The sequence below is a fragment of the Pseudoalteromonas sp. A3 genome, assembly GCF_025942345.1.
Taxonomy (GTDB): Bacteria; Pseudomonadota; Gammaproteobacteria; order Enterobacterales; family Alteromonadaceae; genus Pseudoalteromonas; species Pseudoalteromonas atlantica.
In genome coordinates, this window is the sequence record NZ_JAPCKL010000001.1 from 472,174 (window position 1) to 529,844 (window position 57,671).

53 protein-coding genes and 1 tRNA gene (2 of these 54 only partly in view) are annotated in these 57,671 nt (G+C 40.2%); 17 read left to right on the top strand and 37 right to left on the bottom strand.

The features are described from left to right. Together OIZ54_RS02130 and OIZ54_RS02135 are read right to left on the bottom strand one after the other, a co-directional pair. A protein-coding gene (locus OIZ54_RS02130; RefSeq protein ID WP_264389579.1) for an efflux RND transporter periplasmic adaptor subunit crosses the window boundary here: on the bottom strand, positions 1-977 show its 5' portion. Its footprint begins 40 nt before the window's first position; only the first 977 of its 1,017 coding nucleotides appear in the window; the start codon lies at positions 975-977; its stop codon lies beyond the left edge, outside the window. A 253-nt stretch (positions 978-1,230) separates the two neighbouring features. Continuing rightward, positions 1,231-2,238 carry a rhodanese-related sulfurtransferase gene (locus OIZ54_RS02135; RefSeq protein WP_024034100.1) on the bottom strand — a complete coding sequence of 336 codons (1,008 nt, stop codon included), beginning with the start codon at positions 2,236-2,238 and terminating at the stop codon, positions 1,231-1,233. A 198-nt stretch (positions 2,239-2,436) separates the two neighbouring features. Between OIZ54_RS02135 and OIZ54_RS02140 the strand changes: the two genes are divergently transcribed. Both OIZ54_RS02140 and OIZ54_RS02145 read left to right on the top strand, forming a co-directional pair. Continuing rightward, a complete protein-coding gene (locus OIZ54_RS02140) occupies positions 2,437-3,762 on the top strand; it encodes a DEAD/DEAH box helicase (protein WP_029774003.1) in 1,326 nt (441 codons plus the stop codon). 2 nt (positions 3,763-3,764) lie between these two features. Then, a complete protein-coding gene (locus OIZ54_RS02145; protein WP_054982457.1) occupies positions 3,765-4,595 on the top strand; it encodes a S1 RNA-binding domain-containing protein in 831 nt (276 codons plus the stop codon). Positions 4,596-4,845: 250 nt separating this feature from the next. On the opposite strand, the gene OIZ54_RS02150 is transcribed toward OIZ54_RS02145, so the two are convergent. The 10 genes from OIZ54_RS02150 to gyrA all read right to left on the bottom strand — a co-directional run bounded on the left by OIZ54_RS02150 (position 4,846) and on the right by gyrA (position 15,608). Further along, entirely contained in the window at positions 4,846-5,220 is a 375-nt protein-coding gene (locus tag OIZ54_RS02150; protein ID WP_004587876.1) for a hypothetical protein, read from the bottom strand. 91 nt (positions 5,221-5,311) lie between these two features. After that, on the bottom strand, positions 5,312-6,016 hold the full coding sequence (gene pyrF, locus OIZ54_RS02155; protein ID WP_024034097.1) for an orotidine-5'-phosphate decarboxylase: 705 nt from the start codon (positions 6,014-6,016) through the stop codon (positions 5,312-5,314). Positions 6,017-6,062: 46 nt separating this feature from the next. Continuing rightward, positions 6,063-7,199, bottom strand: a complete 1,137-nt coding sequence (gene lapB, locus OIZ54_RS02160) for a lipopolysaccharide assembly protein LapB (RefSeq protein WP_264389580.1) — start codon at positions 7,197-7,199, stop codon at positions 6,063-6,065. A 2-nt stretch (positions 7,200-7,201) separates the two neighbouring features. Continuing rightward, the gene (locus OIZ54_RS02165) at positions 7,202-7,483 is read right to left on the bottom strand and encodes a lipopolysaccharide assembly protein LapA domain-containing protein (RefSeq protein ID WP_004587873.1); all 282 of its coding nucleotides are present in this window, start codon (positions 7,481-7,483) and stop codon (positions 7,202-7,204) included. Between the two features lie 21 nt (positions 7,484-7,504). Next, on the bottom strand, positions 7,505-7,792 hold the full coding sequence (gene ihfB / locus OIZ54_RS02170; protein ID WP_004587872.1) for an integration host factor subunit beta: 288 nt from the start codon (positions 7,790-7,792) through the stop codon (positions 7,505-7,507). A 65-nt stretch (positions 7,793-7,857) separates the two neighbouring features. Then, positions 7,858-9,525 (bottom strand): 30S ribosomal protein S1, encoded by a 1,668-nt coding sequence (gene rpsA / locus OIZ54_RS02175; protein WP_004587871.1) that lies wholly within the window; start codon positions 9,523-9,525, stop codon positions 7,858-7,860. A 95-nt stretch (positions 9,526-9,620) separates the two neighbouring features. Beyond that, complete coding sequence (gene cmk, locus OIZ54_RS02180) at positions 9,621-10,331, bottom strand: (d)CMP kinase (protein WP_004587870.1); 711 nt, start codon at positions 10,329-10,331, stop codon at positions 9,621-9,623. 107 nt (positions 10,332-10,438) lie between these two features. Further along, positions 10,439-11,716 carry a 3-phosphoshikimate 1-carboxyvinyltransferase gene (gene aroA, locus OIZ54_RS02185; protein ID WP_248442460.1) on the bottom strand — a complete coding sequence of 426 codons (1,278 nt, stop codon included), beginning with the start codon at positions 11,714-11,716 and terminating at the stop codon, positions 10,439-10,441. Then, on the bottom strand, positions 11,716-12,798 hold the full coding sequence (serC, locus tag OIZ54_RS02190) for a 3-phosphoserine/phosphohydroxythreonine transaminase (RefSeq protein ID WP_024034095.1): 1,083 nt from the start codon (positions 12,796-12,798) through the stop codon (positions 11,716-11,718). Before serC ends, aroA begins: the two co-directional genes overlap by 1 nt. A 110-nt stretch (positions 12,799-12,908) precedes the next feature. Beyond that, complete coding sequence (gyrA, locus tag OIZ54_RS02195) at positions 12,909-15,608, bottom strand: DNA topoisomerase (ATP-hydrolyzing) subunit A (protein ID WP_024034094.1); 2,700 nt, start codon at positions 15,606-15,608, stop codon at positions 12,909-12,911. Positions 15,609-15,786: 178 nt separating this feature from the next. On the opposite strand from gyrA, the gene ubiG reads away from it, so the two are divergent. The 5 genes from ubiG to yfaE all read left to right on the top strand — a co-directional run bounded on the left by ubiG (position 15,787) and on the right by yfaE (position 21,348). Further along, positions 15,787-16,497 carry a bifunctional 2-polyprenyl-6-hydroxyphenol methylase/3-demethylubiquinol 3-O-methyltransferase UbiG gene (ubiG, locus tag OIZ54_RS02200; RefSeq protein ID WP_004587866.1) on the top strand — a complete coding sequence of 237 codons (711 nt, stop codon included), beginning with the start codon at positions 15,787-15,789 and terminating at the stop codon, positions 16,495-16,497. Beyond that, positions 16,497-17,177, top strand: a complete 681-nt coding sequence (locus OIZ54_RS02205) for an HAD family hydrolase (RefSeq protein ID WP_264389581.1) — start codon at positions 16,497-16,499, stop codon at positions 17,175-17,177. The genes ubiG and OIZ54_RS02205 overlap by 1 nt, the downstream gene beginning before the upstream one ends. A gap of 412 nt (positions 17,178-17,589) precedes the next feature. Beyond that, positions 17,590-19,872, top strand: coding sequence for a class 1a ribonucleoside-diphosphate reductase subunit alpha (nrdA, locus tag OIZ54_RS02210; protein ID WP_024034091.1), 2,283 nt, complete (start codon positions 17,590-17,592; stop codon positions 19,870-19,872). Positions 19,873-19,945: 73 nt separating this feature from the next. Then, complete coding sequence (nrdB, locus tag OIZ54_RS02215) at positions 19,946-21,076, top strand: class Ia ribonucleoside-diphosphate reductase subunit beta (RefSeq protein ID WP_004587863.1); 1,131 nt, start codon at positions 19,946-19,948, stop codon at positions 21,074-21,076. Continuing rightward, positions 21,076-21,348, top strand: coding sequence for a class I ribonucleotide reductase maintenance protein YfaE (gene yfaE / locus OIZ54_RS02220; RefSeq protein ID WP_004587862.1), 273 nt, complete (start codon positions 21,076-21,078; stop codon positions 21,346-21,348). The genes nrdB and yfaE overlap by 1 nt, the downstream gene beginning before the upstream one ends. A 2-nt stretch (positions 21,349-21,350) precedes the next feature. Here the strand turns inward: yfaE and OIZ54_RS02225 are convergent, their stop codons facing one another. Beyond that, positions 21,351-21,953, bottom strand: a complete 603-nt coding sequence (locus tag OIZ54_RS02225; RefSeq protein WP_264389582.1) for a DUF1287 domain-containing protein — start codon at positions 21,951-21,953, stop codon at positions 21,351-21,353. Between the two features lie 27 nt (positions 21,954-21,980). Beyond that, the gene (locus OIZ54_RS02230; RefSeq protein WP_096041805.1) at positions 21,981-22,454 is read right to left on the bottom strand and encodes a hypothetical protein; all 474 of its coding nucleotides are present in this window, start codon (positions 22,452-22,454) and stop codon (positions 21,981-21,983) included. A 343-nt stretch (positions 22,455-22,797) separates the two neighbouring features. On the opposite strand from OIZ54_RS02230, the gene OIZ54_RS02235 reads away from it, so the two are divergent. The 3 genes from OIZ54_RS02235 to OIZ54_RS02245 all read left to right on the top strand — a co-directional run bounded on the left by OIZ54_RS02235 (position 22,798) and on the right by OIZ54_RS02245 (position 24,410). Beyond that, positions 22,798-23,223: a hypothetical protein gene (locus OIZ54_RS02235; RefSeq protein ID WP_371370186.1), complete on the top strand. Its 426-nt coding sequence runs from the start codon at positions 22,798-22,800 to the stop codon at positions 23,221-23,223. Between the two features lie 561 nt (positions 23,224-23,784). Further along, positions 23,785-23,985 carry a hypothetical protein gene (locus OIZ54_RS02240; RefSeq protein WP_248442468.1) on the top strand — a complete coding sequence of 67 codons (201 nt, stop codon included), beginning with the start codon at positions 23,785-23,787 and terminating at the stop codon, positions 23,983-23,985. Between the two features lie 254 nt (positions 23,986-24,239). Next, positions 24,240-24,410: a hypothetical protein gene (locus OIZ54_RS02245; RefSeq protein ID WP_264389583.1), complete on the top strand. Its 171-nt coding sequence runs from the start codon at positions 24,240-24,242 to the stop codon at positions 24,408-24,410. Between the two features lie 496 nt (positions 24,411-24,906). Here OIZ54_RS02245 and OIZ54_RS02250 read toward each other — a convergent pair whose 3' ends face one another. Further along, on the bottom strand, positions 24,907-25,335 hold the full coding sequence (locus OIZ54_RS02250) for a tetratricopeptide repeat protein (protein WP_096041807.1): 429 nt from the start codon (positions 25,333-25,335) through the stop codon (positions 24,907-24,909). 233 nt (positions 25,336-25,568) lie between these two features. Here OIZ54_RS02250 and OIZ54_RS02255 point away from each other — a divergent pair, with 233 nt between their 5' ends. Next, the gene (locus tag OIZ54_RS02255) at positions 25,569-25,958 is read left to right on the top strand and encodes a YkgJ family cysteine cluster protein (RefSeq protein WP_096041808.1); all 390 of its coding nucleotides are present in this window, start codon (positions 25,569-25,571) and stop codon (positions 25,956-25,958) included. Between the two features lie 124 nt (positions 25,959-26,082). Continuing rightward, a complete protein-coding gene (locus OIZ54_RS02260; protein WP_264389584.1) occupies positions 26,083-28,464 on the top strand; it encodes a TonB-dependent receptor in 2,382 nt (793 codons plus the stop codon). A gap of 270 nt (positions 28,465-28,734) precedes the next feature. Here OIZ54_RS02260 and OIZ54_RS02265 read toward each other — a convergent pair whose 3' ends face one another. From OIZ54_RS02265 to OIZ54_RS02295, 7 genes are all read right to left on the bottom strand, one after another. After that, positions 28,735-29,355, bottom strand: a complete 621-nt coding sequence (locus tag OIZ54_RS02265) for an FKBP-type peptidyl-prolyl cis-trans isomerase (RefSeq protein WP_004587856.1) — start codon at positions 29,353-29,355, stop codon at positions 28,735-28,737. Between the two features lie 69 nt (positions 29,356-29,424). Then, positions 29,425-29,811 (bottom strand): hypothetical protein, encoded by a 387-nt coding sequence (locus OIZ54_RS02270; RefSeq protein ID WP_064385463.1) that lies wholly within the window; start codon positions 29,809-29,811, stop codon positions 29,425-29,427. Between the two features lie 53 nt (positions 29,812-29,864). Further along, positions 29,865-29,955 (bottom strand) — tRNA-Ser (locus OIZ54_RS02275). Between the two features lie 128 nt (positions 29,956-30,083). Beyond that, the gene (locus OIZ54_RS02280; protein ID WP_024034084.1) at positions 30,084-30,461 is read right to left on the bottom strand and encodes a hypothetical protein; all 378 of its coding nucleotides are present in this window, start codon (positions 30,459-30,461) and stop codon (positions 30,084-30,086) included. Between the two features lie 204 nt (positions 30,462-30,665). Further along, positions 30,666-31,214, bottom strand: a complete 549-nt coding sequence (locus OIZ54_RS02285; RefSeq protein WP_004587853.1) for an NAD(P)H nitroreductase — start codon at positions 31,212-31,214, stop codon at positions 30,666-30,668. A gap of 243 nt (positions 31,215-31,457) precedes the next feature. Then, positions 31,458-32,141, bottom strand: coding sequence for a DoxX family protein (locus OIZ54_RS02290; RefSeq protein WP_264389585.1), 684 nt, complete (start codon positions 32,139-32,141; stop codon positions 31,458-31,460). 90 nt (positions 32,142-32,231) lie between these two features. Further along, a complete protein-coding gene (locus OIZ54_RS02295; RefSeq protein WP_064385464.1) occupies positions 32,232-34,193 on the bottom strand; it encodes an FAD-dependent oxidoreductase in 1,962 nt (653 codons plus the stop codon). 219 nt (positions 34,194-34,412) lie between these two features. Between OIZ54_RS02295 and sppA the strand changes: the two genes are divergently transcribed. Both sppA and ansA read left to right on the top strand, forming a co-directional pair. Further along, on the top strand, positions 34,413-36,278 hold the full coding sequence (sppA, locus tag OIZ54_RS02300) for a signal peptide peptidase SppA (protein ID WP_096739664.1): 1,866 nt from the start codon (positions 34,413-34,415) through the stop codon (positions 36,276-36,278). Between the two features lie 82 nt (positions 36,279-36,360). Then, positions 36,361-37,371 carry an asparaginase gene (ansA, locus tag OIZ54_RS02305; protein WP_024034079.1) on the top strand — a complete coding sequence of 337 codons (1,011 nt, stop codon included), beginning with the start codon at positions 36,361-36,363 and terminating at the stop codon, positions 37,369-37,371. Between the two features lie 66 nt (positions 37,372-37,437). Here the strand turns inward: ansA and gndA are convergent, their stop codons facing one another. Beyond that, positions 37,438-38,811 carry an NADP-dependent phosphogluconate dehydrogenase gene (gndA, locus tag OIZ54_RS02310; protein ID WP_024034078.1) on the bottom strand — a complete coding sequence of 458 codons (1,374 nt, stop codon included), beginning with the start codon at positions 38,809-38,811 and terminating at the stop codon, positions 37,438-37,440. A 384-nt stretch (positions 38,812-39,195) separates the two neighbouring features. Here gndA and pyk point away from each other — a divergent pair, with 384 nt between their 5' ends. Continuing rightward, positions 39,196-40,632, top strand: a complete 1,437-nt coding sequence (gene pyk / locus OIZ54_RS02315) for a pyruvate kinase (protein ID WP_004587847.1) — start codon at positions 39,196-39,198, stop codon at positions 40,630-40,632. A gap of 62 nt (positions 40,633-40,694) precedes the next feature. Here the strand turns inward: pyk and OIZ54_RS02320 are convergent, their stop codons facing one another. The 10 genes from OIZ54_RS02320 to thrS all read right to left on the bottom strand — a co-directional run bounded on the left by OIZ54_RS02320 (position 40,695) and on the right by thrS (position 51,258). Next, positions 40,695-41,519 (bottom strand): LytR/AlgR family response regulator transcription factor, encoded by an 825-nt coding sequence (locus OIZ54_RS02320; RefSeq protein WP_264389586.1) that lies wholly within the window; start codon positions 41,517-41,519, stop codon positions 40,695-40,697. Then, the gene (locus tag OIZ54_RS02325; RefSeq protein ID WP_024034075.1) at positions 41,516-42,589 is read right to left on the bottom strand and encodes a sensor histidine kinase; all 1,074 of its coding nucleotides are present in this window, start codon (positions 42,587-42,589) and stop codon (positions 41,516-41,518) included. Before OIZ54_RS02325 ends, OIZ54_RS02320 begins: the two co-directional genes overlap by 4 nt. Positions 42,590-42,818: 229 nt before the next feature. Beyond that, positions 42,819-44,375, bottom strand: coding sequence for a SulP family inorganic anion transporter (locus OIZ54_RS02330; RefSeq protein ID WP_004587844.1), 1,557 nt, complete (start codon positions 44,373-44,375; stop codon positions 42,819-42,821). A 129-nt stretch (positions 44,376-44,504) separates the two neighbouring features. Next, positions 44,505-44,963 (bottom strand): Lrp/AsnC family transcriptional regulator, encoded by a 459-nt coding sequence (locus tag OIZ54_RS02335; protein ID WP_002960703.1) that lies wholly within the window; start codon positions 44,961-44,963, stop codon positions 44,505-44,507. A gap of 90 nt (positions 44,964-45,053) precedes the next feature. Further along, on the bottom strand, positions 45,054-45,695 hold the full coding sequence (locus tag OIZ54_RS02340; protein ID WP_096739666.1) for an MBL fold metallo-hydrolase: 642 nt from the start codon (positions 45,693-45,695) through the stop codon (positions 45,054-45,056). Position 45,696: 1 nt separating this feature from the next. Then, entirely contained in the window at positions 45,697-47,514 is a 1,818-nt protein-coding gene (locus OIZ54_RS02345) for a M14 family metallopeptidase (RefSeq protein WP_264389587.1), read from the bottom strand. A gap of 423 nt (positions 47,515-47,937) precedes the next feature. Beyond that, positions 47,938-48,300 (bottom strand): 50S ribosomal protein L20, encoded by a 363-nt coding sequence (gene rplT, locus OIZ54_RS02350; protein WP_004587841.1) that lies wholly within the window; start codon positions 48,298-48,300, stop codon positions 47,938-47,940. Positions 48,301-48,315: 15 nt separating this feature from the next. Then, on the bottom strand, positions 48,316-48,516 hold the full coding sequence (gene rpmI, locus OIZ54_RS02355; RefSeq protein ID WP_004587840.1) for a 50S ribosomal protein L35: 201 nt from the start codon (positions 48,514-48,516) through the stop codon (positions 48,316-48,318). A gap of 211 nt (positions 48,517-48,727) precedes the next feature. After that, entirely contained in the window at positions 48,728-49,288 is a 561-nt protein-coding gene (gene infC, locus OIZ54_RS02360; RefSeq protein ID WP_024034072.1) for a translation initiation factor IF-3, read from the bottom strand. A 59-nt stretch (positions 49,289-49,347) separates the two neighbouring features. Further along, complete coding sequence (gene thrS / locus OIZ54_RS02365; RefSeq protein ID WP_004587838.1) at positions 49,348-51,258, bottom strand: threonine--tRNA ligase; 1,911 nt, start codon at positions 51,256-51,258, stop codon at positions 49,348-49,350. Between the two features lie 383 nt (positions 51,259-51,641). On the opposite strand from thrS, the gene OIZ54_RS02370 reads away from it, so the two are divergent. Further along, positions 51,642-52,088, top strand: a complete 447-nt coding sequence (locus OIZ54_RS02370; RefSeq protein ID WP_004587837.1) for a DUF3010 family protein — start codon at positions 51,642-51,644, stop codon at positions 52,086-52,088. Between the two features lie 305 nt (positions 52,089-52,393). Next, on the top strand, positions 52,394-54,127 hold the full coding sequence (locus OIZ54_RS02375; protein WP_264389588.1) for an AMP-binding protein: 1,734 nt from the start codon (positions 52,394-52,396) through the stop codon (positions 54,125-54,127). Between the two features lie 62 nt (positions 54,128-54,189). Here OIZ54_RS02375 and OIZ54_RS02380 read toward each other — a convergent pair whose 3' ends face one another. From OIZ54_RS02380 to OIZ54_RS02395, 4 genes are all read right to left on the bottom strand, one after another. Then, a complete protein-coding gene (locus tag OIZ54_RS02380) occupies positions 54,190-54,654 on the bottom strand; it encodes a DUF1456 family protein (RefSeq protein ID WP_054982440.1) in 465 nt (154 codons plus the stop codon). A gap of 113 nt (positions 54,655-54,767) precedes the next feature. After that, positions 54,768-56,012, bottom strand: a complete 1,245-nt coding sequence (locus OIZ54_RS02385) for a lipoprotein-releasing ABC transporter permease subunit (RefSeq protein WP_024034069.1) — start codon at positions 56,010-56,012, stop codon at positions 54,768-54,770. Further along, positions 56,002-56,700, bottom strand: a complete 699-nt coding sequence (gene lolD / locus OIZ54_RS02390; protein ID WP_248451462.1) for a lipoprotein-releasing ABC transporter ATP-binding protein LolD — start codon at positions 56,698-56,700, stop codon at positions 56,002-56,004. Before lolD ends, OIZ54_RS02385 begins: the two co-directional genes overlap by 11 nt. Beyond that, on the bottom strand, positions 56,693-57,671 hold the 3' portion of the coding sequence (locus OIZ54_RS02395) for a lipoprotein-releasing ABC transporter permease subunit (RefSeq protein ID WP_264389589.1). 239 nt of this gene lie beyond the right edge of the window; only the last 979 of its 1,218 coding nucleotides appear in the window; the start codon falls outside the window, past its right edge; its stop codon occupies positions 56,693-56,695. Before OIZ54_RS02395 ends, lolD begins: the two co-directional genes overlap by 8 nt.

Sequence of the window (57,671 nt, forward strand, 5' to 3'; positions counted from 1 at the left end):
TCTTGGCCTGCCCGTAAGCGTTGTACCCCTTCAATTACTAAAATATCGCCTTTATTTAACGGCCCAGAAACCAATAATCGCCCCGCCAAGCGCTGCTCTATTTTTACATCAACACGTGTGGCTTTTTTATCAACGCTGGTCCATACATACGGGCCTGTTGCACCCCACAGTAATGCAGCCTCAGGAACTGCAGCAAAATGCTCGCCTAACACTTCAATATGTACTCTAAAGCTCATACCAGGTAAAAATTGTTGTTTTTCATTATTTAGCTTGGCTTTAACACGTAAAGTACGAGTTTGTGGGTCTACGCGTGAGTCTAAATAGGCAATATCAGCGTTAATGGCAGTGTCTGATTGCCAAGGAAACACCGTTAAGCTGCTTTTATTACGCAGCATACTGATAGCCGACTCCGGTGCGTTAAAATTTATGTACAGGCTTGTTGTGTCATCTATTGTGGCAATGGGGGTTTGCTCGGTTATTCTATCGCCTACCTCAACATCTGTTAAACCCATAATGCCATTTATCGGCGCAATTACTTTTCTGTCTTCAAGCTCAGTTTGAGCCTGTATGAGGGTGACTTTGGCAAGCTCTACAACGGTTTTAGCATCATCAACATCGCTTTTAGGTACTGCGCCTTTGGCCTGACTTTGTTCTAATCGTTTTAGTATTCGCTGGGTGTCGGCAAGTTTAATTTTAGCTTCATCAAGCGCTGCTTTTTGCCTACGAGAATCAAGTTCGAGTAAAGTATCGCCTTTTTTTACTTTATCACCTGGCTTAAAAAAAACGCCTGTTACTCTATCGCCTACTGCAGGGTACATTACAACCGAATGTATTGCCTCTGTATTTCCTACCGCTTGCACTTGTTGTTTAGCACTTTCGAGGGCAATTTTTTGTACAACAACGTTCGCGCTCATTGCAGGAACGCTGAAAAACAGCAGCGAACTAAGCACACCGATTAAAAAGTTTTGCGATTTCAAAGTAACACCTTAATTAATTATTATTTCCATTACCTTACGAAGTCTAACAGCTGATTGATCAATAGGTAGGATAGAACGATAAATTAGCAAAACTATAAGATGAAATTAAATTGGTAATACCAATTAATTTTTGAAAAAGGCGCCTAATGACTAAGCATTTATACAAATACAGGCAGGATTAAACTAAAAAGTGGCTATATAAATAAAAAAGCCCAGTATAAACTGGGCTATGTAGATAATAGGTAGTTAAAGATTATTTACCGCGCTGGGCTTCTTTTTGTGCTTTTTTAGCTTCTTTACGTTGTTGTAAAACCGCTTGCGCTTCATTACCAATGTGCCCTTCACCACGTGCTTGTGCTAATTCTATTTGCTTTTGACGCTCAGCAAAACGAGCACGTTGCTCATCGGTTACATTATCAATACAGTGATGACACGAAACACCTTCCATGTATTCTGGCTTTTGCTTTTCTTCTTCTGTAATCGGCATACGACACGCATGACATTGATCGTAAGAGCCTTTTTGTAAATCATGATTTACTGCTACACGATTATCAAAAACAAAACACTCGCCTTCCCACATTGTTTCTTCTTTTGGCACTTCTTCTAGGTATTTTAAAATACCGCCTTCAAGGTGGTAAACTTCATCAAACCCTTGCTCTTTCATGTAAGCCGTTGATTTTTCGCAGCGAATACCACCGGTACAAAACATGGCTACTTTTTTGTGTTTTTCTGGGTCTAAATTTTCTTTAGCCCACTGAGGGAACTCTCGGAAAGTTTTGGTATTAGGATCGACTGCATTTTGAAAAGTACCAATTTCAATTTCGTAATCGTTACGTGTATCAATCAAAATCACTTCAGGGTCTGATATTAATGCATTCCACTCTTTAGGCTTAACATAGCTTCCCACTACTTTTAGTGGGTCAACCCCTTCAACGCCCATAGTAACAATTTCGTTTTTTAGCTTTACTTTAGTGCGGTAAAACGGGCATTCATCATCGTATGATTCTTTAGTCACTATGTCTTTTAGGTTTTCTTGTGTGTCTAACCACGCAAGTAAGTTATCTATTCCTTCGCGCTTAGCCGATACAGTACCGTTAATACCTTCAGCAGCAAGCAATAAAGTACCGCGTACTTCGTTTGCTTCCATCACTTCTAAAAGGGGTTTACGTAGTGCTTCAAAATTTGGCAAACCTACAAATTTGTACATTGCACACACTACAAAGTGCTCGTTTGTTACATCATCTTTATGAACAGCAGTCATTTTACTTCCTATTTTGCTTTGATAGCCTTAAGTGGCGTTTACCGAATCGTAAATCCGGCGCATATGGGGCGCGTATTTTACGCTTTTTATAATTAATTGCAAAAAATAGCGCGTTAGAATGGTTTTTACTGTCGGCATAACCCTTGTGTAAGCTATAATGCGGCCATTAATTTAAGTTGCACATTGGAGAACACGACTTTGCACTTTACTGATCTTGGGATTGATACTCGCCTTGAAACACAATTAGCACATCAAGGGATCACCCAGCCCACAGATATTCAAGCACATGCAGTGCCTACCGCACTTGCAGGGCATGACATTTTTGCTCAGTCTAAAACTGGGTCGGGCAAAACATTAGCGTTTTTATTACCTGCTGTTCAGCGAGTTATGAAACAAAAAGCGCTCAGTAAACGCGATCCACGTGTCCTCATCGTTGCACCAACCCGTGAGCTTGCAACGCAAGTATTTACGCAATTGCGTTTATTAATTGCGGGCACAAACATTAAAGCTGTAAAAATACTCGGTGGCGAGAACTTTAACGATCAAATTAAAGCCCTTCGTAACGACCCGCACTTTGTTGTGGCAACCCCTGGGCGTTTGGCCGATCACATCACAAAACGCTCATTACAATTAAGCGGGTTAGAGCTATTAATTTTTGATGAAGCTGACCGTATTTTAGACTTAGGTTTTACTGAACAGCTGAAAATGATTAACGAGCAAGCTAATCACCGCTTGCGCCAAACATTGTTGTTTTCAGCGACACTAGATCACGCTCAAGTAGATGCCCTATCGCGTAATTTATTAAAAAAGCCAAAACAAATTACACTGAGCGCCGCTAACGAGCAACACAGTGATATTAAACAAACACTCTATTTAGCCGATCACCTTGATCATAAAGAAGCGTTACTTGAGCACTTTTTAAAACAAGATGATGTTGGCCAATGTATTATATTTACAGCAACCCGTGCCGATACCAGCCGTTTAAGTGAAGCATTAAATGCAAAAGGTTTTAAATCGGTGGCTTTAGCTGGCGATTTAACACAGAGCAAACGCCTAGAGATCATGGACTCGTTTAGCCGCGAAAACTTTAAAATTTTGATCACCACTGATGTTGCTTCGCGAGGATTGGACTTATTAAGTGTAACGCACGTAATCAATTTTGATTTACCAAAACACGCTGAAGAGTATGTACACCGTATAGGTCGTACAGGCCGCGCCGGATTTAAAGGTAATGCATTATCGCTAGTAGGCCCTAAAGACTGGGCAAGCTACTTAGCAATTAAGTCGTTTTTGAACGACGAGCTGGTTTTTGCAAGCGTGGATGGCCTTAAAGCTAAATTTAAAGGTATAAAAGAGAAAAAGCCTGCAACAGCTGCTGTAAAAACTAAAAAAGTTGCACAGGTGAAAAAGCCGCAAGTTAAACGCAAGGCAAAACCTAAAAAACCAGCTGCACCTATAAAAGCCCCGATGAACATTGATGGCAATTCACCAATGCGCCGTAAAAAAAAGCCTGAGCAGGAATAATTATGAGTTACCTAGGAACAACACAAACCTTATTTGTAAAAGAAGTGAGCAATGAAGGTGCTTACCTTGATGGCCACGATTTAGGGGAAGTGTTTTTACCAAAACACGAAATTAAAGATGAACTTGAAGCTGGCGATAGCATAAGCGTTTTTATCTTTTTAGATAACGCCAATTTACCTACAGCAACAGTAAAAAAACCCCATGCCCAAGTAGGTGAATACGCACTGCTTCGTGTTAAAGAAATAAATAGCATTGGCGCTTTTTTAGATTGGGGACTAGAGAAAGATGTTTTAGCTCCATTTAACGAGCAAAAACCACGTATGCAAGAAGGTCATTCTTACTTAGTTCGCTTATATTTAGATAATGCGAGCCAACGTATTTGTGCATCAAGCAACTTTAATCGCTTTTTATCAAAAGATGAGCCTGAGTACACACATCTTCAAGAAGTTGATTTAATTGTTGCTGGAAAAACAGATATTGGCTACAAAGTGCTTATTGAAGAGTCTCACTTTGGTGTTGTGTTTTACAACATGGTATTTAAAAACTTATTTGTAGGGCAAAAGCTTAAAGGGTTTGTTCAAAAAGTACGTGAAGACGGAAAAATCGACGTTATACTTGAAAAGCCAGGCATGGGTAAAGTAAGTGAACTTGGCGATAAAATAATGGAAAAGCTTAAAAACGAGGGCGGCATACTAGCCATTGGTGATAAATCTGATCCTGAGCTTATCAAAAAAGTATTTTCAACCAGTAAAGCTAACTACAAAAAAGCCATTGGTGGTTTATTTAAGCAAGGCTTGATAGACATAGAAGCCAAATCTATCCGCTTAAAATAATTGTACACTTTTTATAAGCGCTAACATTATGTTGGCGCTTATAGTTAAATTTTTTCTAAATAGTCTAATTAAATGATTGTTCAAAGATGATAAAACGTTTTGATGAATAAAAAAACGTTATTTAGCTATTATCGCTAATGGCACTTATATTGCCCTATTCTCTGCCCTCACCTTCGCGTAAATGAAATTTTTAAACAAAGCTAACACTAGGTTTACCCCTGAAAAATAATTAGGGAATTGCTAATAGGCATTAGCCCATAATACGCTTATACGGTAACGTACATTCTGTATATTGCTTTGAATAATCAAGTATCTCAGCTTTGGTTTCTAAGCTTAGTGGCGCCAACCTAAATACTTTATTTTCACATTCACTTTGTTTGTCGTCGTGATTTGAAATGCAATCTGACGTAGTTACGTTTTGGCGCGTTAACCGCTCTTCATTTTTATAGCATAAGTGGTGTGCGTAGCCATGCATGGTTTGCTTAAATTCAAATAAATCGACAGGGTAATTTGCGACTAAGTCAGTAATCGTCGCTACTCCATCATAAGCTTTACTAGAAAAAACATATTTATTTACTGAAAAACCTGCAACAACAATTAAAATAGATCCAAAAATTAACTTCAAAATAAACCCCTTACTGCATTCTTAGTACTAATGTAGCATAAAAATGTATTCATAAAAGGGGTTTAGCACTAAATAATTGCTTTTTGTTAACTTAAACTAGTGATTTATTAACATCAGTTAAAGTTTGTACCGGATCTGACGATTGTGTGATCGGTCTCCCAATCACTAAGTAATCGCTACCCGCTTCAATAGCTTGCTTAGGTGTCATAATGCGTTTTTGGTCACCCACATCACTACCAGCAGGGCGAATGCCTGGAGTAACTAGCTTAAACTCGCTACCTAATTGTGCTTTTAGCGCTTTCGCTTCTTGGGCAGAACATACTACGCCATCAAGCCCTGCTTCTTTTGTTAATTTAGCTAAATGAATAACTTGTTCTTGCGCTGATTTTTCAACACCCAAACGCTTTAGTTCAGCTTCGTCCATGCTGGTTAGCACTGTCACTGCAATTAATAAAGGTGCTTTATCACCAAACTTTTCAAGTGCCTGCTTTGCCTTATTCATCATTTCAAAACCACCTGATGCATGAACGTTTACCATCCAAACGCCCATATTAGCCGCTGCGGTGACCGCTTTTGCAACTGTATTAGGGATATCATGAAATTTTAAATCTAAAAATACGTCAAAGCCTAAATCGATTAACTGTTTAACGAATGCAGGGCCAAAATAAGTAAACATTTCTTTGCCTACTTTTAAGCGACACGTATCTGGTGAGAGTTTTTTTACAAAATTAAGAGCCGCGTCTTGTGAATCGTAATCTAGGGCAATAAGAACTTTTTTTGTATCTTCTAAAGACATAACTATCCTAATGAATGGCAGTAAAGTTATAAATAGTTGGGGGTTATTAAAATCCGTCTAGGCCTCTACTTGGCACAATGGTTTCCCAATGTTTACAAGATGGGCAGTTCCAATAAATAGTGTGGCTTGTAAAACCACAATGTTGGCATTGAAAGTCTGGTTTTGTAGCTATATACGACGTAACTAGCTTATCAATTTCATCAAGTACTTCTTTGGTATTTGGATTTTTATCACCCATTAGCTGTAGTAAAAAGCTAAAACCTCGAATTGTAGGCTGACGTTTTAAGCTGTCGGTTAAAAAATCAAATGCCTGTTTAGTATTTCCTTGCTCTAACAGTGCTTGGCAATGTTTTATTTTTATTAGCACCCCGCCTTTATCGAGCAAGTCACATAATAAATCATGAAACTGATGTGTTAAATTTAACTGCTTATAACTATGTGCAAGCTGGTCAATAAACAAAGGCGCAAATAACGTAAATTGGCAAACGAGTTCACGCCAATAGTAAATTGCTTTTACGTAGTCTTCACTTGTGTAAGCCGATAACCCTAATTCGTATAAAGGGCGAACCGCTTTGTAATTTAAGCTAATGGCTTTGTTCATTAATTGTGGTTTATTTTCGCTTAAGGCAGCTTCGCTGTAAAAATTAGCAATTGCTTTAAAATGCTGCTCTTTAACGAATAACTCACTATGGGCTTCGAACATATTAATGCCCTTTTCCCACTCTCGGGTTTGCGAGTATAAAGTAATAATTGGGTCAAGTGCTTGTTCATGCCAAGCTTTAACAAGCCACACTAAATGCTCTTCTGCACCGTCTAATAAGCCGGCCATAATATAATCTTCAGCTAATTCTAAACGGCTAGCGGCAGCTTGTTGTTCATTTAAGCTTGGGTGTTTTAAAAGGAGTTCATGAATTTTTATTGCGCGGTCAAGCTCACCTCTTCGGCGAAACATGGTAGCAAGGGTTGAGTAGTGGTCAACAGAGTCAGCAGCCACTTCTAATAGGTTTATTAGGTGCTCTAAGCCCTGATCTTCTTCTCTGTCTAGTAAAAACTTTAAGCCTTTACTGTATTCTGAAGTGATTTGGCGGTTGAGTTGATGAGCTTGGTTTTTTGCACTATTTTTGCCCATAATCCAGCCATAACCGGCAGCAACAGGCAGTAGTAAAAACAAAAGCTCAATCATGATTAGGTGTCTTTATTAGCAATAAGCTTACTATTATTTTTTTCTGGCGCTAATTGTTTTTTTAAGCGGTAATTTTGCCACTTTAATTTAGAAAACAATTTAAAGCTAATAAAACACCCTATTATTACACCCAGTATAAAGCAGATACTTATTATTACAGCGAGTGGCAAGGTATTACTGGCAATAATATAATTGATTTGTACTAATTGTGGATTTTGAGAACCCAATAAAAATGCGCAAAATAGGCATAGTACAACCAGAATAATTTTTAATACCTTAAACAAGTAACTACTCCAACTGGTTAACTAGGCAATACTCTCGTTTACGCGGTCGCGTAATTCTTTGCCTGGTTTAAAATGAGGTACGTGCTTACCATCAAGCTCTACTGTATCGCCAGTCTTAGGATTACGACCTGTGCGAGGAGCGCGGTAATGCAAAGAGAAACTACCAAAACCTCTGATCTCAATACGATCTGAAGTAGATAATGAGCCGGCCATTTGTTCAAGAATTTCTTTTACTGCATTTTCAACATCTTTCACTGGAACGTGTGCGTGCTGTTCGGCAAGTGTTTCTATCAGTTCTGACTTAGTCATAGCGTTTCCTTAAAGAGAATAGTGGAAGGGCAAAACTGCCCTTCCAATTAAAAACTAATTAGTAATTAGTCTTTTTGTGCATTTGCGAAAGCAGCTGCCATTGCGTTTTCAAACACTGGCTCTTCTTTCTTAAGCTTCTCTAGTACTTCTTTCTCTTCTGCTTCGAAAAGAGCTTTAACAGATAAGCTTAAAGTGCGGTTCTTACGATCAACGCCAACGTATTTAGCTTCGATTTCGTCGCCTACAGAAGCAACAGTCGTTGCATCTTCAACGCGCTCTTGAGCGATATCAGCTACACGGATGTAACCTTCAACGCCTTCGATAAGCTCTACAGTTGCGCCTTTCGCATCAACTTCAGTCACTTTACCTTTAACAATAGCACCTTTTTTGTTTGCATCAAGGTAGTTATTGAACGGGTCAGCTTCGATTTGCTTAACACCTAGAGAGATACGTTCACGCTCTGGGTCAACTTGCAATACGATAGCAGTGATTTCGTCGCCTTTCTTGAATTCACGTACAGCTTCTTCGCCAGGCGTGTTCCAAGAAATGTCTGAAAGGTGTACAAGACCATCAATACCACCGTCAAGACCGATAAAGATACCGAAGTCAGTGATTGATTTGATCTTACCAGTAACTTGGTCGCCTTTGTTTTGTAGACGAGCAAATTCCTGCCAAGGATTAGCAATACATTGCTTAAGACCAAGAGAAATACGACGACGTTCTTCGTCGATTTCAAGAACCATAACTTCAACAGTGTCACCTAGTGAAACAACTTTTGAAGGGTGGATGTTCTTGTTAGTCCAATCCATTTCAGAAACGTGAACTAGACCTTCAACGCCTTCTTCAATTTCTACGAAGCAACCGTAATCAGTAAGGTTAGTTACACGACCAGAAAGCTTAGAACCTTCTGGGTAACGACCAGCGATAGCTGCCCATGGATCTTCGCCAAGCTGTTTAAGGCCTAGAGATACACGAGTTTTATCTTTGTCGAATTTAAGAACTTTAACTGCGATTTCGTCGCCAACATTAACGATTTCTGAAGGGTGCTTAACACGCTTCCACGCCATATCAGTGATGTGTAGTAGACCATCAACACCACCAAGGTCAACGAATGCACCGTAGTCAGTAAGGTTCTTAACGATACCTTTAACTTCTTGACCTTCAACAAGGTTAGCAAGAAGCTCTTCACGTTCTTGTGAGTTTTCAGATTCGATAACTGCACGACGTGAAACAACAACGTTGTTACGTTTTTGGTCAAGCTTGATTACTTTAAATTCAAGCTCTTTGCCTTCAAGGTGAGTTGTGTCACGTACTGGACGAACATCAACAAGTGAACCAGGTAGGAAAGCACGGATTGAATCAACTTCAACTGTGAAACCACCTTTAACTTTACCGTTGATAACACCAGTAACAGTCTCTTGCTCTTCACATGCTTTCTCAAGACGGATCCACGCTTCGTGACGCTTCGCTTTCTCACGAGAAAGGATAGTTTCACCGAAACCGTCTTCGATTGCATCTAGTGCAACATCTACTTCGTCGCCTACAGCAACTTCTAGTTCACCAGCAGCATTTTTGAACTGCTCTGCAGGGATAGCACTTTCTGATTTAAGACCAGCATCTACAAGTACAATGTTATTCTCGATTGAGATTACTGTACCTTTAACAATAGAGCCTTGCTCTGCTTCAAAACCCTTTAAGCTTTCTTCAAATAACTGCGCAAAATTTTCTGACATACGAATATACGTCTCATATATTAATACCAATAAGCAACCATGCTGCATGGGGTTGTTAAAATAGCACTGGCGTCCTGCTGGTGCATAAAATGTGTTTAGCTTCGTTTAGGAAGCTTGCCTTGTGAGATAGCAATATCGACTAAAGTTATAACTTTATCAAACACTTGCTGAGCGTTAAGCTCGCTTGTGTCTATTTCAATTGCATCATCAGCAGGAACAAGCGGCGCAACGGTGCGATTCATATCGCGCTCATCACGAGCTTGAATGTCCTGTAATAGACCACTTAGTGTAACATCAAGGCCGCGCTCATTCAACTCAACATAACGTCTGCGCGCGCGTTCTTGTGCACTAGCGGTTAAATATATTTTTAATGGTGCGTCTTGAAAAACCACGGTGCCCATATCTCGGCCATCAGCAATTAAGCCCCGTTCGGTTTTAAACGCACGCTGGCGTCGAAGTAACGCTTCACGTACACGCGGTAATGCAGCCACTTTTGAAGCAGCTGCCCCAACCTCTTCATTACGAATTGTCGAGGTTACATCTTCGCCTTCTAAAATAACTTTTCCAGCATTAGTTTGGCTATCAACCAAAAACTGCACATCTAAGTTTGCAGCAAGCGGAACAAGCGCTTCTTCGTTGTCTAATGCTATTTGGTGATGAAGTGCGGCAAGGGATAATACACGGTAAATTGCGCCGCTATCCAATACATCCCACCCCAATTTGTCGGCTAACAAGCGACAAACAGTTCCTTTACCTGAACCACTTGGGCCATCAACGGTGATTACGGGCATTAATAACGCCTGCATTTAAAACCTCCTGCAATGCACACCTAAATAAAACCGCGATATTATACGTCACTTCTGCAAATAGATCCGCTTTAGTGTGTAACTTTTTATAATTATTTATAAAAAGCCTACTCACTCACTGATGCTAAAACCTTGAAAAAGGTTGGAAAAGTTTTATATGTACACTTAGGATCGTTGATTGTAATAGGCTTTCCGCCTACGGCAACCATTGCAAAACACATCGCTATGCGGTGATCGTCATACGTATCTATAGCCACATCATTGAATGCACTCGGTGGTGTAATTTCGATAAAATCTTCACCCTCTACAACCTCGGCACCCACTTTACGAAGTTCAGTTGCCATAGCATATAAACGGTCGGTTTCTTTTACACGCCAGTTATAAATATTGCGAATAGCCGTAGGACCTTTAGCAAATAAAGCAACCGTAGCAAGTGTCATTGCCGCATCAGGGATAGCGTTAGCGTCAATATCTACACCTTTTAATTCACCTTTGCGAACAACTAAACGCTCGTCATACCATTTTATTTCAGCGCCAACTTGTTCCATCACTTTAGCAAAACCAATATCACCTTGAACTGATTTAGCGCCCACGCCTTTAATTTCAATTTCGCCACCGGCAATAGCCGCTGCCGCAACAAAGTAAGACGCTGATGATGCATCACCCTCCACCATAATACGCTCTAGTGATTGGTATTGTTGGCCGCCTTTAACTTTAAATGTTGTATAGTCGCTGTGCTCAACTGTCACCCCAAAACGCGCCATTACATCTAACGTAATATCAATGTAAGGCTTAGATACCAAAGTACCCTTAATGGTAATTTGCGTATCACCACTAAATAAAGGGGCAGCCATTAGCAATGCTGTTAAAAACTGGCTAGAAATACTGCCATCAATTTCAACAGTACCGCCTTTAATTTGCCCACCAATTATTTTTAGCGGTGGGTAGTCTTTATGTTTTGTGTAGGTAATATCGCCGCCAAGTGCTTGTAGCGCATCGACCAAGTGCCCTATTGGGCGCTCTTCCATGCGCGGCTCACCTATAAGCTCATATTCCCCAGCTACAGCAGCGAGTACCGCGGTTAAAGGACGATAAGCAGTACCTGCATTGCCTAAAAATAAAGGGTCACTTGGGGTTTTAAATACACCGCCAACCCCTTCTACGGTTGCCACAGTGCGATCATCATTAAGCGTTACGTTAACACCTAGTAGTTTTAATGCACCCAACATATGGCGAATATCATCGCTATCTAGCAGGTTTTCAACAACGGTAGTCCCTTGAGCCAGCGCTGCTAATAATAAAATACGGTTTGATAGGCTTTTAGACCCTGGTAAGGTAACACTGCCATTTACACGAGAAATAGGCTCTAAACGAAGTTGTTCCATTAGCTGTGCTCCTGTGCAAATGCCGCCATAAAGTCAACCAAGGCTTGCACACCTGCAAGTGGCATTGCGTTATAAATACTTGCGCGCATACCGCCTACAATTCTGTGTCCTTCTAGGGCAAGTAAGCCGGCTTCTTTAGATTGCGTTACAAACTTTTCGTTTAAGCTTTCATCGTTTAACCAAAACGGTACATTCATACGCGAACGACAATGCGTGGCTACTTTATTAGTATAAAAAGGCGATTCATCAATAAAGTCATAAAGCAGCTTAGCTTTAGCAATATTTTGTGCTTCCATTGCCTTAACGCCACCGTTTTGCTCTAGCCATTCAAATACTTCGGCCGCTAAATACCATGCAAAAGTAGGCGGTGTATTAAACATGCTGCCTTGTTTTGCTTCAAGTGCGTAATCTAAAATGCCAGGTTTAGCTAAACCTTCACGCTCAAGTAATGTTTTGCGCACAATAACAATAGCTATACCTGATGGACCTATATTTTTTTGTGCACCGGCATAAATTAAATCAAATTTATTTACGTCAATTTCACGCGACAAAATAGTCGATGACATATCAGCAATAATAGGTGCCGTTGGGTGGCTCGGCACATCAAAAATCTCTAAGCCGTCTACTGTTTCATTTGGGCAGTAGTGAATGTAAGATGCATCTGCAGGTAACTCCCACTGCGCCACTTCTTTTATAGAAAACAGCCCGTTTGCGTCATTTCTAACGTTGATTGAGTGGGTTTGAGTAAATTTATTAGCTTCATCAGTGGCACTTTTAGACCAAACGCCGTTCTCGCAGTAAACCGCCGTTTTACCATTTTGATGTAAATTTAATGGCACAGCGCTAAATTGACCGCGGCCACCACCGTGCATAAATAACACTTCAAATTCATCGCTAATGTTCATTAAACGACGAAGGCTGGCTTCGCATTTTGCAGTAAGCGCTAAAAAATCTTTACTACGATGGCTAATTTCCATCACAGATACGCCTAAGTCTTGCCAGTCTAAAAATTCTTTTTGTGCTTTTTGCATAACAGCTTGTGGAAGCATAGCTGGCCCCGCACAAAAATTATATTTACTCATTACCTTTGCCTCATTCCAGTAATTTAAACTCTTTTGATAAACAAAAAAGGATTATTAATTTTTTTCAACATGATTAAAAAAAGCGGCCTTAGCCGCTTTTTCAATTTCAGTTATTCAGAAGGTGGATTATCATCCGTTGCTTCTTCATTTACTGTATCAACCGTTTCAACGTCTTCAATATCAACTAAGTCACTGTCTGTAACTTCAATCTCTTCGATACGTTGTAAACCAACTACTTGCTCTTCGTCAATAGTTCTGATCAAAATAACACCTTGGGTGTTACGTCCAACCGTCGATACTTCATTAACGCGGGTACGTACTAGCGTACCACGGTTTGAAATAATCATTATTTCGTCGTTGTCGTCAACTTGTACAGCGCCAACTACTGCGCCATTACGCTCACTCACCTTAATAGATACAACACCTTGTGTTGCACGGCTCTTAGATGGGTAATCTTCAAGTTGAGTACGTTTACCGTAACCGTTTTCAGTCACAGTTAAAATAGCACCATCAGACTTAGGCACAATTAACGACACTACGCGTTGGTCGTCGGCCATTTTAATACCACGAACACCGGTAGCAGTACGACCCATAGGGCGAACACCTTTGAAACGAATTTCAGGGTTGCCTTCTTCGTCAAGTACCGGGTTGCCGTTTTCATCAACAACAGCAGACTCTTCCGCTTCTTTAAAGCGTACCACTTTACCTGCATCAGTAAACAACATAATTTCGTTGCTACCGTCGGTAATATCAACCCCAATTAGGCTATCGCCTTCGTTAAGGTTTACCGCAATAATACCGCTTGCACGTTGACGGCTGTATGCCGTTAGTGGTGTTTTCTTCACAGTACCAAATGCAGTTGCCATGAAAATGTATTTATCTTCTTCGTACTCGCGTACAGGTAAGATAGCAGTGATGCGTTCATCATCTTCAAGTGGCAGTAAGTTAACAATTGGCTTACCGCGAGCGGCGCGACTAGCCAGTGGTAACTGGTATACTTTAAGCCAATACAAACGACCCGCAGTAGAGAAACATAAAATGGTATCGTGGGTATTAGCCACTAAAAGACGCTCAATGAAATCTTCATCTTTCATCTTCGTTGCTGACTTACCTTTACCACCACGGCGCTGCGCTTCGTAATCAGACAATGCCTGATACTTAACGTAACCTTCGTGCGATAGGGTCACAACAACATCTTCTTCGTTAATTAAATCTTCAAGGCTGATATCGTGCGCTGCAGCGTTAATTTCTGTACGACGCTCATCACCATATTGCTCTTTAATTTCTACTAACTCATCACGAATAACTTCCATTAAACGCTCAGGGCTACCTAAAATGTGTAGTAGCTCAGCAATTAAATCTAACAGCGATTGGTACTCTGCTAAGATTTTTTCATGCTCAAGACCAGTTAGTTTGTGTAAACGTAAATCAAGAATTGCTTGTGCTTGCTGCTCAGAAATATAGTACTGACCATCGCGAATACCCAGCTCACTTGCCAGCCAATCTGGGCGTGCTACGTTGTCTTCGCCTGCTTTTTCGAGCATAGCTTGTACGTTACCTAAATCCCATGGGCGAGCTGTTAAGGCTACTTTAGCCTCAGCTGGGGTTGGCGATTTACGAATTAACTCAATAATTGGGTCGATGTTGGCAAGCGCAATTGCTAAACCTTCAAGGGTATGAGCACGGTCGCGCGCTTTACGTAAATCAAATACGGTACGGCGTGTAACCACTTCACGGCGGTGAATAACAAACTCTTCAAGCATTTCTTTTAAGTTGAAACACTTAGGTTGGTTGTTAATTAATGCAACCATATTCATACCAAACACAGTTTGTAACTGAGTTTGTGAATATAAGTTGTTGAGGATAACTTCACCTACATCACCACGTTTGATCTCAATAACGATACGCATACCGTCTTTATCTGATTCATCACGTAGTGCGCTAATGCCTTCAATTTTTTTATCTTTAACAAGCTCAGCAATTTTTTCAATTAAGCGTGCTTTGTTAACCTGATAAGGAATTTCGTGCACGATAATGGTTTCGCGGCCTGTTTTTTCATCGGTTTCGATGTCGGCGCGTGCACGCATGTACACTTTACCACGGCCGGTTAAATAAGCATCTTCAATGCCTTTTTTACCATTGATAATGGCAGCCGTTGGGAAATCAGGACCCGGAATGTAATCCATTAATTCATGAATCGTTAAATCAGGGTTTTGAATAAGCGCTAAACAACCATTAACCACTTCAGTTAAGTTATGAGGTGGAATGTTTGTTGCCATACCTACCGCAATACCCGATGAACCGTTAACAAGTAAGTTAGGCACTTTGGTTGGTAAAACGTCAGGAATTTGTTCGGTACCGTCGTAGTTAGGAACGAAATCAACCGTTTCTTTTTCAAGATCGGCTAATAACTCATGCGACATTTTTGCCATACGTACTTCTGTATAACGCATTGCCGCTGCTGAATCACCATCAACCGAACCGAAGTTACCTTGGCCATCTACAAGCATATAACGTAGTGAGAATGGCTGTGCCATACGCACGATGGTGTCATAAACTGCACTGTCGCCGTGTGGGTGGTATTTACCGATTACGTCACCGACCACACGGGCCGATTTTTTGTAAGGCTTATTCCAGTCATTACTAAGCTCGTTCATTGCAAACAAAACGCGGCGGTGAACAGGTTTTAAACCATCACGTACGTCTGGTAATGCACGTCCTACAATTACGCTCATTGCGTAATCAAGGTAGGAGTTTTTTAACTCGTCTTCAATATTGACTGGCAGAATTTCATTGGCGAGATCAGTCATTTGATATCACATTCCTTCAGTATCAGCTCTTAGCAACCCGGTATTAGGCGCCAAGAGTATTTGTTATTATTTCTAAGCGACCATGCTATCACAATTAATTTAAATTTACAGGCGCAAAACTTTGCGATTTATCAATTTAGCCCTATATAATGGCCTCAGATTGACGAGGAAGTATTTTATGACCGAACATCAAAATGTAGATAACGCAGAAATAGCAAAATTTGAAGCCATTGCAGAGCGATGGTGGGACCAAGACGGAGAGTTTAAACCTCTTCACGAAATTAACCCATTACGATTAGACTTTGTGGCTAACAAAACCCAAGGCTTATTTGATAAAGAAACACTCGATGTAGGCTGTGGTGGCGGCATTCTTAGCGAAAGCATGGCACGCATGGGCGCACACGTAACCGGTATAGACATGGGGCAAGAGCCACTCACCGTAGCAAAGCTTCATAGCCTAGAAACCGGTGTAAATGTTGACTATATAAAAGTACCTGCAGAAGAATTTGCAACCCAGCACCCTGCTCGCTTTGATGTAATAACCTGTATGGAAATGCTAGAGCACGTACCTGATCCTGCTTCTATTATTCATGCAGTCGCAGAGCTTGCCAAGCCAGGGGCTGATGTGTTTTTCTCAACCCTAAATAAAACACCTAAAGCTTATTTGTTTGCTATTGTAGGTGCTGAAAAGCTGTTAAAAATGGTGCCTGAGGGCACACACGATCACAACAAATTTATCAAACCTGCACAACTTATTGCATGGGCTGAACAAGCCGGTTTAAAAGTACGTGCCAGTGCTGGCCTGGGTTACAACCCGCTTTCTAAGCAGTATTCATTAAATACAGATGTGAGTGTTAATTACATTCTTCATTTTGAGAAGTTAGCATAATGGCTAGCTCTCATACCCCCTTAACTCCTTTTGAGTACGACGCTTTCTTATTTGATTTAGATGGCACCTTGCTTGATACAGCAAACGATTTAGGTGCTGCTTTAAATGCTGTACTTAAAAGTGAAGGTGTTGCGCAAGTTACGCCTGAAGCGTATAGAAAAGTAGCGTCTAATGGCGCCGGCGCACTACTTGAACTTGGCTTTAAAGCGCAATGGGCATCGCAACCACAAACTGAACGAATAAAACAATTAGTCAGCCACTACAGCCAAAACCTAGCGACACACACCCGCTGCTTTGAAGGTATAGAATCATTACTCATAGCCCTTGAGAACCAAGGTATAAAATGGGGAATAATGACTAATAAACCCGGGTTTTTAACCGATCCATTAGTGGCTGCTATACCCGCTTTAAAAAATGCACACGTTGTGATCAGTGGCGATACCCTCACCGAGGCTAAACCATCACCTTTACCCTTACTACACTGTACAAAACTGATGAACGTAGATCCTAAGCGTTGTTTATACATAGGTGATGCTCAACGTGATATAGAAGCAGGTAAAGCCGCAGGTATGCACACAGCAACAGCGCTTTGGGGCTATATACCAAGTATTGATGAGGCCAAGGGCTGGGAAGCCGATTTTAACTGGCACAGCCCCATTGATGCCTTTAACCATATATAGTGCCATGTAAATTTTTAAACACTATATATTGTGATTGTGTTAGTTTTTATGCAAAGCTTGATGATAAAAAAAGCAGTCGAAATTTATTTTCAAAATGCGTAAATTTAGCAGATCATTAGTTGATTTTTAGCTATTTCAACTTAAATGATTGTTCGAAGGTGAGTGACTACTAACACAAATACGTTATCCCAAAGTTATCCACAAATAGGGGCAATTATGTCCCTTGCAAATCAGCTCAGACCACACTATCTTGTGATCTCTAAATTGAACAACACCAGATATTGTGGCCAAATGTTATTCAATTAAATTCGCCAATACGGTGAAACTTATAATAAATGAATACGTACCTTGCTTTAGCGAGGTATAAAGCATTGGTCAAAATACACAATTCCCAAGGAATACAGGCAAAGCTATGAACCAACAGTTATCTGTAAGCAAGCGTGACGGGCGTAAAGAGCCTTTAGATCTTGATAAGATCCATCGCGTTATTGAATGGGCCGCCGAAGGTTTAAACAACGTATCGGTTTCACAGGTTGAATTAAAGTCACACATTCAATTTTACGACGGTATTCGTACAAAAGACATTCACGAAACCATCATTAAAGCAGCAGCCGATCAAATTTCAAAAGAGTCGCCTGACTACCAGTACTTAGCTGCCCGCTTAGCTGTATTCCACTTACGTAAAAAAGCGTATGGCCAGTTTGAGCCTCCACGTTTATTTGACCATGTTACAAAAATGGTTGAAGACAAACGCTACGACGCTCACTTACTCGTTGATTACACAGAGCAAGAGCTTGATGAGCTAGATGCTTATCTTGATCATTCGCGCGATCTTAACTTTAGCTACGCAGCAGTAAAGCAGCTTGAAGGTAAATACCTGGTACAAAACCGCGTAACGGGTGAGATTTACGAAAGCGCCCAGTTTTTATATATCTTAGTGGCTGCGAGTTTATTCTCTGACTACCCGCGCGAAACGCGTATTGACTACATCAAACGTTTTTACGATGCAGTATCAACGTTTAAAATCTCTTTACCTACGCCAATTATGTCGGGTGTGCGTACACCTACGCGCCAGTTTAGCTCGTGTGTACTTATTGAATGTGGCGACAGCCTTGATTCAATTAATGCCACATCATCTGCCATTGTTAAGTACGTTTCACAACGTGCAGGTATTGGTATTAACGCCGGTCGTATTCGTGCATTAGGTAGCCATATCCGTAACGGCGAGGCGTACCACACAGGTTGTATTCCTTTTTATAAGCACTTTCAAACAGCGGTTAAAAGCTGCTCGCAAGGTGGTGTACGTGGCGGTGCTGCAACGTTATTCTACCCGCTTTGGCATTTAGAAGTAGAAAACCTACTGGTACTTAAAAATAACCGTGGTGTTGATGATAACCGTGTTCGTCATTTAGATTACGGCGTACAGTTTAATAAACTAATGTATTCTCGTTTAATTAAAGACGACTACATTACGTTATTTAGCCCATCAGATGTGCCTGGCCTTTACGATGCATTCTTTGAAGACCAAGACGAGTTTGATGCGTTATACGTAAAATACGAGCAAGACGAGTCTATTCGTAAAAAGCGTATTAAAGCGATTGAGCTTTTCTCAATGTTCGCACAAGAGCGTGCCAGCACAGGTCGTATTTATTTACAAAACGTGGATCACTGTAATACGCACAGCCCGTTTATTTCTAAAGTTGCGCCAATTCGCCAATCTAACTTATGTTTAGAAATTGCATTGCCAACTAAGCCGTTAAATAACGTAAACGATGAAGAAGGCGAAATTGCACTTTGTACGCTATCTGCATTTAACCTAGGCGCTATTGAGTCACTTGATGAACTTGAAGAGCTTGCAGAGCTTGCAGTACGTGCACTTGATAACCTACTTGATTTCCAAGACTACCCAGTACCGGCTGCACGTAATGCCACTATGGGCCGTCGTACGTTAGGAATAGGCGTAATTAACTACGCTTACTACCTTGCTAAAAATGGTAAGCGTTACTCAGATGGCAGTGCTAATGCATTGACTCACAAAACGTTTGAAGCAATTCAATACTACCTAATGAAGGCATCAAACGAGCTTGCTAAAGAGCGTGGCGCGTGTCCTAAGTTTAACGAAACAACGTACTCTCAAGGTATTATGCCAACTGATACGTACAAACGTGACTTAGATAAAATTTGTGATGAGCCACTGCACTTAGATTGGGATTCGTTACGTGCCAGCATTAAAGAGCACGGCATGCGTAACTCAACACTTAGCGCATTAATGCCTTCAGAAACATCGTCGCAAATCTCTAACGCAACTAACGGTATTGAGCCACCACGTGGTCACATTAGCGTTAAAGCAAGTAAAGACGGTATTTTAAAACAAGTAGTTCCTGAGTACGAACGCTTAAAAGATAACTACGAGCTACTGTGGGATATTCCATCAAACGATGGTTACTTACAGTTAGTGGGCATAATGCAAAAGTTTATTGACCAAACTATTTCGGCCAATACTAATTATGATCCAAACAAATACGAAGGCGGTAAAGTACCTATGAAAGTCTTATTAAAAGACTTACTAGGTGCATACAAGCTTGGTGTTAAAACACTTTACTACCATAACACCCGCGATGGCGCATCAGATGCTCAAGACGACACTCCAGAAGTGGAAGATGATGATTGTGCAGGCGGCGCGTGTAAAATTTAATAGTTAAACTTAAAGCGGGCTCTTTGCCCGCTTTGTCCTGATAGTTTTAGTGATAGTTTTTTGAGTGATAGACATGTCTTATACTACTTTTAGTCGTAACCATAATGATCAAATGCAAGAGCCAATGTTTTTTGGCCAAACCGTTAACGTTTCGCGTTACGATCAACAAAAATACCCTATTTTTGAAAAATTGATTGAAAAGCAACTTTCGTTTTTTTGGCGTCCAGAAGAAGTAGACGTAAGTAAAGACCGTTTAGACTTTCAAGCATTACCAGAGCACGAAAAGCACATATTTTTAAGTAACTTAAAATATCAAACGCTGCTTGATAGTGTACAAGGCCGCTCGCCAAACGTTGCCCTACTTCCTATTGTGTCTATTCCTGAGCTAGAAACATGGATAGAAACATGGGCATTTAGTGAAACTATTCACAGTCGCTCTTACACCCACATTATTCGTAACGTTACACAGTCACCAGAACTTATTTTTGACGACATAGTAAGTAACGAAAAAATTAGCGAACGTGCTGATGCGGTAACCACTTACTACGATGATTTAATCAATGGCGTGTCGCTCTATAACTTGTATGGCGAAGGCAAGCACGAAATTAACGGTCAAACCGTTGTGATTAGCTTATTTGATCTTAAAAAGAAACTTTACCTTGCCATGATGTCGGTAAATATTCTTGAAGCCATTCGTTTTTATGTCAGCTTTGCGTGTTCGTTTGCCTTTGCTGAGCGTGAATTAATGGAAGGTAACGCTAAAATCATCAAGCTAATCGCACGTGATGAAGCGCTTCACCTGTCGGGTACGCAGCATATTTTAAACATTATGCAAGATGGTAAAGACGACCCTGAAATGGCGATTGTTGCCGCGCAGTGCCGTGAAGAAGCCATTAAAATGTTTGTTGAAGCCGCAGAGCAAGAAAAAGAATGGGCAGAGTACTTATTCAAAGATGGCTCTATGATTGGTTTAAACAAACACATTTTATGTCAGTATGTTGAGTACATCACCAACGCACGTATGACCGCCATTGGCCTGCCTGCGCAGTTTGAAAACAACAGTAACCCAATTCCATGGATCAACTCATGGCTTGTGTCTGACAACGTGCAAGTTGCACCGCAAGAAGCAGAAATTAGCTCATACCTTGTAGGTCAAATTGACTCACAAGTAGATGCCTCAGAATTTGGTGACTTTGATTTATAATGAGTGACAAACCCACTGCAAGTATAACGCTTGCAGATAACAGCCAGTGTATAGAATTTAGCACTGGCTGCCCTTCTGTTTTACATTGCTTAGAAAACCAAAAAATAGACGTAGCGTATCAATGCCGCGAAGGCTATTGTGGCGCGTGCAGAGCCACGTTAGTCTCAGGCCAAGTGCACTATAACGAAGAGCCTTTAGCGTTTGTACGCGAGGGGGAAATACTGCTGTGCTGCTGTAAGCCAAACGGTAATATAAGTATTAATTTAAAATAAATTTACTGCGTTTTATTCAAATGCTGTGGTTCAAACCGGTAGTGCCCCGTGATTTTATAATCAAAAAGCATATCGGTTTTTTCTGCCCCGCGGCCAATGTTATGTACAATTAATGGATTGCCAGTTTGTACTGAACGCTCATTAACTACCATCCCTATATGTGGCAGGTTACCCGGTAACATCCAAGTCACTATATCACCTGTTTTATACTCTTCAGGGCTATCAGATAATACTAACGCACGACCCTGTCTTTTAAAGTAGGTTTGTAAGTTAGGCACTCTGCGGTGGTCTATATTTTTATCGGGCTTATTTAAACCCCAAATACGTTTAGATGGATACAGTGTAAAGTTATTTTGCATGTCTTCATGCACGAGTTTCTGTAAATCGATGCCTAACTTTCTGTAACTTCTAATTATTACATCGGTGCACACACCTACATTCTCAGGTACATCACCACCAGGATAGCCAATAGAGCGATAAGACCCATCGTAGGTAACGTTATGTGTTGTTCTTTCAAGTAATGAAGCCACAATATCGTCATCAAACGATGCCGCATAGGCATTTACACTAAGTAAGCTCAGTAAAAAAATAGTAAAGCGTGTCATATGCAATCCTTTGAAAATGTTAATTAACTACAACGCTTGAACCACGTGTTCAGGCACGTTTATTTTATTGCCATTATTTGTAAAGTGCTTATCAAGACCATACGCCATTACTTCAAGTGGCGCAGCTGCATAACCAACCTGCTGAATTTCGGTTAAGTAACGTAACATAAAAGCCTCGGCGCCAAGTTCACTCCATTGGGCTACGTGAACAAGTTCATGAAAATGTACAGCTAAATTATCAGCTACGTAAGGAAGCATGTAATAAGTGTTTTTGTATGTAGTACCTGCGGCATCCATGTCAATAAAATCGTCTAATCCCATTTCACGCAAAAAAGGAAAGTTAGGTTTGGGTATTTCATCGACAATAACGTAAAAGGCATTTTTTAAAAATTCGACAGGATAAAACCCTGCAAACTCACTAGCAAATTTCTCACAACTAATTCTTTGGGTTTTATATTTAATATTTGTTGCATCAATCCATTGTTCTATTTGTTCGAGCACGTCCTTTCTCCAAAATACTAACTTAACATTGTATAAGTGTTGTAAGCCAACAACTCAATTGTAACAAAAGTAAATTAACGAATCTCTTTTTTAAAATTTAAAAATGTTAATCACTCTTCGGTTTAATTTAAAGACAGCGCGTATTTGCCATGTACAGGGAGTAAGCACATAAAATAGGCGTGGTTTACCTTAAAACCAAACTCTATGCTAATAATTTCAACATAGAAAATAAACAGTTCCTAGATAGTTAGACGTCTTCTTTATACTTAAAAAACTGTTATTATTTGTAACTAAAATCGTAGCTAAAACACTTATGTATAAATTTAACCTTACATACGTGAATTTGAGTATTAACACAATGCGTTTATGTGCAAGCCTTTTACTAATTTTACTTTCTGGTACAGCTAATGCTGAAAATATAAAACCCTTTACATCAGATGGGTGTAGCTCATTCCCTGATGGGACCATACAGCATAAAAAGCTCTGGTTAGCGTGCTGCACAGCGCATGACTATGCCTATTGGCAAGGTGGCACGTACGAGGAACGATTAAAAGCAGATAAAGTATTACAGCAGTGTGTTGCTGATGTAGGCGAGATACATATAGCTAATCTCATGCTTGCTGGGGTACGTATTGGTGGAAGCCCTTTTATACCAACCACGTTTAGGTGGGGCTATGGCTGGTCTTATCCTAGGTTATATCAAGCATTAACAGCAGATGAGGTTGAGCAAATCACTGCTTTAAAAACTGAGTTAACTAAATCTGACTAAGGTCTTGTTGTAAAAAACTGACTATAAAAATAATATCAAAAGGAATTGAATCACTGTGCTTATACTACTGAACGTCGTTTTAATTTTATTTCCAACAGTAATATCTTACTTTATTGCGCGTAATTACGCTAAAACTGCGAAATCAACAAATAAAGGAGCCTATATTAGAGCAGTGCTTTGGCCTAGTGTTTTTTCGTGGACAATTTTTGCTGCTTTTGGGCACGGTGCAATCATCTTTCCCCTACCCTCAATACTCGCCGCAGTATTATATTTTTGTTTTTATGGCGAACGAGACGTCTATTATAACCCCCATGTTTTACTAAGCCCAACTATTCCAATAGCGGTTTATTTAATAAGTTATTTCAAATGCAAAAAAGCTGCCAATAAAGAGCTGACGCCCTAACCTACTGCATACTTGATAGTACGTTCTAAAATCACACATACTATTACTGTATTCCTATTAGTTATAATAACGTGAACACTATTAACTGAATATAATTGTGTAAATAACAGGTCTGGTAAATTAATAAAGCGTCATTACCAAAAATAACGAGTTTACTTATGCACCCAGATATACAAAAAAACTTTAAAATAAAACCTGCTCACATCATTTCATTCATTGTGTTTTTACTAGTTTCTATGTCTACACTAACCGCCAAAGTGTATGCCGCTGATGCTGTATGGCCTTCAAAAACCACTTACAAATATGCAAATGTAAATGGTAAAAAAAATCGTCTATCGAGAAGCTGGTACACAACATAAACAAACTATTATTTTATTACATGGTTATCCATCATCGTCACATAGCTACCGTGAACTAATTCCTCTTTGTCTGGGCGCTACCACGTAATAGCGCCTGATTATTTAGGTTCTGGTTATAACGCACGCTCAAACCCAGAAACTCAAAAATATACTTTTGATTTTCTGGCTCAATACTTGAAGAGTTACTAACAACGCTTAAAGTAAGGCGCTACGGCCTATATATACAAGACTTTGGAGCACCTGTGGGCTTTAGCATGTTGTTAAGTAACCCAATTAGACTTGATGCACTTATTGTACAAAATGGCAATGCGTATTTAGAAGGGCTAACCCTACCGAGGCAAGCGTTTTTTAAAACCGCGAATGAGCAGAAAACACAAGCTCAGAGGGATAAATTTATTCATTCACGTCTAATAAAGCCATTATAAATAAGCAATATTTATGATACGTACAAAGTAAACCAGAAGTGACGAGCCCAGATAGCTGGACTCACGTTCTTCACTTTTTACAAACCAAATCCGATAGAGTAATTCAAGTACAATTGCTACAAGATTACTACAACAACCTTCTCGACTATCCAAAATGGCAAGCTTATTTACGCAATTACCAACCCCCAACGTTAATTGTATGAGGTAAAAACGACCCTGCGTTTATAGCCGCAGGCGCTAAAGCATACTTAAAAGATGTACCGAACGCTGAACTACATTTACTCGATTCAGGACACTTTAGTGTTAAAGAAAAACCAGTAGAAATTGCAAAGTACATTGTTGATTTTATGAATAAGCTAGCTCAATAGTAAGCCTTTTCTTTTGGTTTAGTATTTATAGCGAACATAAAAAAGCACTGAGGGTATAAACCATCAGCGCTTTATTAAGCTTAAGCCAAATCCACAAGAATCACATTTAATATGGATAAGTTATGTATTTAGCCTTCTTCTTCAATAAGTGACTCTAGTAGGTCGTGTATTTCGGCTTTAAGCGCTTTATCTTCAATTTTATTAGCGCTAACCTTGGCATTTTTTAGGCTTTTAATCGCTTCGTTTGTTTGTCCAAGCTCTATTTGTAGAGTGGCCATTGAATAAGCAACCGACGACATATGATCTTTATTATTGATTGCAACCGACTTCTGTAGCGCTTTTTCATATGCGGTAATTGCCTCTTCAAGTTCTTCGGTAAAGTCAGCTAAGGTTTCCCACTGTACAGGGTGATCTTTTGAAGTATTCTCGTTTTCTTCACAAATAGCTTTGAGCCTAGAAAATAATAATTCAAACCTTTTACGGTCGTTTCTACTTGCAGCTTCCATCAGTTGCTCTGCTAAATCATGTACTGCTTTATATACTTTGGTGTTCATCATCAGGAACTATCCTTAACTGGCCACTAAACTAACTATTTAATTTAGCAAAACTACTATTTAGAGCCGTCCTAACCTTATTAGAACGGCTAATTATTTAGGTGTAATAATACATTAATAATAGATAGCGGGTTGGAATTAAAAGTGTGGTTTTAAAATTATATATAAAAAAGTAATCCACGTTAGTTACAGTGATACACTGAGAAACTAATTGATACCTAATATACTGGCTAATAATGAAAGAGTGCAACCAATGCGGTAAATGCTGTATTAAATATGGTGGGGGCGATTTAAGTGCAACCTTACAAGAAATTGAAATGTGGGCACTGTTTAACCCAGAGATTTATCAATATGTTAAAGATGATGAAATTTGGTTTGATCCAAATACACAATTGCGACTCTCCACTTGCCCCTTTTTAGAAATAGCGCCCAAAAAAGAGCCCTCCCATAAAACAATGTATACCTGCAGCATTTACCTAGATAGGCCAGAAGATTGCCGCCATTATCCAAGCCTAGTGTCAGAAATGATACGTGATGAATGCGAAATGATAGAACCTATCGATGTAAAAAACCAAACTAGAGCACAACATAAGCTTAATATAATTATGCTTGATAGCCGCTCTTAATCAGCTTATCTTATTTGCGTGGTTATTCATCGAAAAACATTAAGCTATAGTATAACATTGTTGATAAGTCAAAAATGCGGTGTTATATTATATCACAACATAGTAACCGCGAACCTTTAAGATAATGACAAAGTTAACATTAATTTCCTCTGCAGTTTTTTCTGTTTTATGTTCTCATTCAGCACTTGCTGCTACCGTTACCGGTAAAATAACAGACGATAAAAACCAACCTATTGAAAACGCAGCTGTACACGTACATGGTAAAGACCAAGGTGTAAAAACCAACGTACAGGGCGAATTTTCTATTGATGTAGACTCTCAAAGTCAATTGCATGTAAGTAAAGACAACTTTATAGACTCGCGTATTGCGGTAAATGAAAACTCAAACAATGTAACGGTGTCGCTTACCCCTACCTCGGTAGAAACCGTCGTTGTATATGCCTCTGCACTGCATAAAAATAGCTTAGAAATGATTTCGCCGGTGAGCGTTTTATCGGGTGATGAGCTTAAAAACAAATCAAAAGCGACCCTTGGCGAAACACTAAAGGGCTTACCAGGTGTTAATGCCAGTTACTTTGGTCCGGTATCATCAAGCCCTATTATCCGTGGTTTAGATGGCCCTCGCGTTAAAATTACCCAAAACGGTTTAGATGCCAGCGATGCATCGCGCATTGGCCCCGACCATGCAACCTCAAGCGACAGCTTAGCAGCGGAACAAATTGAAGTATTGCGCGGACCAAGCACCCTACTTTATGGCTCAGGCGCAATAGGTGGTGTGGTAAATGTGGTTGATAACCGTATTCCAACGAGCAATTTAGATGATTTAACCGGTGCTGCTGAATACAGCCATGACACGGTTTCTAACTCAAATACCGTGGCTGCAAAACTAGAAACAGGAAATGACGGGTTTAACTTTCATTTTGATGGGACTAAACGCAGCGGCGATGACTATGAAACGCCTACATTTAACATTACAGATGAAGATGGTGATGTTGAAACTCATAACTCTGTAGAAAACACTTTTATTGATAGCGACACATTTAATGTGGGTACGAGTTATGTGGGCGATCATTTAACGGTTGGCTTTTCTTACGGTAGCATTGAAACCGATTACGGTATTCCTGGGCATGAGCATCATGATCATGACCATGAAGGTGAAACCGAAGAAGAACACGACGAGCACGCAGATGAAGAGGAAGAAGAGTCTGTTTATGCACATCTAGAGCAAGATCGTTGGCAAGGCCTTATAAGCTATGCGCTCGATAACAACTGGATTGAAAATATTAATCTTCGTGTTGGCTACACTGATTACAAACACAGTGAAATTGAAGACGGTGAAATTGGCACCACCTTTAAAAATGAAACAACCGAAGCACGCTTAAATGTAGAGCACAAGTTAGCGCAGTGGCACGGTATGATGGGCTATCATTATAGCGAATCGGACTACGACGCAATTGGCGAAGAAGCATTTACTCCTGCAAGTGTGACCACTACACATGCGTTATATCTACTTGAAGAACGTGAATTTGGTGATGTTACACTAGAGCTTGGTGCGCGTATTGAAGATTACGAAATAACAAGCACAATTACCGAAAGCGAGCACGCACATGATCACGATGAAGAAGAAGATCATGACGAAGGCGAAGAAGAAAGCATTGCATACAGTGAAAGCTTTACTAATGTAAGCGCCTCTGCCGGTGCTATTTGGCAATACACACCAGGGCAAAGCGTAGCACTTAGCTTATCTCACTCTGAGCGTGCGCCCCTTTCTGCTGAGCTTTTATCAAACGGATTACACATTGCTACAGGTACTTACGAGCTAGGCCTTGGCTATCATATTGAAGATAACGAGGTTCACTTTGAGCCAGAAGACATTAAACAAGAAAAATCGACCAATTTAGATTTTAGCTTTAGACGTTTTAGCGGTGACTTTGGTTACACAGTTAACTTTTTCTATAACGATATTAAAAACTTTTATTATCAACAAAATACTGGATTAGTTTACGACGAAGAAGATGGTTTAGAGTCTGCAATTGGCGCTCATGATGATGCGGTTGCCGTATATCAATTTGCCAGCAAAGATGCTGAACTCTACGGTGTAGAATTTGATGTACACTATCAAATTGTCCCTAATGCCATGGTTAAAGTATTTGGTGATTCAACACGCGCTAAGCTAAAAGACGACGAAGGTAACTTGCCGCGCATACCAGCAAATAAATTAGGATCTGAATTACAATACAATGTAGGCGATTTACAACTAACACTCACAGGTACGCACTACTTTGAGCAAGATAATATTAGCGCCTATGAAACTAAAACCGATGGCTACACAATTGTTGATGCTCAAGCTAATTATCAGTTAAGTTTAGGCGCTATAGATACGCAGCTATACTTAAATGTAGATAACATTACAGACGAACTTGGCTTTGTTCACAGCTCGTTTATAAAAGATAAAGCCCCACTGCCAGGTAGAAACTTCCGCTTTGGTATTAGAGGTTATTTTTAATAACGCTTTGGCATTTATTTAGTTACTTTTAAAGCCGCATTTTATATGCGGTTTTTTTATGCCTACTCATTTAATTAACTAGGTTATTTACTTGTTGTAATAGCGTTTGTAGCGCAGGTAGCAACACGTTTATCTATCCCTAAAATAACTCACTTAATTATGCGGATAGGCCTAAATTATTAACGTTTTTAAAGCTTGGTATAAAACCACAAGACACAAAAAAGCCGCGGTCAAGACCACGGCTTTTTAAATACTGACTTAATAACTAAATTAAGAAAGGATTTCGTGTAGCTCAACGTCGAATACAAGCGTTGAGAAAGGTGCAATTGCAGCACCTGCGCCACGTTCACCATAAGCAAGCTCATGAGGAACGTAAATACGCCATTTAGTGCCTACTGGCATCATTTGTAAAGCTTCAGTCCAACCTTTGATCACGCCACCTACTGGGAATTCAGCTGGTTGACCGCGCTCGTAAGAGCTATCAAATACTGTACCGTTAATTAATGTACCGTGGTAATCAACACGTACTGTAGACTCAGCAGTTGGCTTTTCGCCTTCGCCTGTTGCTAGTACTTCGTATTGTAAACCAGACTCGGTAACAGTGATTTCAGGACGCTTAGCGTTTTCTTCTAAGAATGCAATACCTTCAGCAGAAAGTACTTTTGCTTCTTCTTCACGACGCGCTTGGATCTCTTCGTTAATTTTTTCAAATGCAGCTTGGATCTCAGGGATCTCAACTTGAAAAGCGCTACCAGCGTACGCATCTTTCATGCCTTCAAATACTGAATTTAGGTTTAAGCCTTCAAAAGGGTTAGACTTAAGTTGCTCACCCATTTGTAAGCCAATACCGTAACTTGCTTTTTCAGCATCTGTAGTAAAATTATCTGACATAATGTGTTTTTCACGTTTTGTTAGTTAAAAGACGCGTACATGCTAACATAAAATAAAACCGGTTTGGGGCTAGTTTTTACTGTGTTTTACCTTAATTTTGCCAACTATGTAGCTACAAAGGGGTAAACTGAATAAAAATCCAACAAGCAATGGCCACGCTAGTAAACCGCCACTGCCAAACAGCACCAATGGCACTAATACTAAACCAACTAAAGCAATAAAAGCTGCGCCAATGACAGGCCAATGCGTATCGTATTTAGTAATAAGATGCGCAGTTAATACGTTAAAGCCAATACCATACACAAAGGCGGTGATAAACGTTGCGTCTGGTTGTGCATCTGCTGCCATTTTTATTAATAAATTAATCGCGCTTTGATAACAGTAGCCAAATACAATCCACAGTAGTACATGCTTTACTAAGCGTTGCGATGTTGTAAGGTTTGCTTCTTTTGACATTTATTAAACTCCACAAAGCAAAAAACCGCCCATAAGGCGGTTTTTTTAAATAATGGTGGAGAGATAGGGATTTGAACCCTAGATAGGCTACAAACCTATGCCGGTTTTCAAGACCGGTGCATTCGACCACTCTGCCATCTCTCCGTACGGCGCGAATAATAGGGGGTATTGAGCAACTTGTAAAGACCTAAATGTAAATAATTAGCTAAAAACAGCATTTGGTTCAAAAAACCACCACAAATAGCTAAAAACCTAGGTTGCGCGTTACCCTATTAATAATATTGCTTTGGTCTGCGTGCAATCCACGAACAAATTAAGCACAGTAATAAACTGAGTGCTAAAAATGTAACGCTTTGAAATATTAAATCAAAACGGTTTAAATCATCACTTGGTACTACCACAAATAAAAATGCAGGTAATACACTAAGCAATAACACATAAAAACAAATTTTAAAGGCCCGACCAAAATCAAACCTTTTAGACTGCTGCATCCACCAGGTTAATAAAACAAGCATTCCCATAGCAGAGCCAGCTATAAAATGTGCAGTATTCGTGCTCATTGCCACATAAAGTGTAATAAAAGCACCCACTATTCCCCAAATTGACCATGCCAGCCAATTCTCTTTTTCTTGTAAAAATAAATTTCCCATCGTTTTCGTCTTCTTTATCGTTATTTTTATTAAGACTTTCCATACTTTAACAAAAAACAACCGATTAAAAAACAAACTGAAGAAGAAAAAGTTAACCTATATTGCTTCCGTGCACTTCTCACAGCTAAATCAAAAAAGGACGAGCCTAACAGCAGCAACCTTAATGCTTTATGACTGCGCAGAACTGCAATAGTTCATTATTTATTATAAATAAGTGAAGTAATCATCTGGTTTATGCTTAGCTGCCTTTTTGCACTCAATCTCTGGGGTGCCTAAATATAAATACCCAACAATTTCATCTTGTTCATCTAAATTAAGGGCATTTTTTACCGCTGTGCTCTGTGCAAAATACCCTGTACGCCATACACCACCTAAACCTTGTGCAAATGCGGCTTGTTGCATGGCAAGTACACTGCAACCGGCGCTTTGTACTTGCTCAATACGCGGCACTTTTGGATGGGCTTGATACTTAGCAATAGCAATAATGATCATCGGTGCGCGCAGCACAAGCTCTTTTGCGCGTTTAATCACTTTTTCTTCTTGCTGCTCAGCAACGGCGCTTTGATGGTATATCTCACCTAATTTATGGCGGGCATCACCTTGAACGACAATAAACTGCCAAGGCGCAATGCATCCGTGATCAGGCACCCGTAACGCGGCTTGCTTTATAATATCGAGCTGCTCTGAATTTGGCCCTGGGGCGGTTAATTTAGCGTCAGATTGGCGGGTTAGTAAAAGCTCAATAGCATCCATAGCGTACTCTCATAATTCAAAACGTTAGAGTACCATTTATGCCTTTAAAAAATAAACTCTGCTTAATTATCAATTTTATTAAAACCCTACTTACTTCTCTCGTATAAAAGCGCCATTACTGCGTAAACAATATTCATGTACCACTGTATAAATCCGATAGAGGCGCTATGCGTTTAACACACGTTACAAACAAAAAGGGCGTATAAAAAATATTTATACGCCCTTTTTAAACCAATTTGTTTGCTACTCTTTTACTACTGCACGCCTGAGCCAATAATCAACACTAACAAAGCGACCGCCACCTACAAAAAACAAGCTAAGTAACATGGCAAAATAAATAGCAGAAAATTCAATACCGTTATTTATTATGGAAGGTTTACCTTTTTCATATAAGTAATCAGTAAATCCGTGCTCTTCAACTATGCCCCTAATTTTACCTATACGTTCTTGTACTTCTAGTGAGTTTTCAAGGCTTTCTTTAGCCCCTGGAATTGATAACCAATCAAGTACTTGAGCTGAACTGGTTGTAGGGTTTGATGGCGCTATAGCAAACCAACCATTATGCCAATGTACTGTTGTTGCTGCTACAACCATTGTAAACATCAGCGGAATGCTTACTAAGCGGGTAAATAGCCCAAAGAGTAAAAACCACCCACCTAAAAATTCACTCCAGCCTGCTAAAAAGGCAAGTAAGTCTGGAAATGGTAAGCCTAAACCCCATCCACTATTGCCAAACCATTGCACAACGCTTGCATCAGCAAGAAAATAGCTAAAAAAGCCGTCAGTTTCTCCACTTAGGGCTAATTTATTAAAGCCCGCAATAATCATTACGGGGGCTAAAATTAAGCGAAAAAGTAACGCAGGTAATCCGTCGGCATACGATAGATTACCCATGATTTTATTATACAAACGAAATAATTTACTCATGTGTGGCCTGCTTTGTCAGTGTATTAAGTTATGGACTCTATACACACAAGACCTGAGGGTACTGTAAATTATTTCATTTTATTAACACTGTTAAATGGCTCTGGCCACTTGAAGCGCTTCAAAAATTGCACGCTTTGCATCAATTGCTGCTGCTAATTTAGCGCCACCAATAACATGTACCTTTGCATTGTCACGGTGTTGCTCAAGCACTTCATTATTAGAAACCTGCCCTATACACGCAATAACCGTATCAACCGGCAGTACTTGTTTTTCTCCAGCAACAGTAACTGTAAGGCCGTTTTTATCAAAACTGTGGTACTGGCAATCAGCAATTTGTTTAACACCATGTTGCTTAGCAACTTGACGATGTATCCAACCTGTGGTTTTTCCAAGCCCGCTACCAAAGCGCCCTGCACTGCGTTTTAGCATGTATAATTGTCGCTCATCTTTGTGCGGCTCTGCCTCGCACTCAATACCCCACTGCTTTTTAAACTCAGGAATAGATTGCGACTTGTGCTCACTTAAAAAAGCAACCATATCAAAGCCAATACCGCCGGCACCTAAAATGGCTATTGATTTGCCCAGTTCGACCTCACCGCGTATAACTTCATCATAAGCAAATACACGCTTAGAGTCTGCGCATTCAATTGCAGCTTCACGCGGGCGTACACCTGTGGCAAATACGATGTCATCGTATTTTTGTAACATTGCATCATCGTAGGCTTTACCAAGTTCTACATTTACGTTGAGCCTTTCAAGTTCATTAGTAAAATAGCTAAGCGTATGATTAAAGTCTTCTTTACCTGGAATTTGCATGGCTAGATTAAATTGGCCACCCATTTGTGTTTTTTGATCGATAAGCGTTACTGTGTGCCCTTTTTCAGCCAAATAACAACTTGCCGAAAGCCCAGCAGGGCCCGCTCCAACAACTAATACATTTTTAGCTTTAGAAGCTTTATCTAACGGGTAATCAAGTTCAAAGGCGGCTTGTGGATTAACTAAACAAGTTGCACGTTTATTTTTAAAAACGTGGTCTAAACAGCCTTGGTTACAGCCAATACAAATATTTATTTGTTTAGTTTGCTGATTTTGATATTTGTTAAAAAACTCCGGATCGGCCAATAAAGGGCGCGCCATTGAAATTAAATCGGCTTCATTATCATTAAGGATTTGGTTGGCTATATCCGGCGTATTAATACGGTTTACAGCTATAACAGGTACATTCACCACTGACTTTAATCGTTTTGAAGCTTCTTTAAATGCTCCAGGAGGCACCATACTGGCGATTGTTGGCACGCGTGCTTCATGCCACCCAATGCCAGTATTAAAAATATCCACACCGGCTTGCTCAAGTGCTTTTGCCTGAATAGTGACTTCATCAGGGGTTGAGCCATTCGGGATTAGGTCCATAACAGATAATCTAAAAATAATTAAAAACGTATCAGATACTTTAGCCCTAACGGCTTTAACTATTTCAAGCGCTAATCGCATTCTATTTTCTAGGCTGCCACCAAATTCGTCATCGCGCTTATTGGTGTGTGGCGCCATAAATTCATTAATTAAGTAACCTTCAGAGCCCATTACTTCAACACCATCGTAACCTGCTTTTTCTGCCATATAGGCAGAGTTCGCAAAGTCTTTAATGGTTTTTTTAATCGAGCCTAACGACATTTGTTTAGGTTTGTATGGATTTATAGGCGCTTGAATAGCGCTCGGGGCCTGGTTAAACGGATGATAAGCGTATCGACCAGCATGTAAAAGCTGCAAACATATTTTTCCGCCATGTTTATGAACGGCGCCTGTGTATGCACGGTGTTTAAATACATCATAATAACTGTTAAATGATGAAGAAATAGGCGTTAATTTACCGCGCAAGTTAGGGCTGTATCCCCCGGTAATGATCATGGCCGTGCCGCCTTTAGCGCGCGCCTCGTAAAAAGCGCTTAACCTTTTACGGTTGTGCCAGCCCTCTTCAAGGCCTGTATGCATTGAGCCCATTACCAAGCGGTTTCGTAATTGTGTGTGTTTTAATTGTAATTGTTGTTCTAACATCCTGTGCCCCGTTAACTGGTCTAACCTGTATACATTAGCTAATTCTGCTTTAATGGCAAGTAATAAGCAATATGTGCCTGCATTTAATTAAAAATACTATTAAAAACGTATATTTATGTAACCTCATAAACACTTCGTTACGATTTAGCAGTTAAAATTATTTTTATTCTAGGCTAAGATGGAACTAATGTATTAGCTGTACCAAATTAAGGAGCTATTTTGATAGCAAAGGTATTTAGAGGTATTTGGGCTGGAATAAACTTTTCTCGTCGTTTAATACTCAACATTTTGTTTTTATTACTGGTTGTTGTATTTTTTATGTCGCTATCAAGCGATGACGATACAATAATAATAGAAGATGGCTCTGTACTTAGGCTTAATCTTAATGGGCCTATTGTGGAAGAAAAAACATATATAGACCCTGTCGAAGCAGCTATTAACGATGCTACGTCTAATTCAGAAGCACCTAGTGAAATTTTACTTGATGATGTAGTCAAAGTGATTGATGAAGCCACTAATGACGAGCGCATCAGCGTTATCTTACTAGATTTGCAAGAAATGCCGAAAGCCCACCTAAATAAGCTAAAGCGTATTACTAAATCGTTAGATGCCTTTAAGCAAGCGGGTAAAAAAGTGATTGCATCGGGCTACTATTACACTCAATCGCAATATTATATTGCATCGCATGCCGATGAAATTGCAATGCATCCTTATGGTTCGGTAGCCATTGAAGGCTATGGAATGTATCCACTTTACTTTAAAGAAGCACTAGAAAAACTTAAAGTAACGCAGCATATTTTCCGTGTCGGTACGTTTAAGTCGGCGGTAGAGCCGTTCATTCGTAACGATATGTCTGATGCTGCTAAAGAAGCAAACCGCGTTTGGCTTGGTGCATTATGGAGCGAATATAAGCAAGATGTTGCTGCGGTACGCCCTTTTGATGAATCTAACTTTGACGAAACCATGGATGCTTACCTTGCTAAAATGAAGGCGGCAAATGGCGATGCAGGTAAATATGCACTTGACCATCAATGGGTCGACTCGCTTAAAACAACTCAGCAAATTCGCCAACAACTCATTGATTTAGTTGGCGCACAAGAAGACGGTAAAACATTTAAGCAAGTGTCTTTTCGTGAATACTTAAGCTTAGTTAAGCCCCCTATCGAATTTGATAACCCAATTACAGAAAAAGTTGCCGTAGTTGTTGCTAAAGGTACGATTGTTGATGGTGAGCGCAAAGCAGGTGAAATTGGCGGCGATTCTACCGCAGCACTACTTCGCAAAGCACGCCTTGATGATAAAGTAAAAGCGGTTGTTTTACGTATTGATTCAGGTGGCGGCAGCATGTTTGCCTCTGAGGTTATTCGTGCTGAAGTATTAGCACTTAAAGCCGCAGGCAAACCTGTAATCGCATCAATGAGCTCAGTTGCCGCATCTGGCGGTTATTGGATTGCCTCAGCAGCTAACGAAATTTGGGCAGCACCAAGTACCATCACCGGCTCTATTGGTGTGTTTGGTACATTTATGACTTTTGAAGATACTTTATCTGAAATTGGTGTGTACTCAGATGGTGTTGCAACGTCAGAAATGGCTGGATTTTCTATTACTCGCCCGCTTAATGAAAAAATGGCGCAAGTTATTCAAATGAGTGTTGAAGAAGCTTATAGCCGCTTTATAGATGTGGTTGCTGATGCGCGCAATATGACACCAGAGCAAGTTGATAAAATTGCACAAGGGCGTGTGTGGATTGCTTCACAAGCACAAGAGCTTGGCCTAGTTGATAAGCTTGGTGATAAACAAGATGCGATTGATGCCGCAGCGGCGCTTGCAAAACTTAATCACTACGAAGTGAAAACAATTAAGCAAGACCTAAGCCCACAAGAAAAAATGCTGCAAGATATTTTTGGCAGTGCATCCGTTAAATCTATGCTTGGCTTAAATACAAATACAGCCTCTGTTTTAGCCACTCAAGCTAATATTAATACGGTGATAAAGCGCCTAAGTAGTGAAGTAGCTGATCTAAAAGATTATAACGATCCGCAAGGTGTATACGCACGTTGTTTAGAGTGTAGCGTTGCACAATAAAAGTGCACGTATTTACTCAAGCAGCTGTATTTAAAACAACTTAACGTTATACTAAGCCCAGTTTTTTTACTGGGCTTTTTTTATGAAACGTAAACGCATTTATATCGCATACACTGGCGGTACCATAGGTATGAAAAAATCGAGCCGTGGCTACATTCCGGCTGAAGGTTTTTTAACAGAAACAGTGGTCAATAACGCAGAATTTAACCGTGAAGAAATGCCCCTTTTTGATATTCACGAGTACTGCCCATTAATCGATTCATCAGATATGTCGCCAGCGCATTGGCAACTAATAGCTGATGACATTAAAAGCAAATACCACGATTACGATGGTTTTGTGGTACTTCATGGCACCGATACAATGGCTTACACAGCCTCTGCCCTGTCGTTCATGTTCGAAAACTTAACTAAACCCGTTATTGTTACTGGCTCACAAATTCCTTTATCGCAATTACGCTCTGACGGCCAAGTTAACTTATTAAACGCCATGTTTTTAGCGGCTAATTACCCTATTGCTGAAGTGAGCTTATTTTTTAATAACCAATTATTTAGAGGTAACCGAGCCACGAAAGCACATGCCGATGGTTTTAATGCTTTTGCATCTCCTAACCTAGAGCCTTTAGCGTTATCTGGAATTAATATTCAGCTAATTAAAGGTCAGCTAAGCCCTTATGTAGAAAACGAACTACAGGTAACCACCATTACACCTCAGCCAATTGGTGTACTTTATTTATACCCAGGCATTAGTAAAGACGTGGTTAAAAGTTTGGTGAATGACAATATAAAAGCACTAGTATTGCTTAGCTTTGGCGTAGGTAATGCCCCACAAGACCCCGACTTTTTAGACGTGCTAAGTGAGGCAAGTAAACGCGGCATGGTTATTGTTAATTTAACGCAGTGTTTAAAAGGCCATGTAAATATGGGCGGTTACGCTACGGGTAACGCGTTATTAAATATTGGTGTAATAAGTGGCTACGATATGACACTAGAGGCGTGTTTAACAAAGCTGCATTATTTGTTTAGCCAAAACCTAGAAATTGAAACGATTCGCCATTTAATGCAAGACAATTTACGCGGTGAATTAAGCCGCTAATTTTAGTGACCAAAACGCAAAAGGCACACTAAATAGCGTGCCTTTATTATTTTATAAACGCGTTAATTATCTTACTTTCGCGTCTATACCCACTAAGTCAGTTAAGTGGCACACTTCACCTGAGTGAGTTTTAATACCATGCTCACCAAAGTAATCACGCTGAGCTTGTACTAAATGCCCATTACTTGGTGTGGTCAATGTGGCTAAATACGTTTGTGTTGATGCAAGTACAGGGAACGCTAAGCCAGTCATTACAGCTTGCCCAGTTACTTTGCGAAGCGCATTAGATTCATTTTCAAGCGTATCAATGTATTCAACGCCTTGCGCTACGCTATCTAGGTAGTCAGCACGAATAATACAACCGGCACGCCATGTTTGCAGCGTTTTAGACAAGTCTACTTTCCACTGATGGGTACGAGAAGCCCCTTTAATTAACGCTAAACCTTGGCGATACGCTAATAAGCTCGCCAATGTAAATGCATCTTTTAGCTCTTCAAGGTCAATATCAACCTTGTTTGTAGCTTTAGCGGCATACGTCATTTCTTGTGCAGCGGTGGTGTCACATACATTGGTTAAGTGGCGAGCTTGCACCGCGGCAACCAGTGAAGGAACAGCAATACCCAGTTCAAGTGCATTTTGCGCAGTCCACAGGCCTGTGCCTTTTGCGCCTACTTTATTATCAATTAAATCAACAAGCGGTTCTTGCTTGGTGTTTTCAAGAGATAAAATATGGCTAGAAATAGCAAGTAAGTAGCTATTTAAATGACCGGTAGACCAGTCATCAAAAATTTCAGCCACTTCTTTTGGTGAGCGGCCTGTGCCAATACGAAGTAGTTGATACACTTCAGCAATGAGCTGCATAATTGCGTATTCAATGCCGTTGTGAACCATTTTTACAAAATGGCCACTGGCCGATTGACCAACGCGTGCAAAACACGACTCGCCATTGTAGCTAGCGGCTACTTTTTCAAACCACGGTTCGATTCGCTCCCAACCGCCTTCTGAGCCACTCGCCATCATTGCAGGACCATGACGAGCGCCTTCGGCACCGCCAGAAATACCCATGGTGGCAAATTCAAATTTGTTTTGATACTTAAGTTTACGATTAATGCCGTCTTTGTAGTTACTGTTACCACAATCTACAATCATATCGTTACACTGTACGCCAGCTTCAACAAGCTCATTACACACAGCATCAACCAGTTCGCCTGCAGGCACTAATAATAAAATAGAGCGAGGTGCTTCTAAACGCCTTACCATGTCTCCTAAATCAGAAACAATATGAAGTCTATCGGCCATGCCTTGCGATTTAGCACAACTTAATAACTCTTCACCCGCATGTGGGTTTTTATCATATGCGACTAACGTTATGCCTTTTTCAATCATGTTTAAGGCAATATTTTTGCCCATAACGCCTAACCCGACTAATGCAACTTGCATTTAGTGTCCTCCTCGGTAACAACTATTTGGTTAGTAAACTAAGTAATTCATTAAATAATACCGCGTGCATTATACTCATACCGTCATAAAATGCGAACGTTGAGCTAATACAGCATGCTTTTTTATTACGCTATTAAAAAGCACTGCAATTGTATCAAATATAAGGGCTGTGCGGTTACAAATACTCTGCGTATTTTGAATTTAAGATCATTGACGGATTTTGACACCGGTGTCATAATGATGACATATTCGTTTTGTATAAAATAGTGGCAATACTAACTAGTTTGCCTATAACTAAAAATGTTTATACATAAGTTATAAGTATTTTGAAGTCACAAAATAACCGTCAACCTGCTTACACATCTAAGCACACAGGAGAATTTGATGCTAAGACGCACAAAAATAGTCGCTACACTTGGGCCTGCAACAGATCGAGATAACAATCTAGAAAAAATTATTCGCGCTGGCGCTAATGTAGTACGTTTAAACTTCTCACATGGTGTTGCACAAGATCATAAAGACCGTGCACAAGCTGTACGCGAGATAGCCACAAAATTAGGTAAACATGTTGCTATCCTTGCAGACCTTCAAGGTCCTAAAATTCGTGTTTCAACGTTTAAAGAAGGTAAAGTAAACCTTGAAGTAGGCGCTAAATTCACCCTAGATGCAAAAATGGAAAAAGGTGAAGGCGACGTAAACGCGGTAGGTATTGATTACAAAGAATTACCACAAGATGTAAGCCCTGGCGATTTATTACTATTAAACGATGGCCTTATTCAACTAACCGTTGAGCAAGTAGAAGGTCACTTAGTGCACTGCTCGGTTACGGTAGGTGGTGTATTATCAAATAATAAAGGCATTAACCGTTTAGGCGGTGGTTTAACAGCCCCTGCGTTTACAGAAAAAGACAAAGAAGATTTAATCACTGCCGCTGAAATAGATGTTGATTACATTGCAGTATCATTCCCACGCAGTGGCGATGATATGCGTTATGTACGCTCTTTAGCAGAAGCTGCAGGCTCTAAAGCACAACTACTTGCAAAAATTGAACGTGCCGAAGCCGTAGAAACACAAGAAGCCGTAGATGACATTGTTTTAGCATCAGACGCTGTAATGGTTGCGCGTGGTGATTTAGGTGTTGAAATTGGTGATGCTGCGCTTATGGGTAAACAAAAACTCATTATTCGTCGCGCTCGTTCATTAAACCGTACTGTTGTAACCGCAACACAAATGATGGAATCGATGATCGATAACCCTATGCCAACACGCGCAGAAGTTATGGATGTGGCAAACGCGGTACTTGATGGTACTGATGCAGTTATGCTTTCAGCAGAAACCGCTGCCGGTGATTACCCTGAAGAAACGGTCGCTACAATGGCACGTGTTTGTTTAGGTGCAGAATCGCAAAAAGAAACCCATGTATCTAAGCACCGTTTAGACAGCCGTTTTTCTAACAATGCAGAATCTATCGCGCTTTCAGCTATGTACGCTGCTAACCACTTAGATTCGGTTAAAGCCATTGTTACCTTAACTGAGTCAGGTAGCACCGCTAAACTTATGTCGCGTATCAGCTCTGGTTTACCTATTTACTCGCTTTCACGCCATGCAAGCACGCTAGGCCAAACAGCGCTTTATCGTGGTGTTTACCCTGTGTTTTTTGATTCTACAAAAACTGAAAAAGACGGAATGGTTAAAGCCGCACTTGATACCCTTGTAGCACAAGGTTCATTACACTCTGGCGATACAGTAATTATTACTCACGGTGACTCAATGGAAACTGTGGGCGCAACGAACACAATGAAAATTGTAACTGTTGCGTAATTTCTGCCTTATATAAAAAATGCGAGCTAAGCTCGCATTTTTTATGCCTGTAAAATACCAAACTAGCTGGCTAGCGCTGCTTTTACTTTATCGCGGTAGCTTCGGCTTACTTTAAGCTCTTGTCCGTTTTCAAGCACTAATAAATACTCACCGCTTACTTGTGTAACCAGCTTGCTTATTTGTTTTGTATTTACAATTGCACTGCGGTGAACGCGCACAAACAAATGTGGGTCGAGCTCTTGCTCAAGCTCTTTCATTGTTTTGCGCAAAATATGTGTTTGCCCATCTTGGCAATGTAAACACATATAATCGCCGGCGGCATCAACCCACTGAATTGTCGCAACCGGGACACGAATAATTTCACCCTGCTCTTTTACCGCCAGTGATTCTGGGTAACGTTTGTCGGTTAGGGTATCGCCTGTGGCTAATTTTTTAAGTATTTCTTCACAGTTATTACCTGTAATACCGGCAACAAAACTCGCTAGTTTTTTCTTATGGGCGTTGTCTTGCTGTGTTTTTAAGTAACTATGCACTTTTTCTACCGCCTGTTTTAGTCTGTTATCGTCAACGGGTTTTAAAATGTAATCCAAAGCATGTATTTCAAATGCCTTTACTGCAAATTGATCAAATGCAGTAACAAACACAATCGCGGGTAACGCTTTAGTGCTTTCGCTTAAGGCACGGGCAACTTCAAAGCCATTCATTCCTGGCATTTGTATATCTAAAAAAACTAAGTCTATTGGGTGCTCTTTACATGCTTCTATTGCATCAGAGCCTGAACAACACAGTTTAACTACTTCTATATCAGTATATTCTTCAAGTCTTACTGCTAAGCCCTTTCTTGCTAATGGTTCATCATCAACAATGATGGTTTTAATTTTAGTCATTTCTTCACAGCCTTCTCAAACGGTACTCGCAGATTAACTTTCAATCCACTTGGCGTATTATGTGATAATACAAACGAATAATTATTTTCATAGAGCGTTTTTAATCTGTCTTTGGTATTTGCCACCCCTACCCCTTGTGCATTTACAAGTTGTCCGTCTATTAGCTCGGTACCGGGGCCATTATCACCTACTTCAAGTAGTAGCTCGTTGGCAAAAACCTGTGCTTTTATGTCTATCACACCGCCTTGTGACATATGCGCAATGGCGTATTTAATTGCGTTCTCAATTATCGGTTGCAAAATTAAGCTCGGCACAAGTGCCTCTTTTGCTTGCTCGCTTACATCTACATTTACTTTTAAGCGCTCATCAAATCTGACCCGCTCTATTTCTAAATACAGCATTAATGCGTGTAGCTCTTGCTCTAAAGGCACTTTTTTAATGGGATCGGTATTTAGTGTATAACGCAAAAAGTCGCTTAACCTTGCCACCATTAAGTTAGCATCTTTGTTTTCTTTTACCAAAACTAATGTAGAAATAGCATTGAGCGTATTAAATAAAAAATGCGGGTTAAGTTGATATCTGAGCATTTTTAATTGCGCTTCATGGGCCATTGTAGTTGCTTTAAGCGCTTTTTGTCGCTCACTTTGTAATAGCTGGTAATACTTTATGCCAAAGTATAAGCCACTCCAACATAAAATTATGTAAACAGAGTCTAAGCCATGCTGTAAATAGTAAAACCAATCTTCTGGGCGATAACCATGGCGGTATATTTCCCATAAATTAAATTTTTGTACAATTGCCCACAATGTACCTGTAATGTACGAGGCACCAAATACAACCACCATTAATATCCACGGCGAAGCATTCCAGGTTTTTCTATAAATATAACGAAGTGGGACTGTCATTAAACAGCCCGCATAGGCATTTAATAATATAACGAACACGTAAATATCACGCATTTCAAATACTTTAGAGCCGATATAATTTACAAGCGCATAACCAATCCAGCCTGCAATTTGCAATAGCCAAAAAAAGCGTTGCCTGTTATCAACTAAAGATTGCCAATTCAAAATAAAATACAACTCCGTATAAGTTAGCCAATAAGTTAAAATTACGTTAGCTAATTTAACCACTGGTTTGGTTATTATATCGATTATTACAAAGTGTTAGCAGTACCAACTGTCTTAATTTTTAAGAGCCTTACCGCAAAGTTAAGCCAATAAAAAAGCGAAAGACTTTAACCTTTCGCTTTTAAAATGCCGATTCAATTAGCTCGTATGGGCAAAGCCACCTTATAAACTAGGCAAGTTTATCTGAGGCCACTTTATAAGTTGGGTCTTCAATTACGTTTACCTCAACTAAGTCACGCGCTTTGTGTAACAGCTGCTTACAGTCTTTACTTAAATGACGTAAGTGAAGCTGTTTACCTGCTTTAGTGTACTTATCAGCTAAGCTGTCGATGGCTTCTATGGCACTGTGATCCGCAACACGGCTGTGTTCAAATTCAATAATTACATCTTTAGGGTCGTTTTTAACATCGAATAACTCAGAAAAGTTTTTAACTGAGCCAAAAAATAACGGACCGTGAAGCTCGTAAACTTTAGCACCTTGCTCATCAATGTAATTAGTTGTGTAGATATGTTTTGCATGATTCCAAGCAAATACCAAGGCAGAAACAATAACACCCACACACACGGCAATCGCTAAATCGGTTACTACGGTTACGCCAGATACCAATACAATTACAAAGGCATCAGACAGTGGTACACGCTTCATCATTTTAAAGCTTGCCCATTCAAACGTACCAAGTACAACCATAAACATAACACCTACAAGCGCAGCCAGTGGGATCATTTCAATTAAACTTGAAGCAAATATAATAAATGCAAGCAGCATTAGTGCAGCACTTATACCCGACAAGCGCGAGCGCCCACCCGAATTAATATTGATCATTGATTGCCCAATCATGGCACAGCCACCCATTGCGCCAAAAAAGCCACAGGTTACATTAGCAGCACCTTGGCCAATACACTCTTTATTTGAGTGACCACGGGTTTCGGTAATTTCATCAATCAAGCTAAGCGTTAATAACGACTCAATTAAACCAATAGCCGCTAAAATTAATGCATACGGAAAAATTATATAAAAAGTTTCTAGGGTAAATGGAACCATAGGAATGTGAAATTCAGGTAAGCCGCCAGCAATGGTAGCCGCTTCATTACCTGTCATCCCTTTTAGGAAATCAAGTACAGTGCGCGAGTCTAAATCAAGGCCTATTACTAACGCGGTTACCGTTACAATAGCCACTAAAGAAGAAGGCACTGCAGTGGTGAGCTTAGGTAAAAAGTGAATGATAGCCATGGTTAATGCAACTAAACCTAACATGATGTAAAGCGGGTTGCCCGTCATCCATTGCTGGCCGCCTGCGCCATCTGGCACTTTAAACTGCCCAAGTTGCGCTAAAAATATTACTATCGCTAATCCATTTACAAAGCCGAGCATAACAGGATGAGGGACCATGCGAATAAACTTACCGAGCTTAAATATTCCCGCGAGTATTTGCAGTATTCCCATCAGCAACACCGTGGCAAATAAATACTCAACACCGTGATCAAGTACCAAACTTACCATTACAACAGCTAATGCACCGGTTGCGCCCGAAATCATACCAGGGCGGCCACCAAAAATAGCCGTAATTAAACCAACGATAAACGCGGCGTAGAGACCAACTAAAGGTTCGACATTTGCAACAAAAGCAAACGCAACAGCTTCTGGAACTAAAGCAAGTGCTACAGTTAAGCCAGATAAAATATCGTTTTTAGCAGAGCTAGGCGCTTTGCTGAGTAAGTTAAACATTGAGTTCCTCAGGGGGTTATTAGGTTAGGATCGAAAAAGCGCTAAATGTTACCAAATTAGCGCTCATTTAACAATTCGCACACACCGTTATTAGCTTTCTTAGTATAGCTTAACTTTGTGTCGTTTATTTTATAGAGGAAGAGATGTACTGCGTTTTACACATGTCATGGTTACGTTAGAGTGTACCTCTTGAACGTATTCTAAGCTGAGTAAATTGTCACGTACAAAGTGCTCATAGCCTTCTATACCTTGTGAGATTATACGCAGCATAAAGTCCATGGTGCCGGCCATTGTGTAACATTCTGTCACTTCGTCATAGCTCATGATTAGCTTTTCAAATTCAGCTAAGTTTTTCTTGCCATGATTTGATAAGCGCACATGTGCGTATACAAGCATGTCAAAACCAAGCTTTTTCTCATCTAAAAGCGCAACTTTACTTTTGATATAGCCATCTTGTTCAAGCTTTGCAATGCGTCGCCAACAAGGTGATTGAGATAAGCCTACTTTGTCTGCAATTTCAGCAGTTGAAAGACTTGCGTCCTGTTGTAAAAGTGCCAAAATTTGGCGATCTACGTGATTTAGAGACATTTTATTTCTTATTTATCTAATAAACTGGTTAAATTATACAGCCAATTTAAAATTCCGTCTGCAATAATTTTGCATTTTCATGGATTTTAATTAACCAAATTGGCCACTTACAAATGGATTAGTGCGTTTTTCATGGCCTACAGTGGTATCTTCACCATGGCCAGCTAAAATACGCGTGTTGTCATCAAGTGTTAAAATATGGCTTTTAATAGACTCAATGAGCTGCTCAGTATTGCCTTTAGGGAAATCTGTACGCCCTACAGCACCTTTAAAAATAACATCGCCAACAATAACGCATTGCTGATCAGGCTCATAAAACACAATATGACCCGGTGTGTGCCCGGGGCAATGCTTAACACTAAAGCTAAGTTTGCCAAGCGTTAATACATCATTATGATTAAGCCAAATATCAGGGTAAAAAGCATCAATAGCTGAAAAACCAAACATTTGTGCTTGCATAGGCAGGTTATCAAACCAAAATGACTCATCTTTTTGCGGGCCAATAATTTGCACATTGTAGTGTGAGCGTAATTCATCTGCCGCACCTACGTGGTCTAAATGCCCGTGTGTAAGCCAAATAGCGCTCAGTACTAATTTGTGCTCACTAAGCGTGGCTATAATTTTTTGTGCGTCACCACCTGGGTCTATCACCACAGCTTGCTTTGTTTCTGTACAGCTAATAATTCTGCAATTTTGAGAAAAAGCAGTCACGGGTATCGTAATAACGTGCATATTAAATTTCTTTATCTTTTTGATCGGGAATAACGGCTACTTGCTCATACGACATTAAAATTGGGTATTTCAAATACGCTTCGTCATAAAATGGCGTGTGTGAATATAACCAGTGCAAACGTGCATTGGCATCTTGCGCAAATGCTTTATCTCGAAGTTTTTTATCAAACTCGAGAGCAAGTTTTGGGTTGTCTTTAAGCATTTTCCTTGCGTAAGGGATTAACGCGTAGTTTTCCATGTACTCTGTTCGTTGAAAAATTGTATTAAACTCACCCCACGCAAAAAATGAATCAGGAGCCTCAGGGTGTAATAAATGAACCGCTAACTCCCCTGCTTTTTGCTGCGTATTTACTTGATACCATCCGTCTAAATCTACATTTATTGCTGGTACATAATCAAAACTTGCAGAGACTCTAAAGCGCCCTTCAAATGGGGCTTTATCAAACGAGTAATCAAGTACTTTGGCAAGCTTTAAAGGTTGCGTATTCGCGCCTTTAAGTTTGTTTACTGACACCCCATGTAACTTAAGCTTTTCTATTATATCGCTATACACAGGCGGAACAAAAAACGCTTCAGGCACATCAACAACTCGCTCAACCTCTTTTTGCCAATAAATCGGTAAGTCAGTGTAGGTATAGGCTTTACCTAAATATTTAACCTCAGTTTGCCCCGAAAGCGCACTTACACTTGATGTGTATTCGACCCCTTTAAACTCACTGATTGTGTCTGCTTGTTTAGCATAACCTCGTTTAACAATTAGTTTCTCAGGTACAAATTCTTGCTCTTTTTTAACGGCGTTCGAAAGCTCATGACTGTACTGAGAAAGCGCGTTTATTGCCCCATCTAAAAATACATAGGTGCCTAATACGCGTTGTTGATAAGGTTTTAAAGAATGGTTTTCGACTAAAATTGTTGGTAATGATTTTAAATCCCCCCACCCGTTTGAAAAACGCGGTGTAGCCACCCAACCTGCAAGGCCTTTTTTAAAGTCGCGTTTATCCATAACAAATACCAATGGCCCAGGTATATGCCCTTGCTTTTGTAATGTTTCGTCAATAACCGGCTTTATATACTGATCTAATGCATCAGATATAGCAGGCGATTCGCTTGCAAATACAGGGTTATAACCATAGGTCACATCGTACTGATAATCGGCGCCATCGGTAACATGCACATCAATGTATAAGTTTGGGTTGTAATCATTAATAACCTTTAAAACACTTCTCACCTCTGGTGTATCTAACTTAGTGAAATCGCGATTAAGGTTTAGATTATTTGCATTGGTTCTAAAGCCCATTTTTTCAGGGCCGCGCTGATTTATGCGATTAAATGCGCTGCTGCGTTCATGCCCATCTACGTTTAAAATAGGAATAAAAAGTATGTTTACCTTTTTTAAAATATCACGGCGCTTACCGGTTGCAATATCCCGCAGCAACATAAACATGGCGTCTTTACCATCTATCTCACCTGCATGAATACCGGCTTGGATAAAAACGGTTGGCTTAGTGCTGTTGGCCATTTGCCCAGCTTCAAAAAAACCTTGCTCACTGGCAACCAACATTTTAATAGCGCGATTACTATTACTGTAGCCTATTATTTGAGACTGAAACTGCGTGGGATTTGCCGCTACAAGCCTATCTACAAACGCCATAGTATCGGCATAGTTTGGCGAGGCTTTACCCTGAGATAACTCAAAATCAGTGGTTAACGGGCCTTGCTGCTGTAATAACGAAACGCTATCACCTTGCCAAGGAATAAGAGGCGGTAAATGACTGTTATCTGCCACAATTGCAGATAAAAATAACAGGCTTGCAAACATAGTTTTCTCTAACAAACGCTTTAATAAAATAAATTATACCAAGTAAACATAGCGATATTATAAAAGTGCGGTGATTCAACAAAAAAGAAAGCCCGTTTATATCCTTGCACTTAATAAAGTGTTTATTAAAGTAGTTAATTTTAAGGTTGGGGAAAAGTGTCAATAGCTTGCTAAAAAATTCGTTGTTTATACCAATCCGCTTAATTAAGCGATCTATTTTGAGAATGGATTAATGTGTTAATAGCTAGGGATAATTCGCTATTTAGTTGTTCTAAACGAGAGTTTTTTAACGCAGATAACGACACATTTAGCCCCACAAAATAATAAAGTATTATTGCGGGGGGATATTATTCGGTGAGTCTTAAATTACAGGCACAAAAAAAAGGAGCCTAGGGCTCCTCTTTATTACTTATTTAAAAAAGCTTAAGCTGCCGCTAGGCCTTCTTTTGCTTTTTCAACAAGCGCTGCAAATGCAACTTGGTCGTAAACAGCGATATCTGCAAGGATCTTACGATCGATTTCTACAGAAGTCTTTTTAAGACCATTGATAAAACGGCTGTAAGACAGACCATTTTGACGTGAAGCTGCATTGATACGTGCAATCCATAATTGACGGAAAGTACGTTTCTTAGCACGACGGTCACGGTAAGCGTATTGACCCGCTTTAGTAACTGCCTGGAAAGCTACGCGGTAAACACGTGAACGTGCTCCGTAGTAACCTTTAGCTTGCTTTAAAACTTTTTTGTGACGTGCACGTGCGACAACGCCGCGTTTAACTCTTGCCATTTCTAAAAACCCCTATTAAGCGAATGGTAACATACGTGAAACTAGACCATGGTCATTTTTATGAACCATCATCTTAGGACGTAGGTGTAACTTACGCTTAGAAGTTTTCTTAGTCAGAATGTGACGAAGATGCGCTTGTTTACGCTTGAAACCGCCAGAAGCAGTTTTCTTGAAACGCTTAGCAGCGCCTCTGTGACTTTTTAGCTTATAAGCCATTGCAATAACTCCAAATGTATTGCTTAAAAATTAGTAAGCAGGCGTGAGATATATTTCTATAGCTCCACTTTTAGGCCTAACTTACTGCCATATTCCGGTGAAAACCCAGCAAAAATGCCGCAATCTTACTTTAAAACCGGTTAGCACAGGTGAATATTTGCATATTACTTGGGTACCTGCGCTAAATTCGGTGCGTATTATCGCTTAAAAATTATTTTTTAGCAACAGGCGCCATCATCATAACCATTTGGCGGCCTTCAACACGATTTGGGAAAGACTCAACTACTGCAAGTTCTTCTAAATCAGCCTTAACACGGTTTAATAATTCAATACCAATTTCTTGGTGAGCCATTTCGCGGCCACGGAAGCGGATAGTAATCTTAGCTTTATCGCCAGCTTCTAAGAACTTACGTAAGTTGCGCAGCTTAACCTGATAGTCACCTTCATCCGTGCCAGGACGGAATTTGATTTCTTTAATCTGGATTTGCTTTTGCTTCTTCTTCTGCTCTTTTAGTTCTTTGCTTTTTTCAAAGATGAACTTACCGTAGTCCATAACCTTACAAACAGGCGGCTCAGCGTTTGGGCTAATCTCTACAAGATCAACACCCGCTGCATCAGCCATAGCTTGTGCGTCTTTTAATGACTGAATTCCAGCTTGTTCGCCTTCGATGTCGATTAAACGAACTTCTTGAGCTGTAATTTCTTCGTTAATACGATTTTTTTGAGCTGTTTGTTGCCCTTTCTTGCCGCCTCTAATGGTACGTTCCTCCAAGAATATCAATAATATAAGCGCGTAGTTGGCTGTTTGTGATTGCCCTACACGCTCGATTTTTACTGTCGATTTTTAATTTCTTCGCTAATTTTAGCTACAAAATCATCAACATTAAATTTGCCTAGGTCTTCACCTGTGCGGGTACGTACTGCTACTTCCTGTTGTTCAACTTCTTTATCGCCAACAACGAGTAAGTAAGGAATACGCTTAAGTGTATGTTCTCGGATTTTAAAGCCAATCTTCTCATTTCTCAAGTCAGCAGCGGCTCTAATTCCAAGTTTATTTAATTTTTGTACAATTTCGTGCACGTAATCTGCTTGTTTATCGGTAATGTTCATAATTACCACTTGCTTTGGAGCAAGCCACGTTGGGAATAAACCAGCGTATTCTTCAGTTAAAATACCGATAAAGCGCTCAATTGAGCCTAAAATAGCACGGTGTATCATAACTGGAGTGCGTCGTTCGTTATTTTCTGCTACATAAGTAGCGCCTAAACGACCCGGTAATGCAAAGTCGAGTTGCACTGTACCACATTGCCACGCTCTGTCTAAACAATCGTACAAAGTAAATTCAATTTTAGGTCCGTAAAAGGCACCTTCACCTGGTAGGTAATCAAATTCAATGTCGTTTGCTTTAAGTGCATCGGCTAATGCAACCTCTGCTTTGTCCCAAATTTCATCATCGCCGATGCGTTTTTCAGGACGCGTAGAAAGCTTAACTACAATTTTGTCAAAACCGAATGTCTCATATGTATCATAAACCATCTTAATACACGCTGAAACTTCGTCCATTACTTGCTCTTCTGTACAGAACACGTGAGCATCATCTTGTGTAAAGCCACGTACACGCATTAAGCCGTGTAAAGCGCCTGATGGTTCGTTACGGTGACAACAACCAAACTCAGCCATACGCAGTGGTAAATCACGGTACGATTTTAAACCTTGGTTAAAAATTTGCACGTGACCTGGGCAGTTCATTGGTTTTATAGCGTATTCGCGTTTTTCAGACTCTGTGGTAAACATGGCGTCTGAGTATTTTTCCCAGTGACCTGATTTTTCCCACAAAGAGCGGTCCATCATCATTGGACCTTTAACTTCTTCGTAGCTGTACTCACGCAGTTTTTCACGAACAAATTCTTCAAGCTCGCGGTAAATGCTCCAACCATCGTTGTGCCAAAATACCATACCTGGCGCTTCTTCTTGCCAGTGCCATAAATCAAGCGCTTTACCAATACGACGGTGATCGCGTTTTTCAGCCTCTTCTAAGCGTTTAAGGTACGCTTTAAGTTGCTTTTTATCGCCCCACGCTGTGCCGTAAATACGCTGTAGCATTTTGTTTTCAGAGTCGCCACGCCAGTAAGCACCAGCTACTTTCATTATTTTGAAGTTTTGGCAGAATTTCATGTTTGGTACGTGCGGGCCACGACACATGTCTACGTATTCTTCGTGGTGGTATAATCCTGGGCGATCATCTTTTGCGATGTTTTCGTCCAAAATTTCCATTTTGTATGTTTCGCCACGCGCTTCAAACGTATCGCGTGCTTCTTGCCAGCTTACATTTTTTTTCACTACGTCGTAGTTTGTTTTTGCAAGTTGCAACATACGCTTTTCAATGGCGTCTAAGTCTTCTTGAGACAAAGAGTGTTCCATATCAATATCGTAGTAAAAACCGTTATCAATAGTTGGACCAATAGCCATTTTAGCGTCTGGGAAAAGCTGCTTAACTGCGTGACCGATTAAGTGAGCACACGAGTGACGAATAATCTCTAGGCCGTCGTCATCTTTTGCGGTGATGATCTCAAGGCGCGAATCTTCGTTGATCATATCGCACGCATCAACACGCTCGCCATTAACGCGACCAGCAATGGTTGCTTTAGCAAGACCAGGGCCAATATCGTTAGCTACATCAAGAGTACTTACAGGGTTTTCAAAACTACGCTGACTGCCGTCAGGAAGAGTAATAACTGGCATTATAAATCCTTACATACAGTGGTGACACCTACAATGTATCACGTGTATTTTTAAATAAATTAAATGAGAATGACTCGACAACGCTTTTACGAATAAGCATTGACTATTTTTCGCCATACATGACTAATGTAGATGCTGAGTCTGCTCAACTACAAAAAAGATATTGTCGCGTGATAGAGTATCAATTACAAGTTTAAAGCGCGCTCATTACTTGAAATTTTACCTAAAATTGTCATTTTTTTGTTTTTCGCTCGCTAATTTAAATTAAGCATGTGACAACTTGAGTTTATTGATTATTAAAATGCACCTGCGCCGCCTTGCTCTCGCAATTTATTAGATGTTGGGTATAATACCAAGCAATTAAGTTATATTAGAGAACAGCAATGAGAACATGTGGTGTAGAAATTACCGGTAGTGATGTACTACTTTGTATTTTAAGTAAAGATAACGACGTATTTGATATTCGCGATGTGCGCCAAACACGCTTTACCTTAGGTAACGGTAACGACACTGAAATAATGCGTAAATTTCAATTTGATTTTGCAAAACTAATGCAAGATTACCAAATTGATTCTGTTGCCATTCGTGAGCGCCAACCTAAAGGTAAATTTGCAGGCAGTGCAAAGGGCTTTAAAATGGAAACAGCGATTCAATTAATTGAAGAGTTAGACGTTCGCGTGTTCTCAACGACCGAGATTAAAGAGCAGCTTAAACGCAACCCTATACCTATTGCGTTTGAAGACACAGGCCTTAAAAAGTACCAAGAAAACGCTTTTGTTAATGCCTATGTATACATTATGAAAAAAACCTACCGCAGTGACGAGCTATAAGTCACACAGCGATTAAAATAAACTATAAAAAACGCCATTTAGTGGCGTTTTTTTATGCCTTTATAAAAGTTAGTCTTTATAGCCCCTCTGTAAAACGTTTAATTTAACTTTTCTTTATGCTTAGTACATTAGTCTAACCACCCTTTCTTTGTCGACAATTTGTGTTTATTTTAACTACAGCCTATATCAATTCGCTTAACTATTTTTTATTTTGCTACACAGCTATTCGTGGCTAAGCAAATGAATACTGACTTATCAGCACGGATTGATATAAGTAACTGACATACATTAATACGGAGAAGCACATGCACACACCATCGCGCTCGGTAAAAGAAGTAGAACAAATAAACACATTACCGCTCACAAAAAGCTATTTTAAAGGTGCGCAAAGCACGCCGCTAACGGATAAAACAATTGGCGAGTACTTTGATTTTATTGTCGACAAACACCCTGATTCGCTCGCTGTCGTTGTTAGCCATCAAAATGTACGCTTAACGTATAAAGCATTTCAAAATGAAGTTAATCAACTCGCTATGGGGCTACTAGCAATAGGGGTTAAACCAGGAGATAGAGTAGGAATATGGTCACCTAATAACATTGAGTGGTGTTTAACCCAATTTGCGAGCGCCAAAATAGGTGCCATTATGGTCTGCATTAACCCTGCCTACAGACCAAACGAGTTAGCCTATGCTTTGAACTCGGTAGAATGCAGCACGCTAATTACTGCGTCACATTTTAAAGGCAGTAATTATATAGATATGCTTAACAGCTTAGCGCCTGAACTTAACCAATGTAAACCCGGTGAGCTAAATGCACATGCCCTACCTAGCCTTAAAAATGTAATACGCATTGGCAATGAAAAAAGCCCTGGTATGTTTACGTTTGCTGATGTGATGAATTTTTCTACCCCAGCCCACAAGCTTGAATTAAATGCGATTGCAGCAAATTTAAACGCGGATCAAGACATAAATATACAGTTTACCTCTGGTACCACGGGCAACCCTAAAGGCGCTACACTCACCCATAAAAACATACTAAATAATGCGCTATTTGTTGCAGAGGCTATGCATTTTACAGCGCAAGATAAGCTGTGCATACCTGTGCCTCTGTATCATTGTTTTGCGATGGTGCTTGGCAGCCTGTTATGTGTAAGTAAAGGCGCCGCAGCTATATACCCAAGCGATGCGTTTGATGCAAAAACCACACTTGATGTTGTGCAGCAAGAGGGCTGTACCGCGCTGCATGGTGTGCCGACTATGTTTATTAGCCAACTAGAGCTGCCTAATTTTACCAATTATAACCTCAGCACTTTACGCACTGGTGTAATGGCGGGCTCAACGTGCCCTGAGCAAGTCATGCGTAAAGTCCAAACACAAATGAACATGCATCAAGTATTAATTGCGTATGGGCAAACTGAGTGCAGCCCAATCAACAATATAACCGAAACCGACTCATCAATAGAGCGCCAAGTAACAACCGTTGGCCGAGCCCTTGCTCACACTGAAGTTAAAATTATTGACGAACTGGGTAACATTCAAAAAATAGGTGTACCTGGTGAGGTCTGCAGTAAGGGCGCCGGTATAATGCGCTGCTATTGGAATGACGAAGAAAAAACAAAAGCCACTATAGATGACGAAGGCTGGTTACACTCTGGTGATTTAGGGGTAATGGACAGCGAAGGGTTTGTGAGTATTGTTGGCCGCATTAAAGACATGATCATTCGAGGTGGCGAAAACATATACCCACGCGAAATTGAAGAGGTTCTTTACACTTACCCAGGTATTCAAGATGCCGCTATATTTGGTATTAGTGATGAGAAGTACGGCGAAGAAGTGTGTGCGTGGATCCAGCCAAAAGAAGATGCAGTACTTGATGAGCAAGCAATACGTGCATTTTTAAAAGACAAACTCGCCTATTTTAAAATGCCCCGTTATATTCGCTTTGTAGAGAGTTACCCAATGACAGTAACAGGCAAACTGCAAAAGTTTAAAATGCGAGAGCAAATGCAGCAATCACTTACTGATAAGGCCTTTTCTTAACCGCAAACATTAATTACAAAAAAGCTCAGCAATTGCTGAGCTTTTAGCGTTAAATAATTTACTTACTCTGCAGGGCGATACTGCTGCTGAACACCTGTTAAAAACAAGCGCAAAACCTGGTCGTTACACACACGGTAATGTTTATTTTCTACTTTGCGAGAAAACGCACTGAGCTCATGTTTACTTAATTCAAAGTCAACCTGTGCAAGTGTTGCTATTACATCTTCTGCTTTCATGTTTAAAGCAATACGTAGCTTCATAAAAATAATATTATTATTTAACTTAGCCTCTGGCACAGGCTGTGGGCCTTCGCGCTTGCCACGCTTTGTATTAATAAAGCCATTTAAAAACGTAGCAAACTCAGTGTCTGACATTTTAACAAACCCTTGCTCACCCTCTTTTGTTAACCATGCAACGACTTGCTCAGTGGTAACTGTAGCCTCTGCGGCGGCAAAAATACCGACCATGGCAGTATCGGTTAAATTAAAGGTATAGCGAACACGGCGTAAAATATCGTTATTTGTCAAAGTAATTTCCTGAGTAGAGAGCGAGGCTAAATTACAGCGCCCACGTTAAATGAGCGCGCAGTTTAGCAGCTTAAGGCACGCTGCCCTATTGATATTTACACTATAAAGAGTTGTTAATTACCCAGCACCTTGGCAGGGTCGACTCGAGTTGCTTGCCACGCTGGGTAAATAGTAGCAAGTACAGCTAAAACAAAGGTAACAATAACTGTTATTCCAATATCACTGAGTACTAATTTACTGGGTAAAAACTCAATAAAATAAACACCTTCAAGCGGATTAGCTGCAAATAACTGGCTAACCCATGTAAACAGCTCACTAATGTTAAGCGCTAATATAACCCCAACTAGTGTGCCAAGTAACACGCCAACAAAGGCTTGCGTTAAACCTTGCATGACAAAGGTAGCTAAAATAGTACTGTCTTTAGCGCCCATGGTTTTTAAAATAGCTATGTTGCCTTGTTTTTCGCGCACTTCCATTACAAGCGACGATACAATGTTAAAACTAGCTACCGCTATAATTAAAAACACCACAATGTACACAATTGTGCGTACCATTTGAATATCTTGATACAGGCTACCTTGCGTTCTAAACCAGCTAGAGACATACACATAATCACTAATAGTTTGCCCTACTCGCAGTGCAATTTGATGTGCAGCAAACACATCATCTACGCTCAAACGTAAACCTGTCACTTGGCTGGCGTCGTAACCTAAAACTGACTGTGCTTTATTTAAGTGAATAAATGCAGCGCTACTGTCAATTGGCCCACCCATTTCTATAATGCCCGCAAGTGTTAACGTTACGCGCTTAGGGGCTAATAAAGACTTACCTTGCTCGCTAATTTTAGGAATGAGTAAAGTAATGTTATCGCCTATATTAGCGCCTAATTGCTTTACAATTTGCTTGCCTAAAATAACGTCATCCGTGCGCAGCTGACTAACGAGTGTGCCTTTGGTAAATTGATTTATGGCCGATACATTCCCTTCATAGCTAGGTTCAACGCCGCGTATTTCTACCGCTTTTAGCTGGCTTTTAAATTGCGCCATACCATTTACTGCTATAAACGGCGCAGCACCTGTAACATGAGGCTCTGCTTTAAGTTTTTCTACTTTGTTAGGCCAATCAGCAATCGGTCGGCTAGGCGCTACGTATTCAACTTGCGGTACCACACTTAATAAACGATGCACTAATTGCTGCTCAAAGCCATTAATAACCGAAAGCGCAACAATTAACACCGCCACCCCTAATAAAATACCAACGGTAGAGGCTTTGGCAATAAAGCTTACAAATGCGTTTTTTTCGTCTTTATGGCCAGAATACGCTCTAAAGCGTTCACTTAAAAATAAACTAAGCAACATGGTGCGACTCTTTAATGGCAAGTTTCCCATCATCTAAATACGCAATTTTGCCTAGTTTGTCTGCAAGCTCTAAGTCGTGAGTAACCACCACAAAACTAGTATTTAAGCTTTTATTTAGCTCATTTATTAAATCGTAAATTTTAATCGCGTTTTGCTTATCAAGGTTACCGGTAGGTTCGTCGGCTAACACTAATGCGGGTTTAGTCACTAAAGCACGAGCAATAGCAACACGCTGGCGCTCTCCACCAGACAGTGCCGAAGGTTTATGCTCACAGCGATGCGCAAGGCCTACTTTATCTAGCATTTGCAAGGCTTGCTCTTTCGCCTCTTTTGCGTTGAGCCCTTTAATTAACAGCGGCATAGCCACGTTTTCAACCGCACTAAATTCCATTAATAGATGGTGAAACTGATAAATAAAGCCCAAGTTTTTATTTCTAAACGCCGCCTGCTCTGTTCGCGATAATTTAGCAACGTCTTGATTTTTTATTTTAGCGCTACCCGATGTAGCCGTATCAAGGGTTCCTAAAATATGTAATAAGGTACTTTTCCCTGAGCCTGAGCTGCCTACTATAGCCAGCATATCACCTTGGTTAAGTGATAAGTCCACCCCTTTTAATACTTCTACTTGGTTTTGGCCATCTTGATAAACTTTACTTAAGTTTTGACAGCTAATAACTAAATCATTCATAACGCAATACCTCTGCTGGTTTTACTTTTGCGGCTTTGCGCGCAGGATATAAAGTGGCTAAAAAGCTCATTGCAATACTGCTAAGCGCAATAATAACGAGGCTTAACACATCAAATTTTACCGGAAGCTCTACACCTGCTAGTAGGTTTAGCCCTACAGCAGCGAGTAGTTCATTAATATATAAGCTAAACAATACACCTAAAAGTGCCCCTATCGCGGTGCCAATCACCCCGTTATACAAGCCTTGCACCATAAACACTTTTTGTACTTGTGAAGGCGTTAAACCTAAGGTTTGTAATATTGCCACTTCGCCTTGTTTTTCACTCACCATCATAGTCAGTGCCGAAACAATATTAAATACAGCCACTAATACAATCAGCCCTAACAACATAGACATAATACGTTTTTCCATGGCAACCGCGGCAAATAAAGTACCTTGGCTACTGCGCCAGTCACTTACTTGGTAGTCGCGTAAAATGTGCTGGCTGTCCTTTGTAAATTGCGCTAATTCAAAGGGTTCATGTAACGACACACTTAAGTTAGGCGCGGTATTTTTGTTAAGCTTTAATACCCGCTGTAAAGATGCACCGCTGGTAAATGCAAGGCTCATATCTATCTCTGAGCCGGTTTCGTATATTGCGGCTATTTTAAATAAACGCTGACTAGGTACGCGCCCAAGTGGCGTGTAAGTAGAGGCGTTAGGCATAATTACGCGCAGTTTTTCTCCCATACCTACGCCAAGTTTTCGGCTTAAGTAACGGCTAATAGCTATGTTGTAGCTATTATTTAAAACGTTTTGCCAATTGCCCTGCACAACTTTATCGGTAATTTTATATAGCGAGCCATTATCGCCATACAAGCCTTGCAGTAATACGCCGTGTAAATCTTTATTGGTTTGCAAGATGGCTTCGCCGTGGCGGTAAAGGCTTACGTGATCTATATAATCTGAGCGCTCTAAATCGGCTTTTAAC

What these genes read in the sequence shown, in the direction of transcription:
- OIZ54_RS02135 (WP_024034100.1), bottom strand. Translation starts at nt 2,238, where the DNA reads ATGACTGCTGTTCATAAAGATGATGTAACAAACGAGCACTTTGTAGTG.
- OIZ54_RS02145 (WP_054982457.1), top strand. Translation starts at nt 3,765, where the DNA reads ATGAGTTACCTAGGAACAACACAAACCTTATTTGTAAAAGAAGTGAGC.
- pyrF (WP_024034097.1), bottom strand. Translation starts at nt 6,016, where the DNA reads ATGTCTTTAGAAGATACAAAAAAAGTTCTTATTGCCCTAGATTACGAT.
- lapB (WP_264389580.1), bottom strand. Translation starts at nt 7,199, where the DNA reads ATGATTGAGCTTTTGTTTTTACTACTGCCTGTTGCTGCCGGTTATGGC.
- ihfB (WP_004587872.1), bottom strand. Translation starts at nt 7,792, where the DNA reads ATGACTAAGTCAGAACTGATAGAAACACTTGCCGAACAGCACGCACAC.
- rpsA (WP_004587871.1), bottom strand. Translation starts at nt 9,525, where the DNA reads ATGTCAGAAAATTTTGCGCAGTTATTTGAAGAAAGCTTAAAGGGTTTT.
- cmk (WP_004587870.1), bottom strand. Translation starts at nt 10,331, where the DNA reads ATGCAGGCGTTATTAATGCCCGTAATCACCGTTGATGGCCCAAGTGGT.
- aroA (WP_248442460.1), bottom strand. Translation starts at nt 11,716, where the DNA reads ATGGAACAACTTCGTTTAGAGCCTATTTCTCGTGTAAATGGCAGTGTT.
- serC (WP_024034095.1), bottom strand. Translation starts at nt 12,798, where the DNA reads ATGAGTAAATATAATTTTTGTGCGGGGCCAGCTATGCTTCCACAAGCT.
- gyrA (WP_024034094.1), bottom strand. Translation starts at nt 15,608, where the DNA reads ATGACTGATCTCGCCAATGAAATTCTGCCAGTCAATATTGAAGACGAG.
- ubiG (WP_004587866.1), top strand. Translation starts at nt 15,787, where the DNA reads ATGACCGAACATCAAAATGTAGATAACGCAGAAATAGCAAAATTTGAA.
- OIZ54_RS02205 (WP_264389581.1), top strand. Translation starts at nt 16,497, where the DNA reads ATGGCTAGCTCTCATACCCCCTTAACTCCTTTTGAGTACGACGCTTTC.
- nrdA (WP_024034091.1), top strand. Translation starts at nt 17,590, where the DNA reads ATGAACCAACAGTTATCTGTAAGCAAGCGTGACGGGCGTAAAGAGCCT.
- nrdB (WP_004587863.1), top strand. Translation starts at nt 19,946, where the DNA reads ATGTCTTATACTACTTTTAGTCGTAACCATAATGATCAAATGCAAGAG.
- yfaE (WP_004587862.1), top strand. Translation starts at nt 21,076, where the DNA reads ATGAGTGACAAACCCACTGCAAGTATAACGCTTGCAGATAACAGCCAG.
- OIZ54_RS02225 (WP_264389582.1), bottom strand. Translation starts at nt 21,953, where the DNA reads ATGACACGCTTTACTATTTTTTTACTGAGCTTACTTAGTGTAAATGCC.
- OIZ54_RS02240 (WP_248442468.1), top strand. Translation starts at nt 23,785, where the DNA reads ATGCACCCAGATATACAAAAAAACTTTAAAATAAAACCTGCTCACATC.
- OIZ54_RS02245 (WP_264389583.1), top strand. Translation starts at nt 24,240, where the DNA reads ATGTTGTTAAGTAACCCAATTAGACTTGATGCACTTATTGTACAAAAT.
- OIZ54_RS02250 (WP_096041807.1), bottom strand. Translation starts at nt 25,335, where the DNA reads ATGATGAACACCAAAGTATATAAAGCAGTACATGATTTAGCAGAGCAA.
- OIZ54_RS02255 (WP_096041808.1), top strand. Translation starts at nt 25,569, where the DNA reads ATGAAAGAGTGCAACCAATGCGGTAAATGCTGTATTAAATATGGTGGG.
- OIZ54_RS02260 (WP_264389584.1), top strand. Translation starts at nt 26,083, where the DNA reads ATGACAAAGTTAACATTAATTTCCTCTGCAGTTTTTTCTGTTTTATGT.
- OIZ54_RS02265 (WP_004587856.1), bottom strand. Translation starts at nt 29,355, where the DNA reads ATGTCAGATAATTTTACTACAGATGCTGAAAAAGCAAGTTACGGTATT.
- OIZ54_RS02270 (WP_064385463.1), bottom strand. Translation starts at nt 29,811, where the DNA reads ATGTCAAAAGAAGCAAACCTTACAACATCGCAACGCTTAGTAAAGCAT.
- OIZ54_RS02280 (WP_024034084.1), bottom strand. Translation starts at nt 30,461, where the DNA reads ATGGGAAATTTATTTTTACAAGAAAAAGAGAATTGGCTGGCATGGTCA.
- OIZ54_RS02285 (WP_004587853.1), bottom strand. Translation starts at nt 31,214, where the DNA reads ATGGATGCTATTGAGCTTTTACTAACCCGCCAATCTGACGCTAAATTA.
- OIZ54_RS02290 (WP_264389585.1), bottom strand. Translation starts at nt 32,141, where the DNA reads ATGAGTAAATTATTTCGTTTGTATAATAAAATCATGGGTAATCTATCG.
- OIZ54_RS02295 (WP_064385464.1), bottom strand. Translation starts at nt 34,193, where the DNA reads ATGTTAGAACAACAATTACAATTAAAACACACACAATTACGAAACCGC.
- ansA (WP_024034079.1), top strand. Translation starts at nt 36,361, where the DNA reads ATGAAACGTAAACGCATTTATATCGCATACACTGGCGGTACCATAGGT.
- gndA (WP_024034078.1), bottom strand. Translation starts at nt 38,811, where the DNA reads ATGCAAGTTGCATTAGTCGGGTTAGGCGTTATGGGCAAAAATATTGCC.
- pyk (WP_004587847.1), top strand. Translation starts at nt 39,196, where the DNA reads ATGCTAAGACGCACAAAAATAGTCGCTACACTTGGGCCTGCAACAGAT.
- OIZ54_RS02320 (WP_264389586.1), bottom strand. Translation starts at nt 41,519, where the DNA reads ATGACTAAAATTAAAACCATCATTGTTGATGATGAACCATTAGCAAGA.
- OIZ54_RS02330 (WP_004587844.1), bottom strand. Translation starts at nt 44,375, where the DNA reads ATGTTTAACTTACTCAGCAAAGCGCCTAGCTCTGCTAAAAACGATATT.
- OIZ54_RS02335 (WP_002960703.1), bottom strand. Translation starts at nt 44,963, where the DNA reads ATGTCTCTAAATCACGTAGATCGCCAAATTTTGGCACTTTTACAACAG.
- OIZ54_RS02340 (WP_096739666.1), bottom strand. Translation starts at nt 45,695, where the DNA reads ATGCACGTTATTACGATACCCGTGACTGCTTTTTCTCAAAATTGCAGA.
- OIZ54_RS02345 (WP_264389587.1), bottom strand. Translation starts at nt 47,514, where the DNA reads ATGTTTGCAAGCCTGTTATTTTTATCTGCAATTGTGGCAGATAACAGT.
- rplT (WP_004587841.1), bottom strand. Translation starts at nt 48,300, where the DNA reads ATGGCAAGAGTTAAACGCGGCGTTGTCGCACGTGCACGTCACAAAAAA.
- rpmI (WP_004587840.1), bottom strand. Translation starts at nt 48,516, where the DNA reads ATGGCTTATAAGCTAAAAAGTCACAGAGGCGCTGCTAAGCGTTTCAAG.
- thrS (WP_004587838.1), bottom strand. Translation starts at nt 51,258, where the DNA reads ATGCCAGTTATTACTCTTCCTGACGGCAGTCAGCGTAGTTTTGAAAAC.
- OIZ54_RS02370 (WP_004587837.1), top strand. Translation starts at nt 51,642, where the DNA reads ATGAGAACATGTGGTGTAGAAATTACCGGTAGTGATGTACTACTTTGT.
- OIZ54_RS02375 (WP_264389588.1), top strand. Translation starts at nt 52,394, where the DNA reads ATGCACACACCATCGCGCTCGGTAAAAGAAGTAGAACAAATAAACACA.
- OIZ54_RS02385 (WP_024034069.1), bottom strand. Translation starts at nt 56,012, where the DNA reads ATGTTGCTTAGTTTATTTTTAAGTGAACGCTTTAGAGCGTATTCTGGC.
- lolD (WP_248451462.1), bottom strand. Translation starts at nt 56,700, where the DNA reads ATGAATGATTTAGTTATTAGCTGTCAAAACTTAAGTAAAGTTTATCAA.